We start from the raw sequence: 56,113 nt of genomic DNA, 5'->3' as shown, positions 1-56,113 counted from the left end.
GGAGCGGACCTGCACCTACACGTTGAGCCGGATCGGCATGATCAGATAGCGGAAGCGAGCGTCATCGGTGGACTCGAGGAGTCCGGGCCGCAGGGGGCTGATCAGCCTGAGCAGGACGTCACCATCTGCGATCGCCTCCAAGCCGTCCCGGAGGAACTCGGGGTTGAATCCGATCTCGAAGCCGTCCCCTTGAAACGGCACCGGCAACGCCTCAGACGCTTCGCCGATGTCCGGTGTCTGGGCCGAGACGATCAGCTCCCCGGGGCTGAAGGCGAGGCGCAGTGGAGCGTTCTTCTGGGCCAGCAGGCTGATCCGACGCACGACATCACGGAGCTCGGCGGCTGCGACGCGTACCTGATGCTCGAAGGTCTCAGGGATCAACTGGCGGTCGTTGGGGAACTGACCGTCGATCAGGCGAGAGGAGAGGACGATGTCACCGAACCGGAAGACGACCTGGTTTTGGCGGACGCTGATGGCGAGCTCGACCTCGCCCTCGGGACGGCCGACGATCCGGGTGAGCTCCTGGAGGGCGCGCGCGGGGACGTTGACTTCAAAGCCGGCGCTCAGGGACGCGGGAAGCGTCGTCTCCTTCACGCTCAGACGGTAGGAGTCGGTCGCGACCATCCGTAACTCGGACCCCTCGGCGATCACGTGGATGCCCGTCAGGACCGGGCGCGTCTCATCTCGTGAGGCCGACCCGGCGACGCGAGTTGCCGTTTCGACGAAAGCGGCTGCCGAGAGCAGCACCGTGGCAGCCGGATCGGGTTCGGGGAACGGTGGGAAATCCTCGGCGTGGAGTGTGCGGATGTGAAATGTCGCGTTGCCCGAGACGAGCTCGACGTCCTGCTCGGCGGGGCGGACCTCAAGGCCGACGGTCGCGGCTGGAAGTGAGCGGACGACGTCTAGGAGGAGCCGGGCTGGAAGGACGGCCATTCCCTCCCGGCTCACCTCGGCGGGCAGAGGCACCCGAAGGCTGACGTCGGTGTCGGTGGCCCGCAGTTCGCAGCGCCCAGACTCGGCGAGCAGTTGGACGCCCGACAGCGCGGAGATCGCGCTCCGGGTCGAAGCGACCCGCGCGACGGTCTGGAGGTGGCTGAGGAACAGTTCGCGGTCGAGGGAGATCTTCACGGTGAATACCTCAAGCAGAAGGAAGAAGTCATAGAGATGTGGAAATGATGGAAACGCGAGAAAAAACGCCAGTTTGGGCGGGAGTTGTGTCGACCGCCGAGGCGGAGTCTGTCAGCAACTGCGGTCGGCGCCGGCGGCTGTCAACAGCGAACGCAGAGATGTCAACTCCGCCGCGTCCTCGCTGCTCGCTTGCGTCCGTTCGCTGACGCGCTGGCAGGCGTGCAGGACGGTCGCGTGGTTGCGGCCTCCGTAAGCGTCGCCGATGGCCTGCAGGGATGCCCCGGTGAGCTCCCGGCTGAGGAAGACCGCGAGTTGGCGGGGCCAGGTGAGGACGGCGGTCCGTCGGCTGGAGCAGAGGTCGGCGACGGAGACTCCGAAGTGTCCGGCAACGAGGGTTTGGATGCGCTCGAGCGAGAGACTTGCTCCCGCCGGGTGTGAGGGTCCCGGGTGCAGCGGCTCGAGGACGTCGGCGGCCAGGGCGGCGTCGAGCGGCCGGCCTGTGAGCGAGTGGTGGGCGACGACGCGGATGAGTGCGCCTTCCAGAGCCCGCACGTTGTCCTGGATTCGGTCCGCGATCAACTCCAGAACGGTCTCGTCGGGCACGGTGATCTCGTCCAACGCGGCGCGCTTGCGCAGAATGGCGATTCGGGTCGCCCGGGTCGGTGGCGCGATCTCAGTGACGAGGCCGGCCTCAAAACGGGCCCGCAGCCGATCCTCGAGGCCGGCCATCTGGCGCGGGAGCCGGTCGGCGGTGATGACGACCTGGTGGCCGTTGTCATAGAGGGCGTTGAAGGTGTGAAAGAACTCCTCCTCCGTCTTCGCCTTGGCGGCGAGGAACTGCACGTCGTCGATCAGGAGGACGTCTGCGTCACGGTGGAGGGCTTTGAACGCCGCTGTCGACCGCTGTTGGAGGGCGGCAAGGAAACGGTTGGTGAACGACTCGACCGTCGTGTAGCGCACGCGCGTATGCGGGTCGTAGGTCGAGATGTAGTTCGCGATTGCATGCAGGAGGTGGGTCTTGCCAAGTCCGGGAGGCGCATAGAGGAAGAGTGGGTTGTAGGCGTGTCCGGGGTGCTCGGCCACGGCGAGGGCGGCGGCGTGTGCGAGTCGGTTGGCGTCGCCGATGATGAATTGGTCGAAGGTGTAGCGCGGGATGAAGCGCTCCAGGTCGGCCCGCGGGTCGGTGACGCCGTCGGGTCGGGGCGGCCGCTGGACTGTCGAGTGGCCGGGGGTGCTGGTGGTGGTGAAGGCGAGTCGGGCGTGGGGGCCGAACGCGCTGTGCACGCTGCGCTGAAGGGCGCGGGCGAACCGGCTGGCCACCCACGCCTGGGTGGCCACGGGGGCGCTGAGGGTGACGGTCGTCCCGTCCCAGTCGGCGCACTCGAGCCCTGCGAGCCAGATCTCGAAGGTCGAGTCCCCGACGAGGCGGCGCAACTCTGCGCGGGCTCGCTGCCAGGCATGCGTCATCTCGAGGTGCACAGGCAACTCCGGCGGCTCCTCGGTCGGGGGACCGTACGTATCGAGGTGGGCCGGAAGGTCCGGCCGGGGGGGCGAATATAACAGCGCACTCTCGCCGTCCGGGCGGTCTGGTAGGACCCATCACGCAATGCGCGGAAAAATCGCGCGGCCGGTCCACCGGAGGTTTTCGGCCGCCGTCAGCGCCTGCGTATACTCGGTCGCCGATTCCCCCTGGGTAGGTTCTGGAGAACGATGAAACGCACCTATCAACCGAAGAAGCGCAAGCGCGCCCGCACGCACGGGTTCCGCGAGCGGATGCAGACCAAAGCTGGCCGTGACCTGCTCAAGCGCCGTCGCGACAAGGGCCGCAAGCGGCTCACGGTCTAGTCGGGGCCATGGCCGCGCGTCCACCGCGCCGTGGCCGGCTCTCCCGTAGTGCGGAGTTCGACAAGGTCATCCGCAGCGGTCGGTCACTCGGTGGCCGTGAGTTCGTCCTCTACGTCTTCCCTAACGGCGGAGAAGACCCGCCCCGGCTCGGTTTGTCCGTCTCCCGCAAGGTCGGCGGCGCGGTCGAGCGCAACCGGGTCAAGCGCGTCGTTCGAGAGGCCTTCACCCGGTTGGCTTCGCGGATCCCCGCCGGCTCCGACGTCGTCGTGGTGGCCCGGACTCCGGCCCGCGATCTCGCCGAGCGCGAGGGACTCGCCGGCGTCGAGGCCGCCCTCGCCCGGTTGATCGACCGCGTGCCGGGTGCGCGGGACATGGCACCGAGCGAGCCCGAGACCGGCGACAGTGCGTCAGCGCGCGAAGGCATGGAAGCTGAGGCGGTCCCGGTCGTCGCCAACCTGCCGGAGTCACGATGAGCGCGTCGCGGCGAGTCGTTGTCGGGCTGCTCCGGGGTTACCAACGAATCGTCTCCCCGCTGCTCGGCCCGCGGTGTCGCTACTACCCATCCTGCTCGGAGTACGCCGTCCAGGCGGTTGCCCGGTACGGCATACTCCGGGGCCTTGCCCTCGCACTGTGGCGACTGCTGCGTTGCAATCCCTTCAGCCGCGGAGGAGTCGACCTCGTCGAGGATCAGCGGCTCTTTGCCGCCTCCCCGACCGCGAACGGACTAGACCATGCTGCTTGATGCCAACATCTTCCAACCGCTCATCGACGTCTTCGCAGCGGTCCTGAAGTTCTTCCACAACGACATCGGGGTCGGCTGGGGCCTGGCGATCGTCCTGCTCACGGTGTTCGTCCGGCTCGCGCTCGTTCCGCTCGGCATCCGGCAGTTCCACAGCATGCAGCGGATGGCGATGCACATGCCGGAGATGAAGGCGATCAAGGAGAAGTACAAGGAGAACCCGCAGCGGATGCAGCAGGAGACGATGGCGTTCTACAAAGAGAACAACATCAATCCGTTCTCCTCGTGCCTGCCCCTGCTCATCCAATGGCCGTTCCTGATCGGGCTGTTCTGGACCTTGCGCGGCAACCTCCGCCTTGACATCTGCCCGGGCGTCCAGCACCGCTACCAGTCCGCCTATGCGACCAAGCACCACATCTCGCTCGGTGCCGCTGCCAGCCAGACGACAGCGTGCGGGGCCCACGGCGGCTCGAGCTTCCTCTTCATCCACGATCTCACCAACAAGGCCCACGGCCTAGAGATGATCATCCTCCTCGTGCTGTACGTCGGCACCTCGATCGGATCCTCACGGATCATGATGATGCCGGGCACCGACAAGAACCAGCAGCGGATGATGCTCATCCTGCCGGTCGTGTTCGCGATCATCACGATTCAGTTCCCGGCGGGCGCTCTGCTCTACTACATCATCTTCAACCTGTGGATGGTCGTCCAGCAGTCGGTGTTCAAGGAACTCATCGGCAAGCAGTATCGACACCCAGCTGGCGTCGCGATCGGGATCCCGGGCGAGGGAACCGTCAGCGGAGGTGGGGGACTCCTCAGCCTGTTCGGCCTCTCGCGCGATAAGGTCAGCGCTGACGTGGGCGCAGCCGGCCGGCTTACGCCCGCCGTCGCCGGCAAGACCCACAACGGCGCGGCAACCCAGGCGCAGCGGGGGGCCGGTGGGCCTGGGGTGAGGACGGGCAAGGGCACCGGGGAGGGCAAGCGAACCGCTCGTGAGGGCAGCGGTGCGGACGCGAGCGCAGCGACACGGACGAGCTCCCCCCCGGCTTCTCCACGGAAGAAGAAAAAACGATCCGGACGGCGCCGCTGAGGCCCGACGCCGCTCGCCCGTGATGGTGGCGACGGCGAGCCGATGTGAGGAGACGACGTGGAACCTGTTGATGAGGATCTGACCCCTGCCGAGCGCCTCGAGGAACTCCTCGAGGAGATCGCCGACGCGCTCGACGTCGACACGGAGGTCACCGTGACGAGTGAGGGAAGCGACCTGGAGGCGCGTTTTGACGGCGACGATGTCGCGGTGCTCATCGGGCATCACGGGGCGACGCTCGACGCGATTCAGCACATCGCCTACCGAATCGTGTTTCGGGGCGGCGGTGAGCGAGCCCGCCTGACGATCGACGCCGGCGGATACCGCGAGCGGCGGGCGGAGGCACTACGGGGGATCGCCGACCAGGCAGCGGCCTCAGCGCTGCGCACCGGCGGCCCGGTGGCCCTCGATGGGATGAGCGCGCTTGAGCGGCGGGTCGTGCACGAGCACCTCAAGGATCGCGCGGACGTCGAGACCCATAGCGAGGGCCAGGAACCGAACCGGCACCTCGTCGTCGCGCCGGTCGTCTGATCTCCCGTTCGGTCAACGTTTCACGTTTTTCTTCGCGGTGAAACAGCATCGCGCCGGCGCGGTACGCTCGCGTGACCGTGAGCGACGATCCCACCCCCACCGACCCGGTCGTCCTGTCGGACTTTGACCGTGGCGTCCTGATCGGCCTCCTCATCGGGGAGGGCTCCTTCGGCGGCGACGGCCGCCAGCCCCAGGTGACCGTCCGGATGCACACCCGCCATGCGGCGCTGTTCCACTGGCTGATGGGTCGGTTTCCCCGTTCCCGGCTGTACGGCCCCTACCACCACGGTGGCCGCTCCTACTACCAGTGGATGGCCAGGGGCGAGGTTCTCGTCCACGATCTCCTGCCGATCCTCGAGGCTCAGCTCTCCCCCGAGTTGGACGGGCACGCCCATGATCGGCTCCAGATGATGCTGGCCCGTTACGACGCCGTGATCGCCCGTGAGCGCTCCCGACCTGTCCGCACTTCGTAGCCGCTACGACCTCTCAGCGGTCGCAGAAGCGCGCCTCCGGGAACTGCTCGCGTTGCTTTCCGCTGACGAGTTCGCTCCGACGACGGTACGCGTCCCTGAACGAGTCAGGGACGACCACATCGCCGATGCTCTCGTCGCCCTCGAGCTTGAGGTCGTCCGCTCCGCCCGGACACTCGTCGATGTCGGCTCCGGGGCAGGCGTTCCCGGCCTCCCGCTCGCCATCGCGCTCCCAGAAGCCAGGGTCACCCTCATCGAGGCGAACGGCCGCAAGTGCGACTTCCTTCGCCGCGCCGTCGAGCAGCTCGCGCTGGCGAACGTGACCATCCTCCCGTCTCGGGCCGAGGAGGTGGCCCAGGCCGCCCGAGAGGGCTGGGACATCGTCACGGCTCGTGCTCTCGCCCCACTCGCCGTCGTTGCCGAGTATGCAGCGCCGCTCCTGCGTGTGGGTGGCGTGCTTGTCGCCTGGCGGGGCCAGCGTGAACCCGAGGTTGAGGCTGAGGCTGACGGAGCTGCGAAAGTTCTCGGACTTTCCGCGCAGATCGTGCGCCATGTCGAGCCATATCCGGGTGCGAGCCACCGGCATCTCCACCTCATGTCTAAGGTGAGCCCCACGCCTTCGCGGTTTCCCCGGCGACCCGGGGTGGCCCGGAAGCGTCCGCTCGGCTCCGGCTGAGCGGACGGCTCGGCACCTCGACCGATACTGGCGCTAGCTTCGGACCGGAAGACAATGGGAAAGATTTACGCCATCGCCAATCAGAAGGGCGGCGTCGGTAAGACGACGACCGCCGTCAACCTCTCCGCCTGCGTTGCCGAGGCCGGATATGAGGCGCTCCTTGTCGATATGGACCCCCAGGCCAACGCGACGGTCGGGCTTGGGCTTCCCAAGGACTGTTCGCCCGGGGTGTACGAACTGATCTCCGGCGCGGCCACCCTCGAGGACGTCGCGCGGCCGAGTGGAATCGATCGGCTTGCGGTCGCGCCAGCGACACCGGACCTCGCCGGCGCCAACGTCGAGCTTCCCCGGCTGGAGGGCTCGGAGACTCGGCTCCGGGACGCCCTCGCCCCGGTGCGCTCACAGTATCTGTTCACGTTGCTTGACTGCCCCCCCTCACTGGGGCCGCTCACGGTCAACGCGCTTGTGGCGGCCGACCGTCTCATCGTGCCGGTCCAGACCGAGTACTTCGCTCTGGAGGGCCTCGCCGGCCTGCTTGACACCTTCCGGCTCATCCGGCGCGAGTTCAACCCGCGCCTGACCATCTCCGGCCTCCTGTTGACGATGTCGGACGCGCGGACTCGCCTTGCCCAGGATGTCGAGTCGGAGGTGCGGCACCACTTTCCTGAGCTTGTGTTCGAGACCGTGATCCCGCGCAACGTCCGGATCAGTGAGGCGCCGAGTTTCGGGCGACCGGTGATTCATCATGACCCCCACTCAGCGGGAGCGGGCGCCTACTTCGAGTTCGCAAAGGAGCTGGCGACCCGTGGCTGATCCCCGAGCCCAGAAGGGGATGGGCCGCGGTCTGGCGGCGATCCTCGCGGCCGCACCCCGGGAGGAACCTGAGGAGCTGCGACAGGTTCCTGTCGAGCTGATCGCTCCGAACCCGCATCAGCCCCGTCACCGTTTTGGCGAGGATGCGCTGCTCGGCCTCGCCGATTCGATCCGGGCCCGAGGGGTCATCCAGCCCGTTCTCCTGCGTCCCCTGCCCGATGGGCGGTTCGAGCTGATCGCCGGTGAGCGCCGGTGGCGCGCGGCCCAACTTGCCGAACTACCGTCGGTTCCCGCCGTCATCCGCCACGACGATGATGCCGCCTCGATCGAGCTCGCCCTGATCGAGAACATGGTCCGCGAGGACCTCAACCCGGTGGAAGCGGCCCGCGCCTGCCTCGCCCTTGTGGAGGAGCTCGGTCTCACCCGGGAGGAGGTTGGCCTGCGGGTCGGTCGCAGTCGTGTGTCGGTGTCGAACCTCTTGCGTCTGCTGGATCTTCCTGATGACGCGCTCACCTTGATCGAGGACGGGCATCTCAGTGAGGGCCACGGCCGGGCCTTGCTGCTCGCCGCAGACCACGATGCCCGCCGCCGCCTCGCTCGCGTGGCGGCGGCTGAGGGCTGGTCCGTGCGTGAACTCGAGGCACGTGCCCGAGCGGCGGCTGATGCCGGCGACGGAGCGGGGGCCCCATCCCGGCCCAGCCGCGAGCGAGTCGTCCACCCCGACCAGGCGGAGGCGGTCACCCGGATCGCCGACGCGCTCGGTGCCGCGCTTTCCGCTGACGTCAGCGTCAAACCGGCCGGCTTTGGTTATGCCGTGACGCTGCGCTTCGCCAGCCTCGAGGAGGCACTCGCCTACGCGGAGGCCCGTACTACCCGGCCCTGACCGGTCTTCCGGCCGGTGGTCGCGCGCGTTCTCGGCTGTTCGGGGCCTCGCCGCCGCCCCGTTGAGGCCGATCGACGCAGTCGGCGCGTCACCGCGATCGGCCGTCGGCCGCCCGCTAATATCTGCGGTCCTCCGGGGCGATTAGCTCAGTCGGTTAGAGCGCTTCTCTGATAAGGAAGAGGTCCCAGGTTCGAATCCTGGATCGCCCACTGGCATGAAGGCCCTGCAAACGGCGGGCTTTCTGGACCGGAGTGAGACGAGCTGGAGGCTCGCCAGATCGGGTCAAGGGTGCACCAGGGGTGCACCGGCTTCGTTGGACCCCCTCCGGACGGCACCCGCGAGCGGGTTGATCCGGTCGGCTGGAAGCGGCCGATCGTGAGCGACCGGGCCGCATGGCTTGAGGAGTGGTGCCCAGACTGCCGCGCTGCGCCTGGGGCCCGCTGTGCCCGGTCGTGGGCGCGTATGCCGGGCACAGCGCGACCACGCCCCGTGGCTCTTCACGTTGCGCGCGGCTGGCGCGGGCGGCGCTGCCCGACGTGCAAGGCGCAGCCGAGCGAGTCGTGTCGGACGCCGACGGGGCGCGGGGCGTCGCTGATCCATTCGGCGAGGCTGCGGCCGTCGCGGGCGGAGGTGTTGCGCTCGGCGGTGTGGGACGGGCTCGAGCGCCGGGGCGCGACGGTCGCTGTTGTCGCGTTCTCCGGCCGGGCGGGGCAGGGTGGCCGCATCGAACCGATCCGGCTCTCGCGACATGATGGCGAGCAGGACCTCGTCGACGTCGATCGGTGGATGTACCGCGACGAGCTCGCGTTTGCGCTCGAGGCGCCGGTCTGGGATCGGTACGGGACCTTCGCCGGCCATCCGCTGATCCGGGGCACGGTGACCTGGACGACGGCTGACAGGCGGGTCGTGATCGCCGGCCGGCGCGGCAGCGAGCCGTTCGAGGAAGACGTCTCGTGAGTGGCCCATCGCTCACCAGGACAGGTCGTATCCGCCGCTGCGAGGGATGTCTTGCTCGCGGCCCACCAGTCGCCGCAGCCTCGGAAACGCGAAAGACCGGGTTGCCGCCCGGTCTTCCAGAACATAGGCGCCGTCAGCGCCGAACCAAATCTCTTGGGCACAGTGTACCCGGCTGCTGGACGGACTCCAACCCCGGGACGGTTCTCTGCGTCCTCTCGCGGTGCGTGAGCGCCATCGCGAGCGTCCCGATCTCGGGCGCTGGCGATGGTCTTCAGCCACCCCAACCAAACCGCTCGGCGAGGCGGATGCCGCTTCGCGTCGTCTTCGTGCCTGTTCGCGTTGTACCGGAGGTGCCGGTGAGCTACCGCACGATCGCCGCGGCGCTGGCGCTCGAGGACGTCTCGGTCGGTGAGCGGCTGGTCGCGTTCTCGCTGGCGAGCTTCGCCGACCCCGAGCATCAGACGTTCGTGGGCAACACGGCGGCGGCGGCGAGGGCGGGGTTGAGCCGCAGCCAGTACCTCGCGGCGCGCGAGCGGCTCCAGACCCGTGGTCTGATCTCGGTGGCAGCCGGGGGCGGTGGGCGGGGGCGGTCGGCCACGCTGACGCTCGCGTTCGCGGACCGTGGCCCGTGGCGGGAGGAGCGGGTCAATCCGCAGCTGTTCGGGACGGTGCTTGGCTACACGCGGGCCCGCGGGCCTGCGCGGGTGCTACTGGCGACGCTCGCCGCGCTGGCCGGCGAGGAGCGCCAGGTCGTGGATGTCACGACCGAGGAGGTCCTGGCAGCGGCCGGTCTGTCCGATCGGACGTACCGTCGCGCCCGTGCGGCGCTGCTGGCATCCGGGGAGCTGGTCGCGGAGAGCTGCGCCGGCGGCCGCGGGAACACGAACCGATGGAGGCTGGCCGATCCTCGAAGCCTTGGGACGCCTCTACCGGCTCGGCGGCGGATCGCCCCGCCCGGGAACGCGCGCCCCCTCGTTGGACCGGCGACGCCGGTTGTGGCCGAGGTCGAAAACCGCGGTCAGGACCGGACTGTTTCGGCAATGAACCCCGGTCAGGATCGGACCCTTTCCGCGCTAAACCCCGGTCAGGACCGGACGGTTTCTCGTCACCAAACCCCGGCAGAAACCCCGGCAGAAACCCCGGCGCCCAACGCGCACGCGGGGAGCGAACCAGGGAACCAGAAGAACGAACACCCCCCCAGCCCCCCTGCCGGGGGGAGCGCCGCCGGGGCGGTCCCGATCGTCGAGGACTTCCTCACCGACCGCGGCCGCAAGCGCCGCCGGAGCGTGCTCGTCAGCCTCGACGACGCCGCAGCTCAGCTGCGTCCGCCGGATGCCGACGCGCAGCGCTGCTTCGAGCGTTTGCGCAACGAGTTGCGTCGGATCGTCGGCGACTCGCGGTTCGAGATCTGGCTTGAGCCGCTCGCACTGGTTGCCGTCGAGCCGTCCGGCGAGCTGGTGCTGGCCGTGCCTGTGCAGATGCGCAGCTGGGTCTCGGCGCGGTTCGCCGGCGTGCTTGACCGTGCGGGCCGTGCCGTCGAGCGCTGTTGGCGCCTGGCTGACGAGCGCGACCTTCAGCTGCTCGACGCGCTCGGACGCCGCCCGCCCCCGTCTTCACCCGATCAGACAAACCATCTCCAGAAGGAGGCCGTATGACCATCCCCCCGCCGATCCACCGTGACGTACGTAAAGACAGCCAGACAGACGGACGTGTAGACGGCCGTGTAGACGCGCGTGAAGACAGCCGTAAAGCGAGCCGTAAAGACGGTCATGACGAGGCGGCCGGTGATCGCGGTGGGTATGTGATCGCCTTGGTGAACCACAAGGGCGGGGTGACGAAGACGACCTCGACGGCCAATCTCGGGGCGATGATGGCGGAGGCCGGCCGGCGGGTGCTGATCGTCGACTGCGACCCGCAGGCGAACCTCTCGGAAGCGTTCGGCTGGGGGGAGGAGGTGCCCGGCGAGCGGCTCGAGGATCTGCTCGCTCACCCGGCGGCCCCGACCCGGTACAGCCCGCCGGTTGCGCTACGGCCGGACGTCGCGCCTGAGCTTGCGTGGCGGGAGGCGTTGCGGATCATCCCCGCGACCTGCGCGCTGGCCGACCTCGCCGCCGACCTGCCACAGATCGCCGGCGCCGGGTACGAGCACCGGCTGCGGGAGCTGCTGGATCGGCTCCGCGGCCGGTTTGACCTCATGCTGTTGGACACCCCGCCGGGCCTGGGCATCCTGTCGGGGATGGCGGTGCTCGCCGCTGACGCCCTGCTGATCCCGGCGCTCGCGGCCGACCTTGACATTCGGGGCGCCGGGAAGGTGTATGACCTCGTCGAGCGGGAACTTCCCGATCTGCGGATCCTCGGAGTGCTGATCGCCGCCAGCGAGCGGCGCTGGCGGATCACGCGCGACGCGACCGACCGGATGACCGCCGATCAGATGCGGGTGCTGCCCGTCCATGTCCCACGGGCCGTCAGAGTCGCTTCGGCGCCGCGCTACCGCGCGCCGACGGTGGTACTCGAGCCCGACTCGATCGTCAGTCACGCCTACCGCCGGCTCGCCGATCTCCTGATCAAGGAGGTCGGCCGATGACCGCCTCGGCACAGATGCCGCCGGCGCGACGGCGCCCGATCCCCGGGATGGCATCGACCCGTCCCGCCTCCCTGCCACCGGACCAGCTCGTCGACACCTCGCCAGAGCCGCCGGAGGACTCCACGTCGAACCCCGGCACCGTGGTCGATCCTAACGGCGCCGCGGCGCCAGCCGCACCCGCGGCAGCGTCCGCGTCGCCACCGGCACCCGCGCGGCGACGGACGCCGTCGCGCGCCCACGACGCGGCATCAACCAGCTCGGGTGCGCGGCAGCCCCCAGTGCCCGGAGAACGTCGCCGGCGGCGCCCGGCAACCGATTACGCGTCGACCAGGCTGGTGAACTTCCGGATCCCCGTCGACCTGCACGACCGCTTCCGCCGACTCGTCCGTGACACCGAGCAGGCGCACCGGAGGCTGCGTCACCCGAGCCTGACCGAACTCGTCATCGCGCTGCTTGAGGAGGGACCCGAGACCGTCGATGAGGTCGCCGAGCTGATCCGCCGCAAACGCGCCAGCGAACACGCGGCGCCGTGACCGCGGTGGCCGATAGCCATCAGGAGCGCCGCCACCACCGGGGCGAGATCCACCGCTCAGTACTTGTCGCCATTCAGGGTTGCACAGATCCGCGCCGTACCTTCACGCCCTGCTTGTGGCGAGGAGGAGGGGAGGTGTCGTCACAGATCGCAGACCTGCTTTGCCGCCGCGGCGAGTTTCTCCGCGATCTATGACGCAGTGGTCGCTCCCGCGTTGGACCTCGAGTCAAAATCCGGGCTTCACCCTCTCTGAGCAGCGGTCCTCGGCGCAGACCCGCTCCTGCCGGGTCACGGCGCAGCGAGGTGGGGCTGGTGTGTCTTGAGGTAGTCGTCGAGTGCGTGGGGCTTGTGGGTGTCTTCGTAGACCTCGTAGTCGCGCAGGCGCCCCCAGCGCATGTGTCCCCAGATGACGAACCGGTTCTCATAGACGCGGGTGCCGTCGGGGGCGTCGAGGCGGTCGTGTCCGCGCACGCACACGGTCGTCCGCCACGGCATACCCTGCACGATCACCTCATCAGGAAAGGTCTGCAGGCCAACGGCGCTGAGGCGCCGAAGCCAGCGCTCGACCTCGGGCTTGCCGGTGAAGGTGCCTGACCAGGAGTTGGAGCCCGGGAAGGTGAGGCGCACATCGGGGTGGTCGAGCAGCAGCGTCGGGCGGACGTCGCCCTGCCGGGTGCGCCCCATCACGTAGCCGATGAGCTTCCTGCCAAGCCATGTCTGCATCCCCGCCTCCCGACTAGAGTGATCGTTCTAGCGATAGGCTACCGGGGGTGCCCAGCACGCGAGAGCGGATCGTCGAGGCGAGCGCCGAACTGATGCGCCGCCAGGGGTACTCCGCGACCGGCGTCAAACAGATCGCCGAGATGGCACGGGCCCCGTTCGGCTCGCTCTATCACTTCTTTCCCGGCGGCAAGGAGCAGCTCGGCGCCGAGGCGATCCGCGCCTCAGGTACCCTTTACGAGCTGCTCATCCCGGCGGTCTTCGACCAGGCGGCGGACCCTGTCACAGGCGTGCGGGACTTCTTTGCCGGCGCCGCCACACACCTGGTCGAGTCCGATTACGCCGACGCGTGTCCGATCGCTACGGTCGCGCTTGAGGTCTCCAGCAGCAGCGAGACACTGCGCCTTGCCTGCGCGGAGGTGTTCGAGCGCTGGATCAACGCAGGCGCAGAGCGCTTCAGCGCTGCCGGCGCCGCGCCCGCGACCGCCCGCGACCTGGCCCTAGCCATGCTCAGCGCCCTCGAAGGAGCGTTCGTCATCGCCCGCGCAACCCGAGACACCAAGCCGCTCCTCGTCGCAGGCGAAATCACCGCGGCCGCCGCGCAGGCAGCTCTCAGGGCCGTGTAAGAGTAGCGCTCGCCAGCGCTCACAGATACCCCTGCTTTCGTCGCTGCACGACCGCAGACCGCCGGCCGACCAAACTTCCCCCTTCCGCGCGGGTTGCGATCATCTTTGCTGTGCGACGGGTGGCGATCGTGGGTTCGACTGGCGTGGGTAAGACGTGGTTGGCCGGGCGCCTTGCTGCTGCGCTTGGCGTTGCACACGTTGAGCTGGATGCGATCCATCACGGCCCCGACTGGACTGCGTTGCCGGCCGATGAGATGCGCTGGGAACTCGATATCCGTTGCCCGGCCGAAGGCGCGTGGGTGGCAGACGGCAACTATGAGACCAAGGGCGGCGATCTGGTCCGAGCTCGCGCTGACACCGTGATCTGGCTCGACTTTCCTCGCGTCACGGTGATGCGCCAGTTAGCGTGGCGAACCGCGCGGCGCGGGTTGCTGCGCGAGCGACTGTGGAACGGCAACCGTGAGTCGTTACGCAACGCGCTTTCTCGGGATCCTGAGCGGTCGGTCCTGCTCTGGTCCTGGACGCGGCACGAACCGCAGCGCCTCCGTTATGCCGCGCAAAGCGACAGCCGGTGGGTATCGCTGACCAGCCGCACGGAGGTTCGTCGATTCCTGCTGAACGCTGAAGAGGCCTCGCGCCTGGCACTGCGCTGACCGCCACGCTCTGCGGACGCGGCGACGGCCGGAGACGCGCATCGGTTGTTCCGCGACCCTCCCGATCCATGGCGCCGAGCCGCCTCCTTCACGCGGCGGGCGTTCATCGTGGGCTGGCCGCGACGCGACAGTCTCGTAGTCTGGTTCGCGTGGGAGCTTCAGAAGCGCCAGTGATCCTCGCGCCGCTTGGTGACACGCTGACGGAGCGACTGCGGCTTGTCCGTGTCGTGCCCGATGACGCCGAAGCGTTGGCACCCGTGTTCGCAAATGAGGCGGTTTGGGAGTTCCCGTTAGTTCTCCTGGCGGCTTCGCCGCTCGGGGCGGGTGGAAATGTTGGAGGATGTGCGGGTTCGCCTGCCTGACGCCCCTCCTCCTATGGTGCTCTTGAGCCCGCGGTTAGTTTGGCGTGGGGGTCTTCCCCGGATCCCGGGACTGTTGCCATGAGCACGCTTTTCAGACTCGTCTGTTTCGAAGGCCTCTTGGCGGGCGGCGATCCGGTTGATCGGTCCGAAGCGGGAGGTTGTGATGGAGGTGATCGTCGAGCGTCCAGCGGCGCTTGATGTCCACAAGGCGCAGGTCACGGCGTGCGTGCGCGTGCCGGGCGAGGACGGCGTCAGGGTGGAGAGGGTCCAGGAGTTCAAGACAACCGTCCGAGGGCTGCTGGTCCTGGCCGACTGGCTCAAGGCGCATCGGGTGACGCAGGTCACGATGGAAGCGACCGGCGTGTATTGGAAGCCGATCTGGCATGTGCTGGAGGACGATTTCGAGTTGCTGCTGGTCAAGGCCCCCTGAACACAGTTGCGAACTTCGAGTTCGATCGGTCGGTGGGGAGGGATCGGTCGTGAGGCGGAGAATGGGTGTGGCCGATGGCGGAGCGTCGAGCTCACTTGGACGAGTACGCGGTGCGGGTCAATCGGGCGGTTGCGTTGCTTGGGGAGTCCTCGCCGCCGGCTGCGGTGCGGGCGCTGGCGGTCGAGCACGGACTGTCGGAGCGTCAGGCGCGCAGGTATGTACAGGCGGCGCGGCGGTATCCGGCTGGTGTGCGGGTGCCGGAGCGCGCCGCGGTGTTCACGGTTCGGCTCCCGGAGTCGTTGATCACCCGGGTGCGCGACGCGGCGGCGCTCAGCGGCATGAGCTTGAGCGCGACGACCGCGCAGGCGTTGTGTGCCGGGTTGGAGCGCGTGGAGCGGGTGGAGAGGGGTGCGCGGGGTGGCGCGTCGCGTTGAGGTCGAGTTCGGCGGCGATCGACTGGCGGGCGTTCGTGTCGCGCAGGCGTACGGGTTGCTGGCGCCGGAGCGGCGTCGGCGGACTGAGGTTGAGCGAACCGGAACGGAGTTGAGCGATGAGCAACGGCAACGATCACAGGACGCGGGTGGCGGCGATCTACGCGCGGGTGTCCTCGGAGCGTCAGCGTCAGGCCGAGACGATCCAGAGTCAGCTGTCCGTGCTGCGTGAGCTGGCCGAGCAGCGCGGTCTGGCGGTGGTGGAGGATCTCGTGTTCGAGGATGAGGGGATCTCCGGCGCGACGTTGATCCGCCCGGCATTGGAGCGGTTGCGCGATCGTGCGGTGGAGGGCTGCTTCGAGGTGCTGCTGTGTCACGCGCCGGATCGTCTCGCGCGCCGCTACGCGTATCAGGTGCTTCTGCTGGAGGAGTTCGCGCGCTCAGGCGTGGAGGTCGTGTTCGCGAAGGAGCCGGAGCGATCCGGCTCGCCGGAGGACGAGCTGCTCAGGCAGTTTCAGGGGATGATCTCGGAGTACGAGCGGGCGCAGATCGCCGAGCGCACCCGGCGCGGAACGCTGCACCGCGCCAGGGCCGGGGCGGTGTCGGTGATGTCCCGCGCACCCTACGGCTACCGGTATGTGAAGAAGACCGAGCATGCCGACGCGTTCTGGGAGATCGACGAGACCCAAGCGCGGATCGTGCGCGAGATCTTCGATCGCTACACGCAGGCCGGCGAGTCGGTCGGCGCTATCGCGCGCGCGTTGACCGAGCGTGCCGTGCCGACCCGGACCGGCGCTGCCGGCTGGAGCCAGTCGACGATCTGGACGATGCTGCGCAACCCGGCCTACGCCGGGCAAGCCGCCTACGGCAAGACGCGGATGACCGAGAAGCGCGCGCGTGTGACCCGCACCACCCGCCAACGCGGCGAACGGCACGGCGGGGCAGCGTGCGAGCGGGTCAGCGCCGAGCAGTGGATCCTGATCCCGGTGCCGGCGCTGATCAACGAGGCGACCTTCGCGCTGGCGGCCGATCGGCTCGGGCAGGGCCAGCGGCTCTCGCCGCGCAACACCCGAGAACCGTCGCTGCTGCAAGGGATCGTCGTGTGCGCGAGCTGCGGCTACGCCTATCACCGCGCGCAGACCACCACCCGGCAAGGCCGCGTCTACCACTACTACCGCTGCGGCGGTACCGACGCCTCACGACGTATCCATGGACAGGTGTGCACAAACCGGCCAGCGCGCCAGGACAAGCTCGACGACATCGTCTGGTCTGAGGTGCTGCGCCTGCTCAACGACCCATCGCTGATCGAAGCCGAGATCCAGCGGCGACTCGAGAGCGTGCGTGTCGAGCATCCTGCCAGCCACCGCCGCGACAACCTCGAGCGCGACCTCGTGCGCGCCCGCCGGGCCGTCGAGCGGCTGATCGAGGCCTACCAAGAAGAGCTGATCTCCCTCGACGAGCTCCGCGCCCGCTCGCCCGCGCTACGCAAGCGCGAGCAGACCCTACAAGCCGAGCTCGACGCGCTCGACACCGAACTGCACGACGCCGAGAGCTACCTCCAGCTGACCGAGACGCTCGACAGCTTCCGCGCGCGTCTCGGCACCAACGCCCAGCAGCTTACGATCGAGGACCGCCAGCAGATCGTGCGGCTGCTCGTCCGCGAGGTGCTCGTCGGCGAGGACCAGATCACGATCCGGCACTCAATCCCCGCCCCGCAAGGCCACCAGCCGACAAGTTCGTCACTGCGTTCAGGTAGTCAACGCCCGGCACGTCAAGCAGGTTCCCGGTCGCGAGACCGATCTCTCCGACGCCGCGTGGTTGTGCCAGCTCGCGGAGGCCGGGCTGCTCAAGGCGAACTTCGTGCCGCCCAAGCCGATCCGCGATCTGCGGCAGCTCACTCGGTATCGCAAGACTCAGATCGCCGAGCGCCAACGCGAAGCGCAGCGGCTGCACAAGGCGTTGGAGGACACCAACATCAAGCTCGACTGCGTCGCGTCTGACCTGCTCGGCAAGTCCGGCCGGGCGATGCTCGACGCGCTCGTGTCCGGAACGACCGACCCGACGATCCTCGCAGAGCTCGCGAAAGGCCGGATGCGCGCGAAGCTCCCGGAGCTCCGGGAGGCGCTGGAAGGCCGCTTTGAACCGTTGCACGGACTGTTGATCGGGTCGATCCTGGCGCATCTCGACTTCTTGGACGCCCAGATCCTCGCGTTGTCGGAAGCGATCGAGGCGAGCTTGGCCCTTTAGCGCCGGGCGCGGTCACGCTGCTGTGCACGATCCCCGGGATCGGTGAGCGGACCGCGCAAAACGTGATCGCCGAGATCGGCCTTGACATGAGCGTGTTCCCCTCCGCCCAGCATCTCGCGTCATGGGCCGGGCAGTGTCCTGGCAACGACCAGTCGGCCGGGAAACGACGATCCGGAAAGACGCGAAAAGGCTCGAAATGGCTGAACATCGCGCTCAAAGAAGCCGCGATGGCGGCGACGAGCACCACCGATTCCTACCTCCAAACGCTCTACCGCCGCAAGAAAGCCCAAGGCGGGCACAACAAGGCGATCGGCGCGGTCAAGCACTCGATCATCTGCGCGATCTGGCACATGCTCACCACCGGGGAGATCTACCGCGACCTCGGCCCCGACCACTTCACCGCCCGCAACCCCGAACGCCAGACCCGACGGCTCGTCGACCAGCTCCAACGTCTCGGACACACCGTCACGCTCCAAACAACGTCAACGGCAGGGCTGGTGGCTGCCTGAACGCTATTTCCCTTTCAGGGCGTGGGATGGATGCGGCTTGGACGGCCGGGTTCGTTGCCAGGGCTATCGAGCACTGGGACCGATTCGGGTTCGGGCTGTGGGTCGTGCGCACGATCGAGCAGCAGGAGGTGATCGGCTATCTCGGTCTCTCTATGCCGTCGTTCCTGCCTGACCTCATCCCTGCCGACAGGATGCCTGCGGTCGAGATCGGGTGGCGGCTGCACCCCGACCATTGGGGCAAGGGATACGCGACCGAGGGTGCCGTGGCCGCGCTGCACGGCGCATTTGAGAGGCTTGGGTTGAATGAGGTGTGCTCGGTGCCGCAAAGCACCAATACCGCCTCCGCACGCGTGGCTCAGCGGATCGGGATGAAGTTGGAGCGCACCGCCACCCTGCCGGGAACCGAAGCGCGGGGCCCGGTAGACGTTGATGTGTACTGGATCACCCGGACCGAGTGGCTCGCTGGCTGCTGAGGGGAACCGATCGGCGCGCAGTCGATCGAACCTCCTTTGCTCTCGAGACGGATCTCCCCGGCGCGCCCACAGCGGTTGCGCATTGCGCGGCGAGCAGGGCGAGCGACGGCCAGCCGGGCGCTCGGGGTCCCGACGGTTGCGCTGGTGGTAATCCCAGGACGCGACGTCTAGGTGCGGTTCCGTCCAGCTTCAGTAACGTTCTCGGTGCGCGAAGGGTGACCGCCAGTCCGTAGCCGCCGCTCGGGTTAGTGGCGTCGCGTTCGTCAGCGTCGGCTCGGCCGAGTGCTCTTGTCCGGCGTGGCAGTCGCCGGCGAGTCCTGTGCCCGTGATGACGGTTTTGTCCTCGGGGTTGATCACGAGATCGAGATCGCCGGCGCGACGCGCGGCGGAACGGTCGAGCCACTTCGGTTGATCGTGGTTTGGCTGACGCCGTGTCAGCGTGTCGCCGACTTGCTGGGGAGGACCGGGGCGATTGATGGTCCCGGGGGCTGCTGTGACCGGGTCGGGCGCACACCCGGGGCCAGCGCTAGTGACGCGAGCGCACCGAGCAACGACATGCCGGCGCAGACAGCGAGCGCCGGTTGCAGACCGGAGATCACAGCGGCTGGTGACCCGAGGCCGCCGGCGCCTGCGAACACGGCGCTCGCGATCGCGATCGCGAAGACCGCTCCGAACCGCTGCATCGTGGTCGCGACGCCGGAGGCCTTGCCGAGCTCGACAGGCGCGACCGCGTTCAGTATCGCCGTCGGTGCGGTGGGCAACGCCATCGAGATCCCGACTCCGGCGAGCAGCAGCGTGACCGCCATCTCGCCGTACCCGACGCCCGAACCGACGCGCGTCGCCAGCCAGCCGAAGCCGGCCGCCTGCAGCGCGAGGCCGGCGGCGATCAGCGGCCGCGGCCCGATCCGGTCGCTTAGCGACCCGGCCATTGGTGAGACGAACATCGGCGTGATCAGCCACGGCAGCAGCCGCACCCCGGTCATCACCGGTGAGTAGCCGCGGGCCAGCTGCACGTACTGGATGATCAGGAACGCCGCGGCGAAGATCGAGCCCGACATCAGGAACAGGGTCGCGCTGCCCGCCGCGAATGTGCGGTTGCGGAACAGCCTCAGAGGGATCATCGGGGCCTCCACCACCGCCTCGCAGACGACGAACGCGGCCAGCAGTCCAGCACCGGCCGCGAGCGCGCCGATCACCTCGGCGCTGCCCCAGCCGGCCGCAGCCGAGCGAACCAGCCCCCACACGAGGCTGACTGACCCGGCGCTGACCAGCGCCACCCCGCGCGTGTCGATCGGCTCGCGCGGGCCTCGGCTCTCAGGCAGAAGCCGCGCCGACCCGAGCGCCGTGAGCAGGCCGATCGGAACGTTGATCCAGAAGATCCAGTGCCAGCCAAGCCCCTCCGTGACGCTGCCGCCGACCAGCGGGCCGCACGCAACCGCCAGCCCCGACAGGCCTCCGTACAGCCCGATGACGGTGCCGCGGCGCTCGGCCGGAAACGCGTCGGTCAGGATCGTCAGGCTCAAGGTGATCACGGCGGCTCCGCCGAGCCCCTGGACCGCCCGCGCGGCGATCAGCAGCGCGCCGCTGCCCGCCAGGCCACACCCTGCGGAGGCGGCTGTGAACACCCCGACGCCCGCGAGGAACACGGCGCGGCGCCCGAATCGGTCGCCGAGCGCGGCGGCGCTGATAATCCCGGCCGCGACCGCGATCCCATACGAGTTGACTGTCCACTGCAGCGTCGGCAGCCCGACCCGCAGGTCGTGGCCGATCTGCGGCAGTGCGGTCACGACGACGAGCGCGTCCAGCACCGCCATGAAATACGCGGCCGAGGTCAGGCCCAGCACCGCGCCCAGCTTTGGTTTCTGCATCACAGGTCACCTCCGGTTCGATTGGTTGGAGGTGCAGACACCGGCGGCGGCGCAAACGTGTCGCGCCCCTTTTCCGAGCGTGGCGGTGTCAAGAGAAACAATGATCACGATCTTGAGCACCCCACTGCTTGAGCGAGCCTCGCGCGGCGATGAGCTCGCCTTCCGCGAGTTGACCGACCCACTGCGCCGCGAGCTCGAGCTGCACTGCTATCGGATGCTCGGCTCGCTGCACGACGCCGAGGACGTCCTCCAGGAGACGATGCTGGCGGCCTGGCGCAGCCTCGCCGAGTTCGAGCGTCGGGCCAGCCTACGAACCTGGCTGTACCGGATCGCGACGAACCGGTGCCTGAACGCGCTGCGTGACGCGTCACGCCGGCCTCCGGTGGCCCCAGAACCGCCGTTTCCGATCCCCGCGCCGACCCGGATGTCCGACCCGCATTGGCTCGAGCCCTACCCCGAGGACCGCCTTGGCTGGCTGGCCGACGCCGTCCCCGGCCCGGCGGCCCGCTACGAGGCGCGAGAGTCGGTCGAGATCACGTTCCTCGGCGCGCTGCAGCAGCTCTCCGGGCGCCAGCGCGCGGTGCTCGTACTGCGTGACGTGCTCGGCTTCCGCGCAGACGAGACGGCGGCGATGCTTGAGATGAGCGTCGACGCGGTGAAGAGTGCGCTGCGGCGGGCCCGCACGACGCTCGCCGAGGAGCTGCCCGACCGGCTCACCCCGCCGGCGGCGCGATCGCCGGAGGAGCGCGACCTCCTGGAGCGCTTCGTCCAGGCGTTCGTCGCCGACGACATCGACGGCATGGTCGCGCTGGTGACCGAGCACGCCTGGTTCCGGATGCCGCCGGCCAACCACGAGTATCACGGGCCCGGCCCGATCGGCCGGTTCCTGGCGGCGATTGCCGAGTGGCGCACGGGAATGCCAGCGCGTGTGCTGCCGGCCCGCGTGAACTTCCAGCCAGCGCTCGGCGTCTACCGGATCGCCCCCGCCACCGGGCTGGCGATGCCCGTGGGCCTGCTGGTGCTGACGCTGACCGGATCGCAGATCGCCGCGCTGACGTGGTTCATCGGTCCGACGTACATGGGACGGCTCGGGCTCCCAAGCGACCCCTGCGCGCCCGAACTGGTGTCTGACCGGTTATAGGCACCCAAAAACGCCGGCACGAGCCGGCCCGACACCAGGAGGGCTCCATGCCCAGCTATCTGTTCAGCTTCCGTGCGCCGACCGACTATGAGCCCGGCGGCGTCTCGACCGCCGAATGGGGCGGCTACTTCCAAGGGATCAGCTCCCACCTGGAGGACCTCGGCAACCCGATCTTCAGCCGCGAGACGGTCGGCGTCACCGGCGCGGGCACGAAGCTGTCCGGCTACAGCGTGATCACCGCCGAAACGACCGAGCAGGCGATCGAGCTCGCCTCCGCCTGCCCGCTGATCCAGATCGGCGGTGGGATCGAGGTCGGCGAAATCACCCCGGTAAGCCCCGAGACAATGCAAGCCTCATCGAGCGCGAAGAGCGCCATCGGTTGACAGGACAGGGGCCGGTCTCCCAGGCCGGCCCGCCAACCGCGGACCATCTCGCTGTCGCCGGTCCGCCGACCGACCCTAACTGACCTAACGCGGGTGGTGCCATCGCCCGTGCCAAGTGAGACCCGCACCCGATCGTCCCAACGGGCCACTCCAAGTCCAACGCAGCACTCACCACCGCTGTCGCAGCCCAGGAGCGCCCCAGCACGTGGAGCAGCCGTGCCTGAACAAGGAGTACGCCCAGCGTGCAGGCCTACATCCGCATCCGCGCGGACATGTTGGAGCCATCCCCGCCAGTCGCGCTTTGCGCGGGATGCGGGGCGAGCGCTACCGTGGCGGAGGACTCGTCCGTGGACGGCACGGCCGCGCCAGCGGATCGTCGCCGAAGCGATCGTCCGCTTTAGAGCCCCCTGTAGGTAGAAGGAATAGCCTGGCCTTAGCCTTAGAGCCTGTCTCAGTTACCCCAGAACCCCGAGTTGTTGCCACGTGATCAGCGCGAGCGTGAGCTTCAGTAGCGCCTCGTGATTCTCGGTCTTCTCAGACCAGCGAACCAGCATCGCTCTGTAGCGGTTGATCCAGGAGTGGATCCGCTCCACTACCCAGCGTCGCGCGCGGCGCATGGGATCGTCTCGGAGGTCTTTGGCTTCCTCGCCGCGGCTGCGGATGTGCGGGGTGAGGTCCAGGTTGGTGAGGATCTCACGGACGAACTGGTGGTCATAGGCCTTGTCCAAGCACACTCCTTGGGGCTGCTCGGGGGTCGGCGCGGGCCGTGGGACCGGGATGCTCAGGATCGTCTGCTCACACAGCTTGCAGTCGTTGCGGTTGGCGCCGTCGATCACGACCCCGACAGGGATTCCGGCGGTGTCGGTCATCACGCTGCGCTTGACCCCGAGCTTCCCGCGATCGGTCGGGTTCGGGCCCGTAGCACCGCCTCCCAGCGGGCTTTTCCCATCGATCCATCGATCGACATGAACGACCAATCGAGCCCCACGCCCGCGTCATAGTCAGCCAGCGCCGCCGCCCACAACGCATCGAAGAGCCCGGCCTGCTCGCATTCCTGAAAGCGACGGTGCGCAGTCGCGCCTGAGCAGATCCCGGTCGCATCCAGCGCATGCCACTGACAGCCCATGCGCAGCACGAAGAAGATCGCGTCGAGCACGACCCGGTCCGCGGGATACGGGGCGCGCCACCCCCGAACCGATGAACCTTCGCCGGCGCCGGGATCAACGGCGCGATCCGCTCCCACATCGGGTCAGGGATCCTGAAGATCCCTGCCATCGTGACCGGCCGCTCGACGATCTCGCTCCCCACAACCGCGTCAGCCGGCTCCTGTAGCTGGTCTACATAAGTTTGCATTGCAGACCACGTACGACGCCGATCTCAATCGACCTTCCTCGGGGTAACTGAGACAGGCTCTTAGGGTGGCCGCTCCCCCGGCTGGCCGTCGTGCTGTTGTCACACAAGGCGAACGGATGCCGGTCGCCGCTCATGCGACCACTGCCGACGAACAGTCGGTGAGCGAGGCTCGGACGCTTCGGCATCATGGGCTTGTGGAGAACACAATCGTCGACATGCTGCGAGAAGTACTCGGTCCGGACCTAAGCGCAGGCCGCCTTGAAGAGCTCACCGTTGACGAGATCGCAGAGCTGGCGTACGCGGTGCAGACCCACTACCAGAGCTGGCGCGCAGTCAAGTCGGATTGAGTGGTGTAACCCGCTCGTCAGCGACTTCGTGTCTCAGCTCCGGCTGAGCAGCGGCCTCCTTCCGAGCTTGCCGCGCGTGTCGGCCTGAGGCCGAGCCCGGAGGGCGAGGCCGAAGGCCGTCACGCGCGGGCGCGTCATCGTGGTGGGGTCAGGCCGCAACCGGTAGCTCCTCGACCACGGGCGTGATCAGCTCGACGGGCGAGTCCTGCGGGCCGGTCAGAACGAGCGCCATCGACTCGACCGACAGGTAGCGGCGAGCGACAGCCCACTCATCGTTCTGCTCGGCGAGCAGCGCGCCGGCCAAGCGGATCGCCGCGGCGTCGTTGGGGAAGATCCCGACCACGTCAGAGCGGCGGCCGATCTCCTTGTTGACCCGCTCCAGCGGGTTCGTGGACCGCAGCTTGACCCAGTGATCGGCGGGCAGCGCGTAGAACGCGATCAGGTCTTCCTCGGCGGCCTCCAACAGCGCGCACACCTTCGGCGTGGTGCCGGTCAGCTTCTCGATCACCTGCGTCACGCGGGCTCGTGCGTCGGCCTGGTTCTCGGCGTTGAACACCTCCCGCAGCGCGGCGGCGACCAGCCCGCGCTGGTCACGACGGCAGTGCATCACCATGTCCCGACAGAAGTGGACTGTGCAGCGCTGCCACGGGCAGCAGAACACGCGAGCGATCGCGGCCTTCAACCCCTCGTGCTGGTCGGAGATCACCAGCTGCGTGCCGGCCAACCCGCGCCGCTTGAGCGAGAGCAGGAACTCGGTCCAGAACACGCCGGACTCGACCTCGCCGATGTCCAGGCCGATCACCTCCCGGCAACCGGTCTCATGCACCGCATAGGCGACCACCAGCGCCTTGGACACGACCCGGCCTTGGTCACGAACCTTGACGTGCTTGGCATCCAGCCACACATACGGATACGCGCCCAGCAGCGGCCGCTCCCGGAACTGCTTGACCTGCCCGTCCAGCCCACGGCAGATCGCCGAGACCCGGTCCTTGGTCATCCCCTCCACACCGATCTGCTCGACCAACCGGTCGACCTTCCGGGTGCTGACGCCGTTCACGTACGCCTCCATCACGACCGCCACGATCGCCTGCTCAGCACGGCGACGCGGCTCCAAGAACGACGGGAAGTACGCGTCCCCCGACCGCTTGCGCGGGATCAACAGATCGATCTCCCCGACCCGCGTCTCCCACGCCCTCGACCGATACCCGTTCCGATGCGTGACCCTGGCCCCCGGCGCGATCTCACCCCGGCCAGCACCGACCTCGACGGACACCTCCGCCTCCATGATCTCCCTCGCGACAAGCGAGACCGCCGCGCGCAGAAAGTCCTCCAACCGCCCATCACCGACCTGGGCAACGACATCAGCAACCGTCATGCTCTGCTCTACGACCATCGTGGTGTCTCCTTCTCGAACGACTCGTGGTTGAGCCGACGAGCATGAGCACCACGGTGGTCGGAACCGCTCCGACCTCAGGCGCTCGTTACACCACTTCTACCGACGTGACCTGGCGCGCCCCGGAAGGCCCTCGGCTTCGCGTGGACCTTGGAGCCTGGGTCGGCGGTCACTTCGCCGCTGCTCAGCCTCGAGAAATCTTGGCCACGATGTTGCTGTACGCGGATCAGGTGGTCCTTCACGATCCACTTGCCGATTGGTTCTGCGCAGACCGCTCCCGCATACAACCACTTGACGTGGTCCGATACAGGAACGGCGCCGCGGTGGCGAGCTCCGAGGGGCACATTCTCATCAACGACGGTTGGGTCGCTAATCAGAGCGATAGAGAGCGCAACGTCGCGGTGCTGCGGTGGGCGGTGCCGGCGCTTCACAGTGTGGAGCCCTTAGTCACCGCGGGCGCCGCAGTCTTGGTTCCGCAGTTGCAGCTCGTCATTCGCGCGCAAGACGGCATTCTCAGCGCAGTCCGGCATGACCTTCGCAATGACGCCTTCATTGAAGCGGTCCAGGCGCCAGTTGACGTTCAGCCAGTGACTCGGAACTCCACCCGCGGAATGCAACAAAGCCTCTCCGGCGCCGGTGGCCTGGCGAGCGACAAGGACCGGCGACTCGAAATTGGCGGCAACCCCTCTTACTATCTGAACAAGACGCTGGCTGTGGCGGCTGCTGCTGGTGCCGCGTACGTACCGCCGTCAGCTACCGATTGGCGTCTATTCGAGCTGCGGTGCCAGGCCGCGAAGAACGAACTGAGGCGGATAACCGGAACGGATCTGAAAGTACTCGCCGCCCTCCACGCCTCCGAACTTCCTTTGCTCGATGGGCTCACGCTCGACGCTGTGAGCACTCTCAGGATCAAAGAAGGAGCGATGGAGGATTGGCGAATCGCGCTTCGTCAGGCGGCGCGCGGACTATCTACAATCCCAGCGGGCGGCGCTGATTTTGCGGCTGATAGTGCGCAGGTACTCGAGGATGCACTTGGCCCGGTGGAGCGTCGCGTTCGAGACGAAGCGAAAGCAATACGTCGTCTGTTCAGCACTGGACCGGAGCTCTCAGTCGATTTCGCCTCTGGCGTGGCAGCGGCGGGCGCGACCGGCGCGGCCCTCGGCGGCACGACCAGTGCCGTAGCCGCAGCCGGGCTCAGCGCGATCGCAAAATGGACCATCGGAGCGCTGATTCCTCCAAGGCAAGATGGCGCCGCGAGCGTCGTTGCCTATCTGCGCCAGAGGAAGTCCTAGCGTGGCCGAGCGCACTGAGTCAGTAGCGGCCAGCCGAGCCCGCCCACCGACGGTCGCCAAAGCAATCACCTCGCGCCGGTTAGCCAGAAGACAAAAGCGCTCGCGCTGGTTTCCGCACGAGTCAGGGTACCTGCGGGCGCCGCACCCTGGCGTGACATCGTCCGCCCAACCCACTAAAACGCATGCGCGATGAACGGATCTAGCGCGTGACCAGAGTCGGATACGACACACGTTCAGTTCACGGCCCGTTCTATAGGCTCGTCTCAGGCACGCAGAACGCGACCACCATCGTGAAGCAAGTCCTCAGCGGCGAGCTTTGGGGCGAACCTCCGGTATTCGGCCTCGACCCAGCTGCGCAGGCGCACCGCGGTCGTCTGCCCCCCAGCGACCGTGGCTTCGAATTTTGGTCATTCCAAGCGCCCGATAATTGGAACGGGCCGCAGGTCTTCTGGCGCAAATTGGGCGAATTTCTCGTGCCTGCCGATAATCTAGATGTTGTGAAGCTGTCGATCGCATTCGTAAAGATCGCCCAATCGCTTCACGAGTACGCGCCATGACCACCGCCACCATCAATTGGCAGCCCGGGGCATCCAGCGCCTCAGGCAGCGTCGCCGCCACCCTGGCGATGACACGGGCCGTCTGGGAAGCCGCCGGCGCCACGTTTACCGAAGTCAAGGGCGGGAACGGTCAGGACACTTCGTTAGCTGCCGGAACGCTTGAGATCGACGGAGCCCAGCAAGCGTTTGCAGTCCTCGAGTTCGGCGACGACATCACATACCTCACCGTGGGTGGTGACTACGACGAGCGTCCTGGCCTCACGGCCCGAATCACCACCGAACTGCTAGCCGCCGGTGCCATTCCAAGCGATGCGTCCGTCCTCGAGATCGTTGGCCTGACGCAAGCCGCATCGACCGACGAGAAACTCGACTACTCGGTCAGTGTAATGGCGGCGCGCATGGCCGAGACGGAGGCCGTCGTGGCGAAATTCCAACACGACGTACTCGAAACCATCGCCCGCCTTACGCACGGGGAGTCCACCGTCCCCGCGTCAATCGAGGCGATCATCTCGGGTCGCGACCCTGCGCTTGCCGCGTCCACCGACATAGCACGGATCAGTCCCGCCCTCAGCCTTTCATTGCCACTTGCGGGCCTCAGCGCATTCCCAGGTGAGATTCACAGCCGCGGCGACCGGCGCCCAATAGAAGTTTTCGCACCAATACAACTCTTCGCCCTCCTCGATGAGAACATCAACATCACCACCCGACTGCTCACGCATCAGGGTGGCGAAGCCATGCTCGCCGTCGAGGCTGGCGACAGAATCTGGGACATGAAGTTGCGTGGGCTAGGCCAGTTCGAGCCCACCTTCGCCAGCGGTCACTACGAGATCGGCGACGAGCTCATCGTAGTTCTTGGTGGCTTCCCGCGCGAACGTGATACCGGCAAGTCTTTCTGGTACAGAGTTCCGAGGTTCATCCGCCCGGGCCATCCGGGTTTGCGCCGCTACCGATTTACGATCAAGAACTGATATGGAGGTCTGTTTGTCATCCATGAAGGGCGGTTTGAAGTCATCCATGAAGGGCGGTTTGAAGTCAAGAGGCGCTCGGCCGTTTTTGACGTTCGTGCCTCGGAGCCGCTGATCTTCGTCTGATCGCCTGTAGTTCTGGGCTGTTGTCGTGGCGTGGTGGTGATCGGCGAGTGGGTGTCGGTGAGCGTGCTGCCGCGCCCCGTCGTGCGGGCGTCGTGGGACCGGGTCTGATCTTGGTGGCGGAGCGGCAGGCGGCGCCTGCCTGGTCATCAGGGGGCGCGGGTGGTCGGGGGCCGGGTCGCTGACGGCGGTCCGGCTGTGGAGCGTGCTCCAGTCATCCATCCGGTCGCGCGGGGCGGACCAGTGTGTCCTGCGGTGCTCGGGGGCTCAATCAAGTGGGCGGCCGTCCTGGTGCTAGCGAGGCCATGACAAACGTCGAGCTCGCCCGAGCGTGCGCATCGCGCCGTGGTCGTGGGCGCAAGCCTTGCTGCTTGTGAGCGCGCGGCGGTTCACGCTGCGGCCGCCAGCTTCTCTTTCGCGCTCGCGCGGCTGCGGCGCGCTAGGCAACGGATCTCTCCGTCGCGTAGTCCGTAGAAGGCAAGGGTCAGGATCTCCCGGGCGATCGCGACCTTCGCGATCTTCGCGCCGCGCCGTTTCGCGATCCGCTCGTATTTCTCGCGCAAGGGTCCTGATCCGGTGGTGATCTTCTGCGCGGCTTCGACAAGCGCCCAGCGCAGCGCCGGCGAGCCTTGCCGGGTGATGTGCCCGATCCGGGCTTTCCCGTCCGAGGAGCGGACGCTGGGTGTGAGGCCGGCCCAGGCGCAGAGATGCCGCGCGGTCGGGAAGCGGTGCACGTCGCCGACCTCGGCGACGATCAGCATCGCGGTGTAGCGCCCGACCCCGCGGATCTGGGTCAGCACCTCGACGCGGTCATCGAGTTTCGCGCGCTGCTCGATCTCGGTCGTGGTGTCGTTGATCTCCCGGTCGAAGTCCTCGATCAACGCGAGCAGGCTGTCGAGCCGGCGACGTGGCGCGTCGCGTAGCTCAAGGTTGGTGAGCAACTCGCGGCCGCCTTTGCCGAACAGGTCGGAGTACTCGTTCGCGATGCCGTGCTTGGCGAGGATCGCGTGCACACGGTTCTTGATCGCGGACCGCATCCGGGTCAGCGTCGCGCGATGCCGCAGCAGCTCGCGGAGGTCCCGCAGCTCGCGCGGCGCGATGTACGCCTCGGGGAGGAACCCGGCGCGCAGCAACTGCGCGAGGGTCTTGGCGTCGATCGCGTCGGTCTTCACGCGGGCGGCCGCGATCGCCCGGGTGCGGAGCGGGTGCGCGAGGTGCAGGTCATAGCCGGCTTCTTCGAGCAGCTCCGCGAGCCACTCCCAGCCGTAGGTCGCCTCCAGCACGACATGCGCGCTGGCGGGGTCGCCGAGCAACTCCCGGAACGTGTCACGGTCGTTCACGATCCGTTTGGACAAGGTCAGTTCGCCCTGCTCGTCGAGCACCGCGATCTGTCAGCGGCGGCGGTGCAGGTCGATACCGATCCAACGCGTAGCGTTCTCCACGGCCGGTCCTCCTCTTGGGTTGTCCAGCCGCACGGCCGTAATCCGTGCAGCGTCGAACTTGCAATTCGGGAGCGAGGACCGGCCACCTCCCGCGCCGCCGCCAGGAGCGGCCACGCGGATCGAGTCACCGGGCCCGACCGCCCTTCATGACATCAAGTGCCCGCGCGGAACTCTCCGTCTGAGCGGGCGGGGTCTGCTGGGAGGGGCGGGCTTCCCGGGACGGCGCGAGACCAGGCGCTCAGTCGTGCGGATGCGATTCCAGACTGATATGCGAGGGCTGGCTACCTCATGACCCTGTGTTCGTCGCGGTCCGCTGTCTAGGAACGGGCGCGGCCACCAAGCTGCTGGTGGTTGCCCATAGTTCTATTCGGACCGAACGCCCCGACCGGCACGCCCTCTGGGATCGGCGCGAGCGTCGCCTTGCCACAGCATCGGCAGCGAACCCGGGCACGGCGATGCTCGGTCACCGAGCACGCCACAACCGGCAGCTCCCAGACCTGATGAGCGACCGGACCGCCGACCCGCTCCCCACCAGCCAGATCACCCTCACAGCCCGAGCAGCGCTGAGGCACATGCTCGACGATCTCATCCGGATCCTTGACCATCTCACGATGACGGCCCTGATGACCGGACTGCCCGCCACGCTTCTTGCCCGACCGCTTCCTCGCCGGCCGCTTCGGAGCGTCCGGAGGATCTGACGATGAGGGCCGCGAGCTGTTCGACGAGTTCTGAGCGAGACGACGCTCGAGCTCCTCGACCTTGGCCATCAACGAGAACACGAGATCGATCACCGACTCCGGATCACGACCGATCGCCTCACGCAACTCCTCACGCTTCACGCTCCATAACTACGCCCCCAACCCGAAAACGCCTGCGCGACCCCCTGAATACGTACTCAGGGCTTGCCGCGCGGGGTCGCGTCGTGCAGCGCGGTCATGTGCGCTCCCAGATTCCCTATGAAGGCGGAAAAGCCGCCGGCCTCTGTAAATGCGAGCCGTCCGCGAGCCGCTACGGGGTTGAGATTGCGAAGGGTCTCCTCGCTGTCCTGCTCGCTGCCGCTGACGATTCCTAGCGCGTAGGCAGGGTGAAGTCCTTCCTGCGGCGCGGACCCTGCAAGGAGTTCGACGGCATGTGGTTCGGCCGCCCGCCATCCCACGATAAGCAGCTGTGTTACCTCCGGCAGGTCGGCACGAAGAGCAGCGATGTGGGGCTCCGGGCACTCAAAGGTGGTCTTTCCTTCCATCGGAATCGCGATCGCAGGAAGAGCGACCGAGTAGGTCGTATGCCCCGCGTCGGGATCATGCGAGGAGAGGGCGTCTTCTCGTGGTGGGTCGGCTGTGAGCAGGCCTTCGCCGAGCTGGTTGGCGGCCGCGAGTTCCATGGCGGCCGACACGGATCTGGTGTGGCGGTTGAAGTGATGCACTCGTGACCAGGACGTAGATCCGTGGAGCTTGAAAAGTCGGAAGTCGCTGCGGCTGATGTAGTCCTCGAAGGTGTAGAGACGCCAGTCTGCGACGAGGCCGGCCGCGGCGGCGTCGAGGAGCAGGTCGTAGTTGAACGTCGCCAGTCGCACTGCCATGCCCGTCTGGCAGTGCCAGTCGTAGATGTAGTTCAGGAGCGTGAGGTATCTGGTCAGTCCTGCGGTTGCGTTCATCCATTCGTTGCTGGCTTTCGCGACGACGCGGTGGAGGTAGATCTGGAAGGCGGCTAGTTGTTGGCGTCGCTCTGCGGAGTCGATCGACGCCTCTGTGAGTTTCGCCAGTTCTGTCTCGAGCGAGAATGCGTCTGGATTGTCGGCCATGCGGTGTCTCAGCCGGTCGATGATCGGCAAGCAGTTTGGTAGTTCTGCCGCAATCTCGTTGAACCGCTTATCGGCGAGTTCTTTTGCAAGCGGGGGAGGCCGCAGCCACGGTCTAACCGGCATCTGCGGAACGTCGGCGCTGTCAAAGGACGCGCCCGCGCCGAAGATCACTAGAAGCATTACGAGCACAGCCTATGCCTTGGGTCCCCACGGCGCAGTTCGCGGGCGTCCTTCGCTGTGGCTCACGAGTGCATTCGTCAAGGCGGTGGCAACCTGCCGGCAACTGGTTTGGCGACAGACGGGGTCCGGTCAGGGGACCCAACCGGCACGGGCGAGACCGGTTGCTACACCGGCGGACCAGTCCATTACTCCGTCTTCTCGGCGCTCTGCGCGCCAGCCTCGTGGCGCGCCTGGTCGAGCGCGTCGTGGTGGGACGGAAAGGCGAGACGATGTTCTTCGTTGGGACTCACTCTCCAGATCCGCGGCGGCACGTTGGGTGCCATCGCCCCAGCGTCGTCGAGACTCTTGCGCAGCTGATTCAGGACGCTGGTCAACTGTCCAGCGGGTGGCGGTACCGCCAGGAGTTCGTCGATGCGCCGCGCCACCGTGGCGTAATGGCGGCTGGCCTGTCGGTAGCGCTCCGCCAGCTGACCGTACTTAGCCGCTGTCTGGATCCCAGAGGCGACGGCTGCGATAGCGGCCACTAAGCCGGCAATGATCCGGATTGCCTCACTAGCCGTCTTCTGCAAGGTGACGAAGATCGTCGAGCCAACAATCGCGGTCAGGACAGTACTCCCGACGCCATAGAAGGAGTCCAATCGCTCGTACTTGTCGCACGCGGCCGAGTGCCTCCCAGATGCTTTTAGCGCCATCGTGCGCCAATCCTCAAGGAGCTTCGTCACAGGCCCCGGCAACCGACCGCCGCTGATTGTCAATCCTGGCTCGGACGGCGGTCTGTTCGCGCCGGTCATGGTCTCATTCTGTCGCGCGGACCGGCGACACCCCGTCAGTTCGCGGGAGGGCGCGGATCAGGCTGGCCACTGGCGCCGCCGCCGGGCCAGCCCGCACGGACACGATCGTTTCCATCTCGGGCCCGCCTGCAGGATCGCGAGCGCTTTGGCGACGATCCAGCGACGCGGCCGTCCTGGTCGCGCACGAGTCCTACGCCACGCTTGTGATCGCCGCCTGGTGTCTGCGCGGTTGCAGAAGGACCGCCCGACGCGTGAGCACGCCGTCGCGGTCGGGCAAGCGAAGTCGTCGTTCTCAACGTGGGATGAGACAATCGTGGTCGTGCACGATGCAATCGAGCGGTTCCGCGTCGCCTCGCAAGCCGGGGACGTTGGCGGGTTCATGTCGGAGCTCGCGGTCGACGCCGAACTTGTGTCGCCGATCTCCGGACGCATGGTCTTCCGGGGCCAAGGCGACCTACGCGTCTTGTTCGACGCTGTGTACGGGTCGCTGACAGGTCTCACCTGGAAAGACGAGGTGACCGACGGCAAGGTGGCGTTGCTGTGCGGTGAGGCCCGTGTTGGCCCGTTCAAGCTTGGCGATGCGATGGTTGTCGAGCTGGCCCCGGACGGTCGAATACAACGGATCCGCCCGCATCTCCGGCCGCTGCTTGGCCTGGTCGCTTTCGCCGTGGTCGTCGGAGCAAAGATGGCTCTGCACCCCGCCGTCCTCGTGCGCGCGTTGCGGCGGCCGTAGCAGCTCGGGACCGTCGAGCTCCAGCATCCGCTCTGCTCTCGTGTCCCCGCAAAGGGTCAGGTCACCGGCGCAGCCCGGATCCGCGCCGGTGCCGAGATAGTCGCTGCAAGCGCAACGGCGCGGGAGCGACGAGACCGGCGACCGGCATCCCGCCGCAGGACGATGGCGGCGCGATCACGTGAGCCGACAGCGATCACGCCCGGCACCACCAACCGCGTGATGGCTCCGCCACGATCTGGATCGAGGCCCCGGCACCTCGAGTTCGTTCCCGAGCGGGAAGCACGCCAGGGCCCTCATCGACGCCTCCGTTATGCGAGCGGCAGTCAGCGCACTGCTTGCTCCCGGCGGCGCGCAGCGCTTGCAGGTGCTAACGCGCCGCCCCCGACTACCTCGGCCCGGCCGCGAAACGATCGACCGCCAGGAGCTCATCGCCCGCGTGTACCGCGGGCGGGCGGTGATCGATGTGCGCCCAGCCGAAGGGTCGACCAGCGTGCCGCCCGAGGTCTCGGCCAAGCCGCCGAACCTCGTTGATGAGGCGACCCACGACGGGTTCCAGTACCTCCGGGCGGGCGCGCTGTAATCGGATCTCCAGCGCTGCGGCGCCTCCAGGCCGCATGGGTCCCGGCACCACCGAGCACCGATGACTCCCCGAGCCGATAGCGGTCGCGGCGAGCGACCGACCGGCCGCGCTTACGCCGGTCTACGTCCCCGCGCCTGCTCGCTGCCGTGGTCTGCGACCGCGGCAGACAGAGCCCGAGCGATCCGCGAGAGCTCGCCGAACGCTCGGGCGATCGCCGCGACGCTGATTCCCTCGAACGCGCGTGAGAGGTCCTCGATCGCCTGATCGAACTCCTGCCACGTCTCAGGCGGCCCAGGGCGACCGCTCTCAGGGCTGAGTTCGTGGGGGGCGGGGCGCTTGGCCGGCGGCAGCGGCTTCCACCCGAGCCCCTGCGTCGCGGCGTAGTCGTAGGCGATCTGCTGCTGCTCGCAGGCGTCGGCGAGCTCCCGCAGACGACGGGGGTAGCCGGCGTCCGGAGGGGCCGTGCGGTGCTGTTTGAGCGCGTTCTGCCAGCTCGCCTCCGCGACCCGCAGCTGGGTCATCGCGCGGTCAAGCGTCATCGTGCGTGAACTGCCCGACCAATGAGTCCTCCAGGGACGCAACCTCCGTAGGCCCGGTCGGTTGGGGCTCCTGCTTGCTGAGCATCGCTTGAAGATCGGAGCGGCGCACGCGGTACTCCCGGTTTGTCGCCTGGATCGCGCGGAGTCGGCCCTGCTTGATCCAGACGCGGATCGTCGCTTCGGTGTACTTGAGCTCGCGCGCGATCTCGGCGACGGTCAGCAGTTCGTCTGGATTGGAAGTGGACATGCGAGAGAGCACTCTCCGGGTTGCGCTTATCCTGCGTCAACAGATGGTATCGTAGCCCGCTGGGTCCCATGAACGAATTCTCGGGTAACGGCGACTTCGACCTCCGCCGAGTCGTGACCGAAGTCGACTTCCAGGCGCGCCGCCGCGCCGCCGAGTCGCCGTCGCAATCCGTTGATCCTGACGAGGACAGCCTCGGCGCCCGCTCGCTGCTCGGTCAATTTACCGCCGGTGCTCACTCCGCGAGCGATTCGGCGCAACAAGCTCCCGGGCGAACCGGCACCACGTCTGACACAGAGCGCCAGCCGTCGCTCGGCTGGCGAACGGCGACTGAACCGTCGCCAAACGCCCCACCGTCCCAACCGCCCGTCGCGCCCACGGCAGACAGAGGCCGCGATGCCGACGAGATCACCGCACCGTCCGAGCGACCGACGCGCACGCCGATTTACGCGCGCGAGGGTGCGGTCCATCGTGCGAGTCCCGCCCGTGACGCGGCTGAGCGCGTTCGCGGTCGGCCGCGCAAGGTGCTGCTTTCCGTTGCGGTGGTCGCTGTCTCGCTGCCCTTGATGACGCTCGCCGGCGGGACCGCGGCGTCTCGCGGCCGGCCCGCTGGCAGGCCGGCCAATGCCGCGCCGGTGACCGCGTCAGCCCACGCGCATACTGCCCGTGCGACGTTGCTGCCGATGGCGCTCGTCATCGCTGAACTGCGCAAGTCGATCGTCACGGTGGCGCGGGGCGTTCGCGTGCCCACGCATCACCGGGCGAGCAGGCGCCGCTTGGTTCGCCACACCAGATCTGTCAACGCCGCGGGTGCGGTCAATCCGAGCGGCACTCCGCAGGCTCTCTCGAGTTCCCCGAGCGGCTTCTCGTCGACACGCGAGCCGGCCCCGCCGGCTCAAACGTCCGCGCCACCTTCGGCCCCGGTGCAGAACCACCAGAGCTCGTCGCGCTCCTTCCCGCCCATCCTATGACGTTCGCCTCCCCGAAAGGAGCCACTCCGATGCGTCAACTCCCGTCCAGAGCCCTGAAGATCGCTGCCGTCAGCGTGCTGTCCGCGGTTGCAGCGAGCAGTGGTTATGCGCTCGCCTCACCGAGCGGCGGGCCGAAGGTGATCCGAGGGTGTGTCGAGGTTCACGCGCGGGTCCTGCTCGTCAAGCCGCGTTGCGGACGCGGGCAGCATCGGATCACTTGGAATGTGCGGGGGCCCGAGGGACCGCAGGGCGTGCAGGGTCCGGCGGGGCCATCGCCAGTCACCGCCTTCGGGGTTGCTGAACCCGGCGGGCAGGTCCGCGTCCAGCAAGGTGGGACGCTGACGGCCGGGCTCAACGGTGCGTATGAGTTTCGGCCGAGCGCCGCTCCGACTGTCGTCAACACCTGTGCGGCGACGGCGACGCCTGTGCAGGCACCGAACCCGACGTCGCTGGCGCCGTCCTCGGCGGACACCGTGACCGAGTCGGAGTACCACGACACCAGCGGGTACGTGATCGGCTGGCAGTTCCAGGTCTTCAACTCCGCCGGGCAGCCGGTGAACGACGGGATCGCGGTCAGCGTGTCCTGCCCGATCGGCTGACGCGCGCAGGAGTGGTAGCGGGGAGATTGGGATGAGACCGTTCGCGTGGGCATCGCCGGGTCGGCTCGCGGGTCTGGTCGCCGTGCTCGCGGCGGTCGGGCTGGCGGGGGCACCGGCCGCGACGGCTGGGCAGTTGACGTTGGCGAGCACTGCGGGGCAGGGCGGGTCGACGTGCGCGTTGACGAGCTTTCACACGACCGGGGCGATGATGTACTGCGGGAACGGCAGCTCGGGGCAGACGTTGAACGCTGATTACCTGCAGAGTCAGGGGTTCGCGGTCAGCCAGGGCGCTTATGCGCAGGGGGAGATCGACGCGCCGGCGGGGATCACGATCAACAGCCTTACGTTCAACGGCGTGTATGTCACGAACGTCAACAACGGCAATCAGTGGGGCGGGGGCGCGTACTGGTCAGGTGGTGGGTGCCAGTGGTCGCCGGCGAGCAACGAGACGATCCAGCTCGGCACGAGCGCGTGCCCGGGGTTCAGCGGTTCGAGCCCGTATGTCGGGTTTCAGCTGACCTGCGGCGCGGCGTCGTGCAGCGATTTCGCGCAGATCTATGTCCCGAGTTTCAGTTTGACGGCGACCGAGACGAGTGATCCGTCGCTCACGGCTGTGGGCCCGGGGAACGTGTTCTACACGGGCGGGGGGTGGATCTGGAACCCGGCCGGTGATCCGTGGAACGCGACGCTGGTCGGCTCGGATCCCAGCGGGGTCTGCACCTACTCCTACACGATCGACGGGACCACCCCGTCGCAGAACTCGATCCCGAACGGGACGACCTGGCAGCAGTGCCCGAACAACACGCCGTGGAACGCGACGCTCGACACGACGGAGTTCCCGAACGGCAGGTCGGGCTACACGGTCCAGGATGCCAACGCCGCGGGGAACACGAGCTCGTCCTCGACGACGCTTCAGATCGACAATCAGGCTCCGTCGGTGGCGTTGAGCGCGGTCAACGATCCGAGCCCGGGGTCGTGGAGCGGCGCCGATCATGCGGTGACCGTGCACGTGCAGCCGATCGTCGGGCCTTCGGGGGTCTCGAGCCTGTCGTGCGCCGATAATGGCAACCCGTTGACGATGAGCGCCGGATCCGATGTCACGGTCGATGGCAATGGCCGGCACGACATCCAGTGCACGGTCTCAAACAACGCGGTCGATCCGCAGGGCGTGCACAACACCGGCAGCGGGTCGCTGACCGTGCTGATCGACGAACAGAAGCCGAGCGTGGCGTTCTCGAACGTGCTGGCGGCGCCGGCGTGGAACGGCGGTCAGCCGACGGTCGTCGCCGGCGGCTCGGAGCCGGTCGTGGAGAGCGGGGTCGACGGCGTGTCCTGCGTAGCGGTGAACGGGCAGGCCGGTCAGCAGCTCGCGAGCACCAGTTCCGGGACGTCGGGGAGTGTGAAGCTGACCGCTACCGGGATCTGGACGGTGACGTGTACCGCGAGCACCGCGGCTGGGATGTCGGGGAGCGCGAGCGAGGTGGTGCAGGTCGACGACGCGGTTCCGCAGGTCGCGTTCTCCGGTGCGCCACCGGCGCCCGCGACCGACCAGGGCGCGCAGACGGTGCTTGTGAGCGGCAGCGAGCAGAGCGCCGCACCGTCCGGGATCGCTGAGATCGTATGCAGCGTCGACGGCGGCGCGGCGCAGACCGCCGCCAGTTCGAGCATGACCGTGCCGGTCGCTGGGAACGGGCCCCATCAGATCTCCTGTCACGCGGTCACCAACGCCGGGGTGAGCGGGCCGGCAGCGAGCGAGGTGTTGCAGATCGCCGCGTACGGCACCCCGTCCGGAGTGAGCGTCGCACCGCAGGCCCATCAGGTCCTGGTGCTCTGCGAGCACCACCGCCGCTGCTCGGCGGCGCACCGCACACGCAGCACCCGGCGCTACTGCGCCCGGCACCACAGCTCCTGCCACACCATCCTCGTCCCGAACACTGTTCGCGAGCGTGTGTGCGGGCGCCATCATGGCCGGCGGCGTTGCCGGTGGGAGCGGGTCGCGGCGGACACGATCCGGTTGCGTTGGCACGCCGCGCAGCGTGTCGTTGGCCTGCTCAGCGTCAGTGGGCGGGCGGTGCCGGGCGCGGTGATCGATGTGTCCAGACAGCCGCAGGGCAACTGGCCGCGCCAAGCACTCGGGACAGTCACGACGAACCAGTACGGGCAGTTCACCTATCCCGTGCATGGACCCTCCGGCGAGCTGATCTTCACCTACCCCGGCACCGCGACCGTGCAGGCGACCACCGCGGTACAGCCGATCATCGCCCGCAGCCACCTCCTGATCCATCTGCCCGCCCGCCTCACTCCAGGCCGCGGCCACGTGGTCCACGCCACCGGCCGGGTGCTCGGCGGGTACATCCCGGCTGGTGGGGTGTTGGTGCAGCTGTGGGAGACCGCCAGCGGCGATCCGCTCGGGTGGCAGCCGATCCGCGAGCCGATCCGCACCAACGCGCAAGGCCGCTGGAGCGCCGTACTTCCCGTCCCTGCCGCAGCCGCCGGACACGCTTACCGACTCAAAGCCCGAATCGTGCCGCAGGCCGGATGGCCATGGCTCGGCACCTGGAGCCGGACGCTACGGCGCTACGTGTCCTGACTAGTACTAAATGCTAACCACGCTTAACCGAGGCCAGAAGTGGGTAACACTCCTTGAGCCAGAGTCCTTGAGCCAGAGCAAGCTATACGATAGTGGTATCACTATCGTGATCCCACTATCGGCTTGTCCGCCGGCCGGCGGCCTGACGGGGTGGTCCCGCCCAGGGGGCGGGTCGCTGCGCTGGCTTGAAAGGCGGACGTCGTGAGCGCGCCCGCAGGGCGGCGTGATCGGCCGCGGGAGCGTCGTGCGAAGCACCCGGGTCGTCGTCCCACGGGCCTACGGGTGACGCTTAGCGAGGAGGAGCTGGCGCAGCTCCGTGCGCGTGCCCAGAAGGCGGGCGTGTCGATGTCGCGGCTGCTGGTCGAGTCCGCGCTCGCCCAGGTCGAGACCAAGGCCGAGCGGCAGCGGGTCGTGGTCAAGCTCAACCGGTTCGAGCGGCTGCTGGGGAACCTCGCGAACAACGTCAACCAGCTCGCGCGTCAGGCGAACATCGCCGGGCAGGTCGTCGCGGTCGGTCGCGTCACTGGCTACCTGGACGAGCTCGCCGAGATGCGCGACGAGCTCCATCGCATCGTCGGCGAGCTGCGCTGAGAGGGGGAGATAGGTGATCCCGAACATCACGCGCGGCGGCAGCACGGTGAAGCTGCTGCGCTACCTCGCTGGTCGCGGGCGTCGAGACGAACACGAGCACCCGCACCTGGTGGCGGGGCAGCCCGGGACGCTATTGGTCGAACACGGCGAGCGAGTCCTCGCGCCGCGCGACGTCGGACCGATCGCCAGCCTATTGGATGAGCCGATGCGGGACTTCGGCACCGAGGTGACGATCGCGATCAAGGACGCAGACGGGCAGTCGACCGGCGAACGCCGGGCGGCACACGTGTGGCATTGCTCGCTCGCGCTGCACCCGACCGAGCCGAACCTCGGCGACGAGACGTGGCGGCGGATCGCCGAGCGCTACGTCTCGATGCTCGGCTTCGATCCGCTCGACGGTCGCCCTGCGTGCCGGTGGGTTGCTGTGCACCACGGGCGCTCCGCCGGCGACAGCGACCACATCCACGTCGTCGTGAACCTTGTGCGGGATGACGGCAAGGTGGCGAGCGTACACATGGACCGGCCTCGCGCTCAGCGGGCGTGTCGGACGCTCGAGCAGGAGTTCGGGCTGAACCAGGTCGAGGCGTGCGGCCGCGGCGCCGGTGAGCGCGGCGTCAAACCGGCCGAGGTCATCGCCTGCCAAGTCGACGGCAGCCGTTCCGGGGTTGAGCGGATCCCTACTGAGCACACCGCCCGTCGGCAACTCGAGCGGATCGTCAGGGCATGTGCCACCGCCGCGGTTGACGAGCGCGACTTCGTCGGCCACCTCATGGCCGAGGGGGTTCTGTGGCGACCGCGGTACGAGAAGGGCGGCCGGGACGACGTCGTCGGCTACTCGGTCGCCCTGGAGCCCGAGCAGGGTGGGCAGACCATCTGGTACGGCGGCGGCCGGTTGAGTCGAGAGCTGACACTTCCACGCCTGCGCGCGGCGTGGCCGGAGCTCGACGCGAACGCGCGCGTGGCTGCGTGGATACGGTCGTCGGTGGGCGACCGGTCGCGCAGGACCTCGACGCCGCCGACGCCCGAGCTACAGGCGGAGTGCGCTAGCCAGCTGGCGCAGCTACGTGAACGACTCCGCACCGTGTCGCACGCCGATCAGAGCACCTGGGCGCTCGTCGCGCGCGACGCCGCGGGGATCCTTGCCGCCTGGTCGCTGCGCACCGAGCCCGTGCCGGGACCGCTCGCCGAGACTGGCCGAGCGATCGCGCGCACGGCGCAGCTGCGCGCGGCGCAGGTTCCCGGCACGCCGCGTCGGCCGTTCCCGCCGACGCAGACAACGGCACGGCTGCTGCTCCGCTCCGCAACGGGGCCGGCCTCGAACGGGCTGCTGTTCTCCCGTGTTCGGTCACTCGGCGACGCGATTCGCGACATGCACGCAGCGGCCGGGGAGGCTGAGCGCGCAGCTGAACTCGAGCGGACAGCGATCGCCCAGCTCAGGACGATCTCGACCACGAGCACGCGACATCGACCCGTCGGCCTCGAACCGGGAACACCTCTACGCGGGCGTCCTGATCGGTCGCAGCGGCGCCGGCAGAGGCCCGTCCGGGACATCGAGCGGTAGTCCGGTGGGCGTACAGAGACGCATAACGCCGCGCCTCCTATCTATACGTCTCCGCGCTGTCTCCGCGCGCTGTTCGGTGAGGGGCGTCGACGAGGTGTCCGCATTCTCGTCGTCGGGCGACCACGGGGCTCCGCGCTGACCTCCGCCCTTAGGTTGATGCACGTGCAGCGAAGTGCAGGTGCGACAGGCTTGCAAGGATGAGTCTGTGAAGACAGTCCGCCTCGATCCCGACGGTCGCGACCGCGCGGCGCCGGTCTCCGACGAGATCGAACGGTTGCTGGGCGACGGCAAGCGGATCACGGTGACGGTCGCCGAGGAGCGCGGGTTCCTCTCGCCCCGCCAGGCGGCGGGTGGGCTGGGGTTCTCGCGCCAGCACGTCGTCAGGCTGATCGTGGCAGGGGAGCTCGCGGCGGAGAGGCTGGCATCCTCGAGCTTCGGGCGTCTGGCGTCTTCCTATCGGATCGGTGATCGAGTTCGATGAACGACGCAAAGCCAACGCAAAGCCGCTCGCTCCCGTGCCGACGCGTGGTCGCGTTCGCTCGACGATCTCGGCGCCCCGCTTGAGTGACAGCACCGCGCCGCGGCGGGCGGTCCTGGGCAACGACGTCATCTTCTCTCGCGTGCTGCACGACATGTTTGGACGTCTCGCGACCGGGCCACGGCTGTTCACCCTGATCTGGAGCGAGGAACTGCTCTCTGAATGTCATGAAGGAGGCCTCCTCCGGTGGCACGCTCCGGCGTGTCATCGAAGGACCGCGCCCGAAGGAGGCCCGTCTTCATGTTGCACGCCGGACTTGATCTCAGTCGTAAACGTTGGACTACTGCTTGCTGGACGGGGAGGGCGGGCGGCTCGAGCTGGCGGCTGTGCCGCCGGATGGGGACGGGCTGCGGGGGTTCGCGCGCGGGGTGCGTGAGCGGTTCGGGCCGGTTGAGGTGCGGACGGCGATCGAGTCGATGAACGGCGCCCGGTTCGTGCACGACACGCTGGAGCGCTGTGGCTGGGAGGTCGAGGTCGCGGACGCGCAGAAGGTCAAGGGGCTGGCGCCGTTGGCGTGCAAGACCGACCGGATCGACGCGTGGGTGCTGGCCGAGCTCTCCCGCCGTGAGCTGGTCCCGGCGATCTGGCTGCCGTCCTTCGAGCAGCGTGCGGAGCGCGAACGTGCGCGCTGGCGGCTGTTTCTGGTCCGCAAGCGCAGCTCGCTGAAGCATCGGATCCATGCGCAGCTGCTCGCGTTCGGGCACACCTGCCCGGTGGCGGACTTGTTCGGGCGCGAGGGCCGCGAGCTGCTCGCCCGCCTGGACTTCCCCGAGCCGTGGCGGGGCGGGGTGCTTGCCGCGCTGGCGATGATCGACGACCTCGATCGCCAGATCGTGGACATCGACCGGGAACTCAAGGCGCTCGGTGCCGATCATCCGTACGTCCCGACGCTGATGAGCGCGCCCGGGATCGCGTGGGTGCTCGGCTACACGATCGCCTCCGAGATCGGCGACATCCACCGCTTCAGCACGCCGGCGAAGCTGACCGGCTACACCGGCCTGTGCCCACGCGTCTACCAGTCCGGGTCAACCGACCGCCGCGGCCCGCTGACGCACGCCGGCCCGAAGTACCTGCGCTGGGCGTTGATGGAAGCCGCCACCCACGCGTGCCGGCACCCCGCCTACCGGGAGCGCTACCAGCGCAACAAGCACCGGCTCGGCCGACAGCGCGGCGCGAAGGTCGCGCAGGTCGATATCGCCCGGCGGCTCGCCGAGGCGATCTGGCACATGCTCACCCGCGACCAACCCTTCGCTCCGGCAGGCGCCACGCCGGCTCTGGCCGCATAGACGGCCCTCTTTGAGATGCGCCACCGGAGCGAGACACCCATAGCACCTGGTCCTCACGAGATGAGGCGATAGAGAGTTGCGTCACGCTACGCCACACGACCCCTGCCGCGGACCATGACCCATCACCGACCCCTTGACACCGACCCCTCCTTCATAGAGAGCTGAGGCGCGCTCCGCGCTAGTTTGCCGCAAGGGGGTCTCCGCTGAGGTAGCCGACTGCTGTGTGGGCTTCCTCTCAAGCTCGTTCCGGGCGGACCGGGTCGACCTGCACGGCCTCGATGCACCCGGCGCGGCGTCCGGCGCGACCACCGACCCCGACAACGTGCACGTGTGCGCATTTGCGATCGCCGGCCACGCCGAGCTGCTGATCACCGACGACCGCGGTTCCTGGCAGACGTCCTCAAGCGCGGGGGGATCACCGTCATCACGCCCGATCTGGCTCTCACCAGCACGCTCGATAAACTCAAGCGAGCAGTGCTCGACGCGCTTGACGCGCAAGCGGCGGCGTGGGCCGGCCGGTCGAGAAGCTGTGGATGCGATCTAACGTACCGGTGCGGTCAGGTTCGCGCTACGCCCCCCGACAGGCTCGCCAGCCGACCGCTCGCTGATACGGGCGACTGTTCCTCCGAATGGACTAGCCGACGCTCTACCGGAAGCGACTGTCGAGCCCCCTTCCAACCCAGCAGCGACGCGACCAGCGTCGACTCGGGTCGACGCTCCGCCACGCGAGCGGCAGCGACCAATGCTTTCAGATCGTCCCGCTCATCAAGATGAGCGCGAGCACATCGGCGGCCACCGCAAGGGAGCTCCGGCCGGAGTTGCACTTGCGCAAAGGAGGGCGCGGCCTCAGGCGCCCTGCTGTTGGCGAGGAGCGGGTATCCGACCCACGTCTGCGCCAAACATGAGAGATCGGCCGTCCCGGGGAGCGTCTGTATTCGCAAACACAGCCTGGCTCGCAGCTCGCTCACCTCCGGGCGTGGCTTTCTTGCTGCTTGCGGCGGGCGCTACCGGCCATCCACGCCGGCAGGCGGCTGAATGCTGTGGGTGGCACGTGCGTGGCGTGGCTGTGTGGTCAGCTAGGCTCGTGGGGGTGACGTCGAATCCGGTTCTTACGCGGAAGGGCGAGCGTACTTCGCGGCGGATTCTGGATGCGGCGGTTCGGTGTGTCGCGCGTGATGGGCTGCCGGCGCTCACGATGCAGCGGGTGGCGGATGAGGCGGGCGTCGGGAAGCGCGCAGTCGTCTACTACTACGGCACGCGGGAGGGTCTGCTGGATGCGGTGATCCGCCATGTGGGTGATCGGATGCTCGACGAGCTGCAGCAGGCTGTTGGGGGGATAGAGGATCCGGTTGAGATCGTCGCGCGCGGGTTTGAGGTGGTGTGGGGCGCGATCACGAGCGACCGTGCGCTGCTGGCTGCCTGGTTTGGCCTGCATGCCGAGGCGGTCATCAATCCGGCCTTCTCGGGGTCTGCCGGTTATATCGGCGATCGGTTGGAGGGGATCGTTGGCGATGCGATCGACGCGCAGCTCGCGCGTGGGCGGGTGTTGCGCGTCGATCGGGACGTGCTGCGGGTGCTGGTGGTCGCCAACGTGCAGGGGTTCGCGGCGTACTTCCTCGAGCACGGCGACGTCCCGCCGCTGCGCGCGGCGATCACCGAGTTCCGGCACTTCCTCGTGACTGTCGCAGTGCCAGGCGATCACCGGCGCGAACGCCGTCGGCGCGCGCACGGGTCCTCGGGGTGAGTGTCCAGGCGGGCCGGCCGTGCCGTGAGTCCCTGCCAGGCCGTGCGGGGATCAGCCGTACAGGCGGACGGGAAGTGTTTTGAGCTGGCTGGAGAATTGCGCGAGCACCCAGGTCGGTTCGGCGGCGATGCTCATCTCGGGGAACCGGTGGAGTGTCTCTTCGACCAGGATCCGCAGCTCGAGGCGCGCGAGCGCGGTTCCGAGGCAGAAGTGCCGTCCTCCGGCGCCGAACGCCTGGTGCTCGGGGTTGCGGGTGACGTCGAACACGTCCGGGTTCTCGTAGACGGTCTCGTCGCGGTTCGAGGCTGGGTACCACATCGCGACCTTGTCGCCCTTCTTGATCGCGCAGCCGCCGAGCTCCGTGTCGTTGGTCGCGGTGCGGCGGAAGTGCGCGAACGCGGGGAACATCCGCAGCGCCTCCTCGACTGCGCTCGGGATCAGTGAGGGATCGTCGATCAGCTTCTGGCGCTGGTCGGGGTGGTCCATCAGCGCGCGCATGCAACTCGTGTACGTCGCTTTGGTGGAGTCGTTGCCGGCCGCCATGAGCAGCACGAAGCCGGCGAAGATCTCCTCGTCGGTGAGCTTGTCGCCATCGATCTCGGCAAAGATCAGGGTGCTGAGGAGATCGTCGGTCGGGTTCGCGCGGCGCGCGGCGACGAGCTCCATGCACCCGGTGAACATCGGCGGCAGCAGCTCGGCGATCAACGACTCGATCCCGCCTGGGTTGAGGTCGGGGTCGCCGAACCCGAGCATCCTGTTGATGTTGGTCGCCCAGACGATGTCGTCCTCAGGGGCGAGGCCCATGAAGCGTCCGATCACGCGCGAGACGACCGGCTGCGCGACGTCAGTGACGAGGTCGCAGGTCTCGCGCTGCTCGATCGCATCGAGCACTCCCGTGGTGATCTCCCGGATCATGTCCTCGTGCTCGGCGATCCGCTTGGGGGTGAACCCGCGCTGGAACAGCACCTTGATCCGGTCGTGCTTGGGGGGATCCATCCCGATGAACATCCCCTGCACCAGGAACATCGGGACCAGGTGATCGTTCAAAACGAAGTTCGTCGCCGACGAGTACGTCTCCCAGTCCCGGCTGACCTGCTGTATCAGCTCAGCGCTCGTCACCGACCAGAAGCCGGCGTCCTGCGGGGACTGAGCAATCCCGGCGCTCCAATGCACCGGGCACTCCCGACGCAAACGACGAAACAGCTCATGCGGCGCACCGTCGGTCCAGTGCGCGTCATCGGCAACGCCGACACTGTCAAGCGGGGCTTGGGCGAAAGTCGAGATCTCGGTCATGACGACACCCTACCATAACTTTACACCAAATGGTGCTTTTTGCCGTCAGGCTTACCGCCTGCGCTCCGAGCTCCCAACTTGCGACCTACGACGCGCGATCATGCGGACGCCGCGCCGAGGGCGCAACGTGAGCGTGGCTTCGGGCTCGACCGGATGGCCCGGCACCGCCTCGAAGAGGAATCGCTGGGACATCATCGCGGCGATGAGCGTTGCCTCCATCAGTGCGAACGTCCGGCCGATGCAGATCCGCTGGCCCGCTCCGAAGGGGAGGTAGGCGAAGCGGTGGTGGTTGGCGTTCTCGGGGAGGAACCGGGTCGGGTCGAACCGTTGCGGGTCTTCCCAGAACCGGGGGTCGTGGTGGACGGCGTTGACCGGCACGAGGACGGTGGAGCCTTTGGGGATGCGGTAGCCGTCGATCTCGTCGTCGTCGATCGCCGTCCGCGGCACGACCCAGATCGGCGAGAAGTAGCGCAGGGCTTCCTGGAAGCACGCGCTCGTCCATGGCAAGTTCGGGATGTCCTCGGCGGTGGGGCGGCGATCGCCGAGGACGGTGTCGATCTCGTCGAGCATCCGGTCTCGTGCCCAGCCGTTGAGTGCGAGCAGGTACCACATCCAGGCCATGCCGTTGGCGGTGGTCTCGTGTCCGGCGATCATGAACGTCACTGCCTCGTCGCGGACGCGCCGCGCCGTGAGCGTCCCGTCCTCGTCGCGCGCCCGCAGGAGCATGCCGAGCAGGTCGTCGCCGTCATCGGGGTTCTGCCCGCGGTCGGTCAGCACGTCCTCGACCATGCGATCGATGGTTCGCATCGTGAGCTGCGCCCGGTCGAGCGGGGGTGGCAGCAGCGGCGAGTAGTGGACGGTGTGTCCGAGGAGCTTGACCGCCCAGGCCGGTGGGGCGGCGACGAGCGTCAGGCGCGCAGCGATCTCGCCGAGTCGAAGGCCGGTTGTGACCGCCGTGCCCATCTTCTTGGCGACGCTTCCCAGCTCGTGGCCGAACAGCGCGGTGCCGACGACGTCGAGGGTCAGCATCGTCATGTCCGCGACCATCTCGACCTCGAACGCATCACCCTGCGCGTCGAGCCCGGCGAGGTAGCGATCGATCGGGTCGATCATCAGGTCGATCATCCCGTTCAGCTGGCGGCGAGCGAAGAACGGATTGAGCATCGTTCGGTGGCGCTGCCAGGTGTCACCGTCGTCGGTGAACAGGCTACGACCGAGCACCGTGCTGACGAGCTGGTACTCGACCGACTTCATGTACCGATCGCAGTGCTTGCGCAGGACGTGCTCGATGTAGTCGGGGTGCGTGATCGCGAAGACCTGCCGTGCACCGCCGCGCCAGCGCACGATGTCGGACCCGGCCGCCTTCTCCGCAATCCGGTTGAACGAGATCAACCCGCTGAGCAGCATGTCCTGGGCGACCCGAATGCCGCTCGTCGTCGGTGTCGGGCGCTCTGCTGTGGCGGTAACGATCATAGGACTCCTTCGGACATTCGCCGATCGCTTGATCGGCGAGATGCGCCGAGCATACACGTCGATCGCGTGATCGACAAGACGCCGTTCGTGGGCAGCGAAGCGCGATTACTACGTCGCGGCCGTTGCTGCTGCCGGGTCGACAACCTGCTCGAGCAGCTGCAGGAGAAGCGGCTTGATCGCCGCCCAGCGAGCGTCGATTGCGACGCGGCCCCAGATCGGGATCGCCAGCACGAGGCCGCGGACTAGCGCAACCATCGCGTGAACCATCGCGACCAGCTGCGCCCTGGCCTCGACCTCAGGGAAGACCGCGCCGACAGTCGTGAGGATGATCGCCCCGATCCGCTCCTCGAGCTCTCGCAGGGTCGCGGCGAGCTCGGGCTCATCCCACACCGCAGACCAGAGCTGCGCGGCGGCGAGTGCTTGCGGCGATGTGAACTCTCGCCAGGCCTCATCGAGCACAGCTTCGCGCCCGTCAGGGGTTCGTAGGCCACGGGGATCGATGGTGTCGAGCGCGCGGTCGGCCAGTCGCAGCGCGACATGCGTGACGGCCTCGAGGATGAGCTCCTCGCGGGACGGGAAGTGGTGCATGAGCGTGCTCTGTGCCACGTCGGCTCGTTCCGCCACACGGCGCGTCGTCAGGGCGCCATACCCCTCGTCCACGAGGCACTGCACGGCCGCCTCGACGATGGCTGACCGCGTCGCCGCTCGCTGTTCGGCTCGTGTGACGCGTCGCACACGCGGCGCGGCTTCCGATTGATCGATCATGGGATCGACATGCTACTGTGCCCAAACTCGTCGATCGGCCGATCGGCGAATCAGGATCACCAGGAGCGAGATGACCGACGAGAGAGTGAGCGCGTCGCGCGTCGGACGGGCGATGCGGATGACCGGGGCCGCCGCCGCCGTGGCGGGGCGAGAGATCACCGGGCGGATGATCAGCAGCGCGGCCCCCGATGGCAATGAGGCGTTGACGCGGCAGCAGCTGAAGTCGGCCAAGGCGCTGGTGAAGGTCTTCAGCGGGATGCGCGGCGCGGCGATGAAGGTCGGGCAGACGCTCAGCGCCGTCGACCTGGGCCTGGTGCCCGCGGAGGTACGTCCGGAGTTCCAGGAGATCCTCGCCACGTTGCAGCAAGACGCCAAGCCGGTGGCGTTCTCGGCGATCCGTAGGGTCATCGAGCAGGACCTCGACGCGCCGATCGCTGAGCTGTTCGCGCACGTCGACCAGCGGCCGCTCGCGGCAGCATCGATCGGGCAGGTTCATCGCGGCCGCCTCCACGACGGGCGCGAGGTCGCGATCAAGGTGCAGTACCCCGGGATCGCCGAGGCGGTCCATGCCGATCTGCGCAATCTCAAGCTCGGTCTGAAGCTGCTGACGGCGATCGCTCCGGGCATCGACACCGGCGCGATCGCCGACGAGGTCCGCGAACGCATCGGCGAGGAGCTCGACTACGAGCTCGAGGCGGCCAACCATCGTGAGATGGCGCGCATCTACCGCGGACACCCATTCATCGTCGTGCCCGACGTGATCACGTCGCTGTGTCGCGAGCGCGTGCTGGTATCGGAGTACCTGGACGCGATGCGATTCGCCCAGGCGCGCGAGACGCTGACCCCGGAGCAGCGCGATCGCGCCGGCGAGACGATCGTCCGCTTCTACCTCAACGGTCCGCTGCGCCACCGTCTCCTCAACGGCGACCCACATCCGGGCAACTGCCTCTTCTACCCGGACGGCCGCGTCGCGTTCGTGGACTTCGGCTTCACCAAGCACCTCGACGACCGGTCAGTGCGCCAGCTGATCGCCTCGACGCAGGCGACCTACCACGGCGATCCGCAACAGCTCCTGGCGGTCGTGAGCGAGCTTGGGGCGCTTCCGCCCGACCCAGCGCTCGCCGAGCCGTTCTTCGAGAATTATTCGGCGATCTTCGGCTGGCTGCTGTCCGAAGAGCGACTCGCGGCGGACCCGTCCAAGACCGCGGACATGATGGCGCGCTACACCCGGATGCGGCGCGAGGGCTTCGACGACCTCGTGCTCCCGGCCGAGCATTTCGTGCTGGTGCGCTCCGTGTTCTTGCTGATCGGCGCGCTCGCGTCGCTCGGATCGAGCAACGTGTGGCTCGACATCGTCCGCGAATGGCTCCTCGACGAGCCGCCGCCGACCGAGCTCGGTCGCCAAGAGGCCGCGTTCTTCGCGAGCCGTTTCGATTACCTCGCGCCGGTGGCCGCATGATGCCGACGACACCTGACCACGACGTCCTCGTCGTCGGCGCCGGATTCTCCGGGATCGGCGTGTCGATCGCGCTGCAGCGCGCCGGCTTCGACGACCACGTGCTGCTCGAGGAAGGCCACGACGTCGGCGGCACCTGGTACTGGAACCGCTACCCCGGCGTTGCGGTCGACATCCCATCGTTCAGCTACCAGTTCTCGTTCGAGCGCCGGACCGACTGGTCGCGGGTATACGCGCCGGGCGCGGAGCTCGCGGATTACGCGCGCCACTGCGCCGACAAGTACGACGTGCGCCGGCACGTGCGCTTCGGCCGGCGGGTCACGGCCGCGACCTTCGAGGAGCGGGCGCAGCGGTGGCGGGTCCTGACCGACGACGGCGCCGAGACTACCGCTCGCTTTCTGATCGCCGCGACCGGCGTGCTGACACAGCCCAAGCTGCCCGACATCCCCGGCGTCGAGGCGTTCGCGGGCACGACGATCCACACCGCGCGCTGGGACCAGGCCGCCGATCTGCGCGGCAAGCGGGTCGGGATCATCGGCACGGGAGCATCCGCCGTCCAGGTCATCCCCGCGATCGCGCCCGAGGTCGCGCGACTGACTGTGTTCCAGCGCACCCCGATCTGGTGCCTTCCAAAGCCCGACGCCGCCCTACCCGGGCCGCTACGGGCCACGATGCAACTCCTCCCGTTCGGTGATCTCGGCGTGCGGCTGGCCAGCCAGGCATTCGTCGAGGCGACCTTTCCGCTGCCCGCGCACTTCGGCGGCGTGATCCCGCTCGGGCGGGCGGCCGAGCGGCTCGGCCGCTGGTACCTCGAGCGGGAGGTCCGTGACCCCGACGTGCGCGACAAGCTCACGCCACAGTACGCCCTCGGCTGCAAGCGGCCGAGTTTCCACAACTCCTACCTGCAGACTTTCAACCGCGACAACGTCGCCCTGGAGACCGCCCCGATCACGCGCATCACCAAGCGTGGCGTGAGCGTACAGGGCAACCGGCACGCCCTTGACGTGCTGATTCTCGCGACGGGCTTCAAGGTCTTCGAGCGAGGCAACATGCCGCCGTTCACGGTGACCGGCCGCGATGGGCTCGATCTGGAGACGTTCTGGTCACAGAACCGCTTCCAGGCCTACGAAGGCGCGAGCGTGCCCGGCTTTCCGAATCTCTTCACCATGCTCGGACCCTACGCCTACAACGGCGCCTCGTACTTCAACCTGATCGAGACGCAGTCCCGGCACATCGTCCGCTGCCTGACCGCTGCCCGCCGTCGCGACGCCGCGATCGTCGAGGTCACCGAGGAGGCCAACGACCGCTTCTTCCGGGATATGCTCGCCCGCCGGGGCCGGCAGATCTTCTTCCAGGACAGCTGCGCGCGGGCCAACAGCTACTACTTCGACGCGCATGGCGACGTGCCGTTCCGGCCCTCACCCTCGCTCGAGGTCGACTGGCGCAGCCGGCGCTTCGATCTCGACGACTACCGGTTCGCGGCAGCATGAGCGGGGTCAAAGCAGCGGGCGCCCGGATTGTGGTGACCGGCGCGGGCAGCGGCATCGGCGAGGCGACGGCCCTGCGATTCTCACGGTCGGGTGCGCAGGTGATCTGCATCGACATCGACGGGGAGCGTGTGCGGGCCACAGCCGCCGCGTGCGCCGGCGAAGCGGTCGCGTTCACGTGCGACGTGGCCGAAAGCGACGCGCTGCAGGCGGCCGCCGAGGCGATCGAACGTGACCATGGGCCGATCGACGTCGTCGTCAACAATGCCGGGGTGGGGATGGGTGGCCCGTTCCTGGACGCCACCGCCGAAGACTGGGAGTGGCTGATGCGCGTCAACCTCGACGGCGTCGCCAACGGCTGCCGCTCCTTCGGCGCCCCGATGGTGCAGCGCCGCCACGGCCACGTCGTCAACGTCGCCTCGGCCGCGGCCTACGTGATGAACCGCGACATGGCTGCCTACTGCGCCTCCAAGGCCGCCGTGCTCGCCTTGTCACGCTGCCTGCGCGCCGACTGGGCCGGGAGCGGCGTCGGCGTCAGCGTCATCTGCCCGGGGGTGATCAGCACGCCGATCGTAACCGCCACCCGCCTCCTCGGTCCGCTCGCCGGCCGCCAAGCACATCTACAGCGCCAGTTTCGCTTCGGGCATGCGCCCGACGCGGTCGCCAAGGCGATCGTGCGAGCCACCGAGAAGAACCAGGCCGTGGTCCCCGTCGGCCTGGAGGCCGGCATCGCGCACCGCGCCGCACCGTTCATCCCCGGCCCGGTCCAAGCGCTGCTCGATCGTGCTCCGATCGGACGCATCTGATGAACGACCTGCCGCCGTCTGCGCCACGAAGCCCGCTCGGGGCCGCCCTGCTGCAGGGGTCGGTCGCGATCGACTACGGCCTTCGCACCGCGCTTGCAACGGCGATCTCTGCTGCGTCAGCGACGACGATCAGCGAGGTCGTCACGCGCCGCGACGGACGCCGGCTGCGCTGGTATGCGCAGCTGGCCGGATGCGACCGCGAGGCGATCTTCAAAGCTCCGCCACCGGTCGCCGTGCGCACCCGGCCGGGCCGCGGGCCCGGCGTCGCAGACGGCCGAGTTGAGCTGCTCGACTTCGACACGCCGTACGTCGCGCTGAACCCGATGTTGCGCGACGCCTACGCCCGGCACGCCAACAACGCCGTCGCGTACGCCCAGCACTGGCGCCACCCCTCCGGTCCGCGTCCGACGCTCGTCGTCGTCCACGGGTTCGGGGCGTCGCCCGCATGGTTCAACGTCGCATTCTTCGGCCTACGCGATGTCTTCTGCGCCGGCTGGGACGTGCTGATGTACAAGCTGCCGTTCCACGGCTCACGACGCGGGGATCTGACGCCGATCAACGGCATCGAGCTGTTCGCGCACGGAATGGCGCACTTCACCGAGGCGATGCTGCACGCCGTCTACGACCTGCGCGTCTTCCTCGCTCACCTCGAGTCCCAGGGCGTCCCGCGCATCGGCCTCACCGGGCTCTCGCTCGGCGGCTACGTCACGGCACTCGCCGCCGCCGTCGACGGGCGTCTCGACTTCGTCGCACCCAACTCAGCGGTCATCGACCTCCCGCTCGTGCTGCGCAGCTGGTTTCCGGCCAACCACGCTCTCGGCGCGCTGCGGGCTGCCGGTGGCCTTTCCGCCGAGACGTTCGCCGAGGCGATCAGGATCACGAGCCCGCTGTCATATCCGCCGTTGGTGCCCCGTGAGCGGCGCCTGGTCGTCGCTGGGCTCGGTGACCGGCTTGCCCCGCCTGAACAGAGCCTGCTGCTCTGGGAGCACTGGGGACGTCCGCGGATCGAATGGTTTCCCGGCAGTCACGTCGTGCACATCGGACGTGCGCGCTACCGCGACGCGCTGCACGAGCTCATGCTCGCAACCGATCCCGCCTCGGCGACAGCGCGTAGCGGCCGCCGGGTCGCGTGACAATGTGGCCACGCCACGTCAGGGGCGCAGTCGCACCGGCAGCCCGCGCGGCTGGTTGAGAAACAGCGAGCGGACGACGTCGACCTCGCCGACCAGCTCCATGCCGGGATACCGCTCAAGTGTCTCCTCGACCATCACCTTCAGCTCCAGCCGCGCGAGAGCGGTCCCGAGGCAGAAGTGCCGGCCACCGGAACCAAAGGCCTGGTGCTCGGGGTTGCGCGTCACGTCGAGCTGATGCGGGCACGCGTGGACGGCCTCGTCGCGGTTGCAGGACGGGTACGAGAGGATGACCTTGTCGCGCTCACGGATCGTCTTGCCGTGCAACTCGACGTCCCGGGTCGCGGTGCGGCGGAAATGGCCGAACGCCGGGTACATGCGCAGGAACTCCTCGACTGCGGAGGCGATCAGGCCGGGGTTCTCGACGAGCCTGTTGCGCTGTCCGGGCTCGCGCAGCAGCGCCCACATCCCGTTGGAGTAGGTCGCCTTGGTGCTGTCGTTGCCGGCGGCGACGAGCAGCGCGAAGCCGAACGCGATCTCGTGGTCCTCGAGGCGTTCGCCGTCGATCTCGGCGTGCACGAGAATGCTCGTCAGGTCGTCGGTGGGTTGGCCCGCCGCTCGGCGGCGATCACCATCACGCGCTGCAGCAGTTCGGCGATCATCTGCATCACGGTGTCCTCACTGTCCGGCTGCAGTTGGTCATCGCCGAACCCGAGCCCGCGGTTGGCGAGGTCCGCCCAGACCGGAGCCTCCCCCTCAGGGGTACCCAGGAACATCCCGCTGACCCGACCGACGATCGGCTGGGCGACATCGTTGACGAGGTCGATGACGTCCCGATCGGCGACTCGGTCGAGCACACGGCAGGCGATCGCGCGAATCTCAGCTTCGTGCTCGGCGATCCGTTTGGGCGTGAAGCCGCGCTGGAACAGCGCCTTGATGCGATCGTGCCGCGGTGGGTCCATGCCGATGAACATCGCGTTCTGCGCCTCGAGCGGCACGGCATGGTCGGCGGCGAGGATCCCGCCGCGCTCGGAGGAGAACGTCTGCCAGTCGCGGCTGACTCCACGGATGTCCTCGGCGCGGGTGATCGACCAGAAGCCGGGCTCCCCGGGCCAGGTCGCCATCTGGCTCCAGTGCACGGGGGCCTCCCGCCGCAGGCGCTCGAACACGGCGTGCGGCGGACCGTCCTTCCAGAGCTCGAGGTCGCCGAGATCGATCGTCTCCAGCGGCTGCGGGGCGGTTGTGGTCATGAGTCGCTCCCAGCGGTGCTGGCCGGCAGTTGTGCGGGCTCGTTGATGCGGGTCAGATACGCCTGTCGGGCCGGGCTGTCGATCGCAACGAGCATCGCGTCCTCGGCCTTCGTGACCTGCGCGAACAGGTCGTTGGCCCGCAGCGGCAGCAGCGTCGTCGCGCGGTAGATCGCGTGAACCGACCGCGGGCACCACACCTCGTAGCGGCGCGTCTGGATCGCTTCGACGATCGACGCGGCGACGTCCTGCGGCTGGAGCGTCTTGACCCCGCGGGTGTCTGGCACGCCATCGGTCAGCTCGGTGCGGACGATCACCGGCATCACGACCGACAAGTCCACCGGCGTGTCGCGCAACTCCGCGCGCACCGAGTTCGACAGGCCGACGACCGCGTGCTTGGTCGCGCAGTACGTCGCTACCCCCGGGACGCCGAACTTGCCGGCCGTCGACGCGACGTTGATCACGTGACCGCCGCCGCGGTTCAGCATCCGCGGGATCACGGCGCGCATCCCATGCATCACGCCGCGGACGTTGATCGCGAACTGGCGGTCGATGCTGGCCTCGTCCTCGTCGAGGAACCGGACGGTCGGCATGATCCCGGCGTTGTTGATAAGCACGTCGATCGGGCCGAGCGTCGCTTCGACCTGATCGAGGAACGCGTCGACCGAAGCCCGGTCGGTGACATCCAGGCGCACCGCTGGTGCGCTCAGCCCGAGCTCCTGCGCCGTCGCCTGCGCGGTATCCAGATCGATGTCGCCGATCGCGACCTTCGCGCCCTGTTGCGTCAACGCGCGGGCGGTCGCCTTGCCGATACCGCGCCCCGCGCCGGTGATCGCGATCACCTTGCCGGCGATGTGGTGGGTGGTGCGTGCCATCGTGCTCCTTGTTGGGTGGTCAGCCGGCCACGGTCGTGGCCGACGCCGATCGTCGTTCGGGCTGGGTGATCTCGAAGTGCTCGGCGACCGGTGTGGCGAGCATCTCCCGGAAATGTCTGGCGGTCCACGGCCACAGCTCGACCTCTCCGTCGGGACCGTGGTACCAGGAGCGGCAGCCCTCCGCCCAGACCGTGTCCGGCACCTTGGCGCGCAGCGCCCGGTAGTAGGCGTCGGTCGCCTCCTGCGTCGGCGCGACCGTCTCCACATCGCCGGCGCAGATGCGGCTGATCCACTGCATGACGAACGCGATCTGAGTCTCCGACACCGAGATCAGCGAGTAGTTGCCCGCCGGGCTATGCGGGCCCTGCAGCGTGAAGAGGTTCGGAAATCCGGGCACCGCAACGGTCCGGTATGCCTTTGGCCCGCTGTTCCACGCCTGCTCGAGCGTGAGCCCGTTCGCGCCGTGATCCGCATCGGGCGCATGTACGCCCGCGCGTCGAACCCGGTCGCCAGCGCGATCACGTCGACCTCGTGCAACCGACCGGTGTGATCGCGGATGCCGTGCGGCTCGATCCGGTCAATCCTGCTGGTGACGATCTCGACATCTGGGCGCTGGATGGCCTTGAACCAGTTGGGCGACACGATCAGCCGCTTACAGAGAGGCGGGTACCCCGGGGTGACGCTCGCCCGCAGGGCACCGTCGCGGATCTGGATGCGATAGCCAGCTCGCACGAGTGCCTGCCAGAAGCGCCGCCTGAACCCCGGCAGGACCGGCGCCTGCGCGAGGAAGTCGAACATCGAGGCGCGGTAGCCGTGATACGCAGCGCGGCTCAGTCCTGGCACGTGACGCAGGACCATCTTGCCGACCGTCGTATATCGCGGGTTGGGTGCGGTCATGACCCAGTGGCGGCTTCTCTGAAAGACCGTGACCTTCGCGGCCACGCCAGCGAGCGCGCCCGTGATCTGAACGCCGGTCGAGCCGGTGCCCACGACGGCGACCCGACGTCCGGCGAGCGTCACGCGCTCCTCCCACTGCGAGGAGTGGAACGCCGTGCCCGCGAACGTGTCCAGACCCGTGATATCGGGCACGAGTGGGCGATGCAGCACGCCGGTCGCACAGATCAGGACATCGGCGGCGTCGGTCGTGTCGTCGGCCAGACGCAACGGCCAGCGCCCCACCTGCCACCGTGCCTCAGCGACCTCGGTCTGCAGCCGGATGTGCGGCGCCAGGCCGCGACGCGCGACCACGTCGGTGATGTATCCGCGGATTTCA

General features: G+C 68.1%; 59 protein-coding genes, 1 tRNA gene and 4 pseudogenes (2 of these 64 cut by a window edge). 43 read left to right on the top strand and 21 right to left on the bottom strand.

The features are described from left to right. From M3M55_RS02735 to dnaA, 3 genes are all read right to left on the bottom strand, one after another. Positions 1-15, bottom strand: the 5' portion of a protein-coding gene (locus tag M3M55_RS02735; RefSeq protein ID WP_249011291.1) for a DNA replication/repair protein RecF. The gene continues 1,116 nt to the left of window position 1, outside the view; 15 of the gene's 1,131 nt are visible here — the first part of the coding sequence; its start codon is at positions 13-15; the stop codon falls past the left edge of the window. Continuing rightward, a complete protein-coding gene (gene dnaN, locus M3M55_RS02730; protein WP_249011290.1) occupies positions 16-1,128 on the bottom strand; it encodes a DNA polymerase III subunit beta in 1,113 nt (370 codons plus the stop codon). It lies immediately after the preceding gene. 111 nt (positions 1,129-1,239) lie between these two features. Beyond that, on the bottom strand, positions 1,240-2,607 hold the full coding sequence (gene dnaA / locus M3M55_RS02725; protein WP_249012439.1) for a chromosomal replication initiator protein DnaA: 1,368 nt from the start codon (positions 2,605-2,607) through the stop codon (positions 1,240-1,242). Between the two features lie 231 nt (positions 2,608-2,838). On the opposite strand from dnaA, the gene rpmH reads away from it, so the two are divergent. The 14 genes from rpmH (at position 2,839) to M3M55_RS02655 (ending at position 12,246) form a co-directional block, all read left to right on the top strand. Next, positions 2,839-2,973: a 50S ribosomal protein L34 gene (gene rpmH / locus M3M55_RS02720; protein WP_249011289.1), complete on the top strand. Its 135-nt coding sequence runs from the start codon at positions 2,839-2,841 to the stop codon at positions 2,971-2,973. 8 nt (positions 2,974-2,981) lie between these two features. Further along, positions 2,982-3,446 carry a ribonuclease P protein component gene (rnpA, locus tag M3M55_RS02715; protein WP_249011288.1) on the top strand — a complete coding sequence of 155 codons (465 nt, stop codon included), beginning with the start codon at positions 2,982-2,984 and terminating at the stop codon, positions 3,444-3,446. Beyond that, positions 3,443-3,715, top strand: a complete 273-nt coding sequence (yidD, locus tag M3M55_RS02710) for a membrane protein insertion efficiency factor YidD (protein ID WP_249011287.1) — start codon at positions 3,443-3,445, stop codon at positions 3,713-3,715. The genes rnpA and yidD overlap by 4 nt, the downstream gene beginning before the upstream one ends. Next, positions 3,705-4,802, top strand: a complete 1,098-nt coding sequence (locus M3M55_RS02705) for a YidC/Oxa1 family membrane protein insertase (protein WP_249011286.1) — start codon at positions 3,705-3,707, stop codon at positions 4,800-4,802. Before yidD ends, M3M55_RS02705 begins: the two co-directional genes overlap by 11 nt. A gap of 57 nt (positions 4,803-4,859) precedes the next feature. Further along, positions 4,860-5,330 (top strand): R3H domain-containing nucleic acid-binding protein, encoded by a 471-nt coding sequence (locus tag M3M55_RS02700; RefSeq protein WP_249011285.1) that lies wholly within the window; start codon positions 4,860-4,862, stop codon positions 5,328-5,330. A 77-nt stretch (positions 5,331-5,407) separates the two neighbouring features. Then, on the top strand, positions 5,408-5,803 hold the full coding sequence (locus M3M55_RS02695; RefSeq protein WP_249011284.1) for a hypothetical protein: 396 nt from the start codon (positions 5,408-5,410) through the stop codon (positions 5,801-5,803). After that, positions 5,772-6,476 carry a 16S rRNA (guanine(527)-N(7))-methyltransferase RsmG gene (gene rsmG, locus M3M55_RS17520; protein WP_371878723.1) on the top strand — a complete coding sequence of 235 codons (705 nt, stop codon included), beginning with the start codon at positions 5,772-5,774 and terminating at the stop codon, positions 6,474-6,476. The genes M3M55_RS02695 and rsmG overlap by 32 nt, the downstream gene beginning before the upstream one ends. Before the next feature lie 54 nt (positions 6,477-6,530). After that, a complete protein-coding gene (locus tag M3M55_RS02685; RefSeq protein ID WP_249011282.1) occupies positions 6,531-7,289 on the top strand; it encodes a ParA family protein in 759 nt (252 codons plus the stop codon). Next, on the top strand, positions 7,282-8,172 hold the full coding sequence (locus tag M3M55_RS02680; RefSeq protein WP_249011281.1) for a ParB/RepB/Spo0J family partition protein: 891 nt from the start codon (positions 7,282-7,284) through the stop codon (positions 8,170-8,172). Before M3M55_RS02685 ends, M3M55_RS02680 begins: the two co-directional genes overlap by 8 nt. Positions 8,173-8,307: 135 nt before the next feature. After that, positions 8,308-8,381: transfer RNA gene (locus M3M55_RS02675), tRNA-Ile, on the top strand. A 421-nt stretch (positions 8,382-8,802) separates the two neighbouring features. Continuing rightward, complete coding sequence (locus tag M3M55_RS02670; RefSeq protein WP_249011280.1) at positions 8,803-9,129, top strand: hypothetical protein; 327 nt, start codon at positions 8,803-8,805, stop codon at positions 9,127-9,129. A 101-nt stretch (positions 9,130-9,230) separates the two neighbouring features. Next, positions 9,231-10,784, top strand: a complete 1,554-nt coding sequence (locus M3M55_RS02665; protein ID WP_249011279.1) for a DnaA N-terminal domain-containing protein — start codon at positions 9,231-9,233, stop codon at positions 10,782-10,784. Positions 10,785-10,930: 146 nt separating this feature from the next. After that, on the top strand, positions 10,931-11,713 hold the full coding sequence (locus tag M3M55_RS02660; RefSeq protein WP_249011278.1) for a ParA family protein: 783 nt from the start codon (positions 10,931-10,933) through the stop codon (positions 11,711-11,713). A gap of 335 nt (positions 11,714-12,048) precedes the next feature. Continuing rightward, on the top strand, positions 12,049-12,246 hold the full coding sequence (locus M3M55_RS02655) for a hypothetical protein (protein WP_249011277.1): 198 nt from the start codon (positions 12,049-12,051) through the stop codon (positions 12,244-12,246). Positions 12,247-12,533: 287 nt separating this feature from the next. On the opposite strand, the gene M3M55_RS02650 is transcribed toward M3M55_RS02655, so the two are convergent. Further along, positions 12,534-12,968, bottom strand: a complete 435-nt coding sequence (locus tag M3M55_RS02650; RefSeq protein WP_249011276.1) for a nuclear transport factor 2 family protein — start codon at positions 12,966-12,968, stop codon at positions 12,534-12,536. A 47-nt stretch (positions 12,969-13,015) separates the two neighbouring features. Between M3M55_RS02650 and M3M55_RS02645 the strand changes: the two genes are divergently transcribed. The 9 genes and pseudogenes from M3M55_RS02645 (at position 13,016) to M3M55_RS02610 (ending at position 18,696) form a co-directional block, all read left to right on the top strand. Then, entirely contained in the window at positions 13,016-13,591 is a 576-nt protein-coding gene (locus tag M3M55_RS02645; protein WP_249011275.1) for a TetR/AcrR family transcriptional regulator, read from the top strand. 119 nt (positions 13,592-13,710) lie between these two features. After that, a complete protein-coding gene (locus tag M3M55_RS02640; RefSeq protein WP_249011274.1) occupies positions 13,711-14,244 on the top strand; it encodes a hypothetical protein in 534 nt (177 codons plus the stop codon). A gap of 525 nt (positions 14,245-14,769) precedes the next feature. Next, positions 14,770-15,030 (top strand): annotated as a pseudogene (locus M3M55_RS02635) (transposase); the annotation flags it as partial. A gap of 101 nt (positions 15,031-15,131) precedes the next feature. Further along, on the top strand, positions 15,132-15,470 hold the full coding sequence (locus M3M55_RS02630) for a hypothetical protein (RefSeq protein WP_249011273.1): 339 nt from the start codon (positions 15,132-15,134) through the stop codon (positions 15,468-15,470). A gap of 116 nt (positions 15,471-15,586) precedes the next feature. Next, positions 15,587-16,732: pseudogene (locus M3M55_RS17515) on the top strand (recombinase family protein); the annotation flags it as partial. Positions 16,733-17,267: 535 nt separating this feature from the next. Beyond that, a pseudogene (locus M3M55_RS17510) lies at positions 17,268-17,378 on the top strand (hypothetical protein); the annotation flags it as partial. Between the two features lie 48 nt (positions 17,379-17,426). Further along, positions 17,427-17,714, top strand: a complete 288-nt coding sequence (locus M3M55_RS02620) for a hypothetical protein (RefSeq protein WP_249011271.1) — start codon at positions 17,427-17,429, stop codon at positions 17,712-17,714. A 17-nt stretch (positions 17,715-17,731) separates the two neighbouring features. Further along, positions 17,732-18,223 (top strand): transposase, encoded by a 492-nt coding sequence (locus tag M3M55_RS02615; protein ID WP_371878791.1) that lies wholly within the window; start codon positions 17,732-17,734, stop codon positions 18,221-18,223. 26 nt (positions 18,224-18,249) lie between these two features. Then, on the top strand, positions 18,250-18,696 hold the full coding sequence (locus M3M55_RS02610; RefSeq protein ID WP_249011269.1) for a GNAT family N-acetyltransferase: 447 nt from the start codon (positions 18,250-18,252) through the stop codon (positions 18,694-18,696). A gap of 434 nt (positions 18,697-19,130) precedes the next feature. On the opposite strand, the gene M3M55_RS02605 is transcribed toward M3M55_RS02610, so the two are convergent. After that, positions 19,131-20,564: a DHA2 family efflux MFS transporter permease subunit gene (locus M3M55_RS02605; protein WP_249011268.1), complete on the bottom strand. Its 1,434-nt coding sequence runs from the start codon at positions 20,562-20,564 to the stop codon at positions 19,131-19,133. 100 nt (positions 20,565-20,664) lie between these two features. On the opposite strand from M3M55_RS02605, the gene M3M55_RS02600 reads away from it, so the two are divergent. Together M3M55_RS02600 and M3M55_RS02595 are read left to right on the top strand one after the other, a co-directional pair. After that, positions 20,665-21,705, top strand: a complete 1,041-nt coding sequence (locus M3M55_RS02600; RefSeq protein WP_249011267.1) for an RNA polymerase subunit sigma-70 — start codon at positions 20,665-20,667, stop codon at positions 21,703-21,705. 47 nt (positions 21,706-21,752) lie between these two features. After that, on the top strand, positions 21,753-22,088 hold the full coding sequence (locus tag M3M55_RS02595; RefSeq protein WP_249011266.1) for a hypothetical protein: 336 nt from the start codon (positions 21,753-21,755) through the stop codon (positions 22,086-22,088). Between the two features lie 455 nt (positions 22,089-22,543). Here M3M55_RS02595 and M3M55_RS02590 read toward each other — a convergent pair. Beyond that, positions 22,544-23,363, bottom strand: a pseudogene (locus M3M55_RS02590) (IS5 family transposase). Between the two features lie 272 nt (positions 23,364-23,635). Between M3M55_RS02590 and M3M55_RS02585 the strand changes: the two are divergent. Then, positions 23,636-23,788, top strand: coding sequence for a hypothetical protein (locus M3M55_RS02585; RefSeq protein WP_249011265.1), 153 nt, complete (start codon positions 23,636-23,638; stop codon positions 23,786-23,788). 148 nt (positions 23,789-23,936) lie between these two features. On the opposite strand, the gene M3M55_RS02580 is transcribed toward M3M55_RS02585, so the two are convergent. Further along, positions 23,937-25,163: an IS256 family transposase gene (locus M3M55_RS02580; RefSeq protein ID WP_249012438.1), complete on the bottom strand. Its 1,227-nt coding sequence runs from the start codon at positions 25,161-25,163 to the stop codon at positions 23,937-23,939. A gap of 62 nt (positions 25,164-25,225) precedes the next feature. On the opposite strand from M3M55_RS02580, the gene M3M55_RS02575 reads away from it, so the two are divergent. The 3 genes from M3M55_RS02575 (at position 25,226) to M3M55_RS02565 (ending at position 27,998) form a co-directional block, all read left to right on the top strand. Next, positions 25,226-26,473, top strand: a complete 1,248-nt coding sequence (locus M3M55_RS02575; protein ID WP_249011264.1) for a hypothetical protein — start codon at positions 25,226-25,228, stop codon at positions 26,471-26,473. Between the two features lie 206 nt (positions 26,474-26,679). Then, the gene (locus tag M3M55_RS02570) at positions 26,680-27,030 is read left to right on the top strand and encodes a hypothetical protein (RefSeq protein ID WP_249011263.1); all 351 of its coding nucleotides are present in this window, start codon (positions 26,680-26,682) and stop codon (positions 27,028-27,030) included. Next, a complete protein-coding gene (locus M3M55_RS02565) occupies positions 27,027-27,998 on the top strand; it encodes a hypothetical protein (protein ID WP_249011262.1) in 972 nt (323 codons plus the stop codon). Before M3M55_RS02570 ends, M3M55_RS02565 begins: the two co-directional genes overlap by 4 nt. A gap of 509 nt (positions 27,999-28,507) precedes the next feature. On the opposite strand, the gene M3M55_RS02560 is transcribed toward M3M55_RS02565, so the two are convergent. From M3M55_RS02560 to M3M55_RS02545, 4 genes are all read right to left on the bottom strand, one after another. After that, a complete protein-coding gene (locus M3M55_RS02560; protein WP_249011261.1) occupies positions 28,508-29,500 on the bottom strand; it encodes an IS110 family transposase in 993 nt (330 codons plus the stop codon). Between the two features lie 377 nt (positions 29,501-29,877). Beyond that, entirely contained in the window at positions 29,878-30,399 is a 522-nt protein-coding gene (locus M3M55_RS02555; protein WP_249011260.1) for a DUF6444 domain-containing protein, read from the bottom strand. 56 nt (positions 30,400-30,455) lie between these two features. Further along, on the bottom strand, positions 30,456-31,541 hold the full coding sequence (locus tag M3M55_RS02550; RefSeq protein WP_249011259.1) for a hypothetical protein: 1,086 nt from the start codon (positions 31,539-31,541) through the stop codon (positions 30,456-30,458). Between the two features lie 185 nt (positions 31,542-31,726). Further along, on the bottom strand, positions 31,727-32,332 hold the full coding sequence (locus M3M55_RS02545) for an SLATT domain-containing protein (protein WP_249011258.1): 606 nt from the start codon (positions 32,330-32,332) through the stop codon (positions 31,727-31,729). A 145-nt stretch (positions 32,333-32,477) separates the two neighbouring features. Here M3M55_RS02545 and M3M55_RS02540 point away from each other — a divergent pair, with 145 nt between their 5' ends. Next, the gene (locus M3M55_RS02540) at positions 32,478-33,065 is read left to right on the top strand and encodes a hypothetical protein (RefSeq protein ID WP_249011257.1); all 588 of its coding nucleotides are present in this window, start codon (positions 32,478-32,480) and stop codon (positions 33,063-33,065) included. Between the two features lie 310 nt (positions 33,066-33,375). Further along, a complete protein-coding gene (locus M3M55_RS02535; RefSeq protein WP_249011256.1) occupies positions 33,376-33,645 on the top strand; it encodes a hypothetical protein in 270 nt (89 codons plus the stop codon). 110 nt (positions 33,646-33,755) lie between these two features. Here M3M55_RS02535 and M3M55_RS02530 read toward each other — a convergent pair whose 3' ends face one another. Together M3M55_RS02530 and M3M55_RS02525 are read right to left on the bottom strand one after the other, a co-directional pair. Continuing rightward, a complete protein-coding gene (locus M3M55_RS02530) occupies positions 33,756-34,184 on the bottom strand; it encodes a hypothetical protein (protein ID WP_249011255.1) in 429 nt (142 codons plus the stop codon). Further along, a complete protein-coding gene (locus M3M55_RS02525; RefSeq protein ID WP_249011254.1) occupies positions 34,174-34,431 on the bottom strand; it encodes a helix-turn-helix domain-containing protein in 258 nt (85 codons plus the stop codon). The genes M3M55_RS02530 and M3M55_RS02525 overlap by 11 nt, the downstream gene beginning before the upstream one ends. A gap of 68 nt (positions 34,432-34,499) precedes the next feature. Here M3M55_RS02525 and M3M55_RS02520 point away from each other — a divergent pair, with 68 nt between their 5' ends. The 8 genes from M3M55_RS02520 to M3M55_RS02485 all read left to right on the top strand — a co-directional run bounded on the left by M3M55_RS02520 (position 34,500) and on the right by M3M55_RS02485 (position 44,308). Next, the gene (locus M3M55_RS02520; RefSeq protein ID WP_249011253.1) at positions 34,500-35,399 is read left to right on the top strand and encodes a hypothetical protein; all 900 of its coding nucleotides are present in this window, start codon (positions 34,500-34,502) and stop codon (positions 35,397-35,399) included. A 29-nt stretch (positions 35,400-35,428) separates the two neighbouring features. Beyond that, the gene (locus tag M3M55_RS02515) at positions 35,429-35,998 is read left to right on the top strand and encodes a hypothetical protein (RefSeq protein ID WP_249011252.1); all 570 of its coding nucleotides are present in this window, start codon (positions 35,429-35,431) and stop codon (positions 35,996-35,998) included. A 31-nt stretch (positions 35,999-36,029) separates the two neighbouring features. Beyond that, positions 36,030-38,588 carry a hypothetical protein gene (locus tag M3M55_RS02510; protein WP_249011251.1) on the top strand — a complete coding sequence of 853 codons (2,559 nt, stop codon included), beginning with the start codon at positions 36,030-36,032 and terminating at the stop codon, positions 38,586-38,588. 201 nt (positions 38,589-38,789) lie between these two features. Then, positions 38,790-39,179 carry a plasmid mobilization relaxosome protein MobC gene (locus M3M55_RS02505; RefSeq protein WP_371878722.1) on the top strand — a complete coding sequence of 130 codons (390 nt, stop codon included), beginning with the start codon at positions 38,790-38,792 and terminating at the stop codon, positions 39,177-39,179. Positions 39,180-39,192: 13 nt separating this feature from the next. Then, entirely contained in the window at positions 39,193-40,740 is a 1,548-nt protein-coding gene (locus M3M55_RS02500; RefSeq protein ID WP_249011249.1) for a relaxase/mobilization nuclease domain-containing protein, read from the top strand. A 205-nt stretch (positions 40,741-40,945) separates the two neighbouring features. Next, the gene (locus M3M55_RS02495) at positions 40,946-41,221 is read left to right on the top strand and encodes a hypothetical protein (protein ID WP_249011248.1); all 276 of its coding nucleotides are present in this window, start codon (positions 40,946-40,948) and stop codon (positions 41,219-41,221) included. A 332-nt stretch (positions 41,222-41,553) separates the two neighbouring features. After that, on the top strand, positions 41,554-42,564 hold the full coding sequence (locus tag M3M55_RS02490; protein ID WP_249011247.1) for an IS110 family transposase: 1,011 nt from the start codon (positions 41,554-41,556) through the stop codon (positions 42,562-42,564). A gap of 1,090 nt (positions 42,565-43,654) precedes the next feature. Next, the gene (locus M3M55_RS02485; RefSeq protein WP_249011246.1) at positions 43,655-44,308 is read left to right on the top strand and encodes a TetR/AcrR family transcriptional regulator; all 654 of its coding nucleotides are present in this window, start codon (positions 43,655-43,657) and stop codon (positions 44,306-44,308) included. A gap of 51 nt (positions 44,309-44,359) precedes the next feature. Here the strand turns inward: M3M55_RS02485 and M3M55_RS02480 are convergent, their stop codons facing one another. The 3 genes from M3M55_RS02480 to M3M55_RS02470 are packed head-to-tail and all read right to left on the bottom strand — an operon-like array spanning position 44,360 to position 47,839. After that, positions 44,360-45,601: a cytochrome P450 gene (locus M3M55_RS02480; RefSeq protein ID WP_249011245.1), complete on the bottom strand. Its 1,242-nt coding sequence runs from the start codon at positions 45,599-45,601 to the stop codon at positions 44,360-44,362. Between the two features lie 51 nt (positions 45,602-45,652). Beyond that, positions 45,653-47,131, bottom strand: coding sequence for a cytochrome P450 (locus tag M3M55_RS02475; RefSeq protein ID WP_249011244.1), 1,479 nt, complete (start codon positions 47,129-47,131; stop codon positions 45,653-45,655). A 51-nt stretch (positions 47,132-47,182) separates the two neighbouring features. Further along, positions 47,183-47,839, bottom strand: a complete 657-nt coding sequence (locus tag M3M55_RS02470; RefSeq protein WP_249011243.1) for a TetR/AcrR family transcriptional regulator — start codon at positions 47,837-47,839, stop codon at positions 47,183-47,185. A gap of 70 nt (positions 47,840-47,909) precedes the next feature. On the opposite strand from M3M55_RS02470, the gene M3M55_RS02465 reads away from it, so the two are divergent. From M3M55_RS02465 to M3M55_RS02450, 4 genes are read left to right on the top strand one after another with little or no spacing between them, the layout of a single operon-like run. Continuing rightward, on the top strand, positions 47,910-49,298 hold the full coding sequence (locus M3M55_RS02465) for an AarF/ABC1/UbiB kinase family protein (protein WP_249011242.1): 1,389 nt from the start codon (positions 47,910-47,912) through the stop codon (positions 49,296-49,298). Further along, entirely contained in the window at positions 49,298-50,785 is a 1,488-nt protein-coding gene (locus M3M55_RS02460; protein WP_256469066.1) for an NAD(P)/FAD-dependent oxidoreductase, read from the top strand. Before M3M55_RS02465 ends, M3M55_RS02460 begins: the two co-directional genes overlap by 1 nt. Further along, the gene (locus tag M3M55_RS02455) at positions 50,782-51,588 is read left to right on the top strand and encodes an SDR family NAD(P)-dependent oxidoreductase (RefSeq protein ID WP_249011240.1); all 807 of its coding nucleotides are present in this window, start codon (positions 50,782-50,784) and stop codon (positions 51,586-51,588) included. Before M3M55_RS02460 ends, M3M55_RS02455 begins: the two co-directional genes overlap by 4 nt. Next, positions 51,588-52,721: an alpha/beta hydrolase gene (locus M3M55_RS02450; protein WP_249011239.1), complete on the top strand. Its 1,134-nt coding sequence runs from the start codon at positions 51,588-51,590 to the stop codon at positions 52,719-52,721. Before M3M55_RS02455 ends, M3M55_RS02450 begins: the two co-directional genes overlap by 1 nt. Positions 52,722-52,739: 18 nt before the next feature. Here the strand turns inward: M3M55_RS02450 and M3M55_RS02445 are convergent, their stop codons facing one another. The 5 genes in view from M3M55_RS02445 to M3M55_RS02425 are tightly spaced (at most 19 nt apart) and all read right to left on the bottom strand, a layout consistent with a single transcriptional unit that may run on beyond the window. Further along, positions 52,740-53,297 carry a cytochrome P450 gene (locus tag M3M55_RS02445; protein ID WP_249011238.1) on the bottom strand — a complete coding sequence of 186 codons (558 nt, stop codon included), beginning with the start codon at positions 53,295-53,297 and terminating at the stop codon, positions 52,740-52,742. 11 nt (positions 53,298-53,308) lie between these two features. Next, on the bottom strand, positions 53,309-53,968 hold the full coding sequence (locus M3M55_RS02440) for a hypothetical protein (RefSeq protein WP_249011237.1): 660 nt from the start codon (positions 53,966-53,968) through the stop codon (positions 53,309-53,311). Next, complete coding sequence (locus tag M3M55_RS02435; RefSeq protein ID WP_249011236.1) at positions 53,965-54,840, bottom strand: SDR family oxidoreductase; 876 nt, start codon at positions 54,838-54,840, stop codon at positions 53,965-53,967. Before M3M55_RS02435 ends, M3M55_RS02440 begins: the two co-directional genes overlap by 4 nt. A gap of 19 nt (positions 54,841-54,859) precedes the next feature. After that, a complete protein-coding gene (locus M3M55_RS02430) occupies positions 54,860-55,165 on the bottom strand; it encodes a hypothetical protein (RefSeq protein ID WP_249011235.1) in 306 nt (101 codons plus the stop codon). Between the two features lie 5 nt (positions 55,166-55,170). Beyond that, positions 55,171-56,113, bottom strand: the 3' portion of a protein-coding gene (locus M3M55_RS02425) for an NAD(P)/FAD-dependent oxidoreductase (protein ID WP_249011234.1). It continues 230 nt past the right edge of the window; the window shows 943 of its 1,173 coding nt (coding positions 231-1,173); its start codon lies off the right edge, out of view; the stop codon is at positions 55,171-55,173.

Origin of the sequence: Conexibacter sp. DBS9H8 (assembly GCF_023330685.1) — a bacterium.
GTDB lineage: Bacteria > Actinomycetota > Thermoleophilia > Solirubrobacterales > Solirubrobacteraceae > Palsa-465.
Note: the sequence above shows the minus strand (reverse complement) of the source record. Positions and strands in the feature narration are given on the sequence as shown.

What these genes read in the sequence shown, in the direction of transcription:
- rpmH (WP_249011289.1), top strand. Translation starts at nt 2,839, where the DNA reads ATGAAACGCACCTATCAACCGAAGAAGCGCAAGCGCGCCCGCACGCAC.
- M3M55_RS02440 (WP_249011237.1), bottom strand. Translation starts at nt 53,968, where the DNA reads ATGACCACAACCGCCCCGCAGCCGCTGGAGACGATCGATCTCGGCGAC.
- M3M55_RS02465 (WP_249011242.1), top strand. Translation starts at nt 47,910, where the DNA reads ATGACCGACGAGAGAGTGAGCGCGTCGCGCGTCGGACGGGCGATGCGG.
- M3M55_RS02575 (WP_249011264.1), top strand. Translation starts at nt 25,226, where the DNA reads ATGAGCACCACGGTGGTCGGAACCGCTCCGACCTCAGGCGCTCGTTAC.
- M3M55_RS02515 (WP_249011252.1), top strand. Translation starts at nt 35,429, where the DNA reads ATGCGTCAACTCCCGTCCAGAGCCCTGAAGATCGCTGCCGTCAGCGTG.
- M3M55_RS02455 (WP_249011240.1), top strand. Translation starts at nt 50,782, where the DNA reads ATGAGCGGGGTCAAAGCAGCGGGCGCCCGGATTGTGGTGACCGGCGCG.
- M3M55_RS02580 (WP_249012438.1), bottom strand. Translation starts at nt 25,163, where the DNA reads ATGACGGTTGCTGATGTCGTTGCCCAGGTCGGTGATGGGCGGTTGGAG.
- M3M55_RS02600 (WP_249011267.1), top strand. Translation starts at nt 20,665, where the DNA reads ATGATCACGATCTTGAGCACCCCACTGCTTGAGCGAGCCTCGCGCGGC.
- M3M55_RS02610 (WP_249011269.1), top strand. Translation starts at nt 18,250, where the DNA reads ATGGATGCGGCTTGGACGGCCGGGTTCGTTGCCAGGGCTATCGAGCAC.
- M3M55_RS02520 (WP_249011253.1), top strand. Translation starts at nt 34,500, where the DNA reads ATGAACGAATTCTCGGGTAACGGCGACTTCGACCTCCGCCGAGTCGTG.
- M3M55_RS02470 (WP_249011243.1), bottom strand. Translation starts at nt 47,839, where the DNA reads ATGATCGATCAATCGGAAGCCGCGCCGCGTGTGCGACGCGTCACACGA.
- yidD (WP_249011287.1), top strand. Translation starts at nt 3,443, where the DNA reads ATGAGCGCGTCGCGGCGAGTCGTTGTCGGGCTGCTCCGGGGTTACCAA.
- M3M55_RS02605 (WP_249011268.1), bottom strand. Translation starts at nt 20,564, where the DNA reads ATGCAGAAACCAAAGCTGGGCGCGGTGCTGGGCCTGACCTCGGCCGCG.
- M3M55_RS02435 (WP_249011236.1), bottom strand. Translation starts at nt 54,840, where the DNA reads ATGGCACGCACCACCCACCACATCGCCGGCAAGGTGATCGCGATCACC.
- M3M55_RS02480 (WP_249011245.1), bottom strand. Translation starts at nt 45,601, where the DNA reads ATGACCGAGATCTCGACTTTCGCCCAAGCCCCGCTTGACAGTGTCGGC.
- M3M55_RS02545 (WP_249011258.1), bottom strand. Translation starts at nt 32,332, where the DNA reads ATGACCGGCGCGAACAGACCGCCGTCCGAGCCAGGATTGACAATCAGC.
- M3M55_RS02565 (WP_249011262.1), top strand. Translation starts at nt 27,027, where the DNA reads ATGACCACCGCCACCATCAATTGGCAGCCCGGGGCATCCAGCGCCTCA.
- M3M55_RS02460 (WP_256469066.1), top strand. Translation starts at nt 49,298, where the DNA reads ATGCCGACGACACCTGACCACGACGTCCTCGTCGTCGGCGCCGGATTC.
- rnpA (WP_249011288.1), top strand. Translation starts at nt 2,982, where the DNA reads ATGGCCGCGCGTCCACCGCGCCGTGGCCGGCTCTCCCGTAGTGCGGAG.
- M3M55_RS02705 (WP_249011286.1), top strand. Translation starts at nt 3,705, where the DNA reads ATGCTGCTTGATGCCAACATCTTCCAACCGCTCATCGACGTCTTCGCA.
- M3M55_RS02595 (WP_249011266.1), top strand. Translation starts at nt 21,753, where the DNA reads ATGCCCAGCTATCTGTTCAGCTTCCGTGCGCCGACCGACTATGAGCCC.
- M3M55_RS02685 (WP_249011282.1), top strand. Translation starts at nt 6,531, where the DNA reads ATGGGAAAGATTTACGCCATCGCCAATCAGAAGGGCGGCGTCGGTAAG.
- M3M55_RS02525 (WP_249011254.1), bottom strand. Translation starts at nt 34,431, where the DNA reads ATGTCCACTTCCAATCCAGACGAACTGCTGACCGTCGCCGAGATCGCG.
- M3M55_RS02450 (WP_249011239.1), top strand. Translation starts at nt 51,588, where the DNA reads ATGAACGACCTGCCGCCGTCTGCGCCACGAAGCCCGCTCGGGGCCGCC.
- M3M55_RS02550 (WP_249011259.1), bottom strand. Translation starts at nt 31,541, where the DNA reads ATGCTTCTAGTGATCTTCGGCGCGGGCGCGTCCTTTGACAGCGCCGAC.
- M3M55_RS02650 (WP_249011276.1), bottom strand. Translation starts at nt 12,968, where the DNA reads ATGCAGACATGGCTTGGCAGGAAGCTCATCGGCTACGTGATGGGGCGC.
- M3M55_RS02535 (WP_249011256.1), top strand. Translation starts at nt 33,376, where the DNA reads ATGCGAGCGGCAGTCAGCGCACTGCTTGCTCCCGGCGGCGCGCAGCGC.
- M3M55_RS02510 (WP_249011251.1), top strand. Translation starts at nt 36,030, where the DNA reads ATGAGACCGTTCGCGTGGGCATCGCCGGGTCGGCTCGCGGGTCTGGTC.
- M3M55_RS02530 (WP_249011255.1), bottom strand. Translation starts at nt 34,184, where the DNA reads ATGACGCTTGACCGCGCGATGACCCAGCTGCGGGTCGCGGAGGCGAGC.